Annotated in this window: 52 protein-coding genes and 1 pseudogene (1 of these 53 cut by a window edge); 26 read left to right on the top strand and 27 right to left on the bottom strand. The window is 71.2% G+C overall.

All coding sequences use genetic code 11. From position 1 onward, the window contains the following. The 8 genes from ACFQ53_RS10810 to hutH all read left to right on the top strand — a co-directional run. A protein-coding gene (locus ACFQ53_RS10810; RefSeq protein ID WP_377859351.1) for an SDR family oxidoreductase crosses the window boundary here: on the top strand, positions 1–515 show its 3' portion. The gene continues 313 nt to the left of window position 1, outside the view; the window shows 515 of its 828 coding nt (coding positions 314–828); its start codon lies beyond the left edge, outside the window; its stop codon occupies positions 513–515. 82 nt (positions 516–597) lie between these two features. Then, positions 598–1,455, top strand: coding sequence for a formate/nitrite transporter family protein (locus tag ACFQ53_RS10805; protein ID WP_377859382.1), 858 nt, complete (start codon positions 598–600; stop codon positions 1,453–1,455). 121 nt (positions 1,456–1,576) lie between these two features. After that, the gene (gene hutU / locus ACFQ53_RS10800) at positions 1,577–3,331 is read left to right on the top strand and encodes a urocanate hydratase (RefSeq protein ID WP_377859348.1); all 1,755 of its coding nucleotides are present in this window, start codon (positions 1,577–1,579) and stop codon (positions 3,329–3,331) included. Between the two features lie 10 nt (positions 3,332–3,341). After that, positions 3,342–4,823 carry a purine-cytosine permease family protein gene (locus tag ACFQ53_RS10795; protein WP_377859346.1) on the top strand — a complete coding sequence of 494 codons (1,482 nt, stop codon included), beginning with the start codon at positions 3,342–3,344 and terminating at the stop codon, positions 4,821–4,823. Then, positions 4,820–6,028 carry an allantoate amidohydrolase gene (locus ACFQ53_RS10790; protein WP_377859343.1) on the top strand — a complete coding sequence of 403 codons (1,209 nt, stop codon included), beginning with the start codon at positions 4,820–4,822 and terminating at the stop codon, positions 6,026–6,028. The genes ACFQ53_RS10795 and ACFQ53_RS10790 overlap by 4 nt, the downstream gene beginning before the upstream one ends. Continuing rightward, positions 6,025–7,440 carry a formimidoylglutamate deiminase gene (locus ACFQ53_RS10785; protein WP_377859341.1) on the top strand — a complete coding sequence of 472 codons (1,416 nt, stop codon included), beginning with the start codon at positions 6,025–6,027 and terminating at the stop codon, positions 7,438–7,440. The genes ACFQ53_RS10790 and ACFQ53_RS10785 overlap by 4 nt, the downstream gene beginning before the upstream one ends. Next, a complete protein-coding gene (locus ACFQ53_RS10780; protein WP_377859338.1) occupies positions 7,437–8,771 on the top strand; it encodes an amidohydrolase family protein in 1,335 nt (444 codons plus the stop codon). Before ACFQ53_RS10785 ends, ACFQ53_RS10780 begins: the two co-directional genes overlap by 4 nt. A gap of 23 nt (positions 8,772–8,794) precedes the next feature. Next, a complete protein-coding gene (hutH, locus tag ACFQ53_RS10775) occupies positions 8,795–10,372 on the top strand; it encodes a histidine ammonia-lyase (protein WP_377859335.1) in 1,578 nt (525 codons plus the stop codon). A 51-nt stretch (positions 10,373–10,423) separates the two neighbouring features. Here the strand turns inward: hutH and ACFQ53_RS10770 are convergent, their stop codons facing one another. Then, positions 10,424–10,750: a nuclear transport factor 2 family protein gene (locus tag ACFQ53_RS10770; RefSeq protein ID WP_377859332.1), complete on the bottom strand. Its 327-nt coding sequence runs from the start codon at positions 10,748–10,750 to the stop codon at positions 10,424–10,426. 27 nt (positions 10,751–10,777) lie between these two features. Further along, positions 10,778–11,533 carry an SDR family oxidoreductase gene (locus ACFQ53_RS10765; RefSeq protein WP_377859329.1) on the bottom strand — a complete coding sequence of 252 codons (756 nt, stop codon included), beginning with the start codon at positions 11,531–11,533 and terminating at the stop codon, positions 10,778–10,780. A gap of 64 nt (positions 11,534–11,597) precedes the next feature. On the opposite strand from ACFQ53_RS10765, the gene ACFQ53_RS10760 reads away from it, so the two are divergent. Next, a complete protein-coding gene (locus ACFQ53_RS10760) occupies positions 11,598–12,299 on the top strand; it encodes a TetR/AcrR family transcriptional regulator (protein WP_377859326.1) in 702 nt (233 codons plus the stop codon). Positions 12,300–12,384: 85 nt separating this feature from the next. On the opposite strand, the gene ACFQ53_RS10755 is transcribed toward ACFQ53_RS10760, so the two are convergent. The 7 genes from ACFQ53_RS10755 to ACFQ53_RS10725 form a co-directional block, all read right to left on the bottom strand. Continuing rightward, positions 12,385–14,316: a S9 family peptidase gene (locus tag ACFQ53_RS10755; RefSeq protein WP_377859323.1), complete on the bottom strand. Its 1,932-nt coding sequence runs from the start codon at positions 14,314–14,316 to the stop codon at positions 12,385–12,387. 62 nt (positions 14,317–14,378) lie between these two features. Further along, a complete protein-coding gene (locus ACFQ53_RS10750) occupies positions 14,379–15,131 on the bottom strand; it encodes a MerR family transcriptional regulator (protein WP_377859320.1) in 753 nt (250 codons plus the stop codon). Beyond that, positions 15,118–16,338 carry an MFS transporter gene (locus ACFQ53_RS10745; RefSeq protein WP_377859317.1) on the bottom strand — a complete coding sequence of 407 codons (1,221 nt, stop codon included), beginning with the start codon at positions 16,336–16,338 and terminating at the stop codon, positions 15,118–15,120. The genes ACFQ53_RS10750 and ACFQ53_RS10745 overlap by 14 nt, the downstream gene beginning before the upstream one ends. Before the next feature lie 156 nt (positions 16,339–16,494). After that, positions 16,495–17,286, bottom strand: a complete 792-nt coding sequence (locus ACFQ53_RS10740) for an NAD(P)H-dependent oxidoreductase (RefSeq protein ID WP_377859314.1) — start codon at positions 17,284–17,286, stop codon at positions 16,495–16,497. Between the two features lie 137 nt (positions 17,287–17,423). Further along, entirely contained in the window at positions 17,424–19,292 is a 1,869-nt protein-coding gene (locus ACFQ53_RS10735; RefSeq protein ID WP_377859311.1) for a S9 family peptidase, read from the bottom strand. After that, positions 19,289–19,960: a DUF3159 domain-containing protein gene (locus ACFQ53_RS10730; protein ID WP_377859308.1), complete on the bottom strand. Its 672-nt coding sequence runs from the start codon at positions 19,958–19,960 to the stop codon at positions 19,289–19,291. Before ACFQ53_RS10730 ends, ACFQ53_RS10735 begins: the two co-directional genes overlap by 4 nt. 104 nt (positions 19,961–20,064) lie before the next feature. Continuing rightward, complete coding sequence (locus tag ACFQ53_RS10725) at positions 20,065–21,114, bottom strand: DoxX family protein (RefSeq protein ID WP_377859305.1); 1,050 nt, start codon at positions 21,112–21,114, stop codon at positions 20,065–20,067. Between the two features lie 126 nt (positions 21,115–21,240). Between ACFQ53_RS10725 and ACFQ53_RS10720 the strand changes: the two genes are divergently transcribed. Beyond that, a complete protein-coding gene (locus ACFQ53_RS10720; protein WP_377859302.1) occupies positions 21,241–21,975 on the top strand; it encodes a MerR family transcriptional regulator in 735 nt (244 codons plus the stop codon). 257 nt (positions 21,976–22,232) lie between these two features. Here ACFQ53_RS10720 and ACFQ53_RS10715 read toward each other — a convergent pair whose 3' ends face one another. Next, complete coding sequence (locus ACFQ53_RS10715) at positions 22,233–23,219, bottom strand: phosphotransferase family protein (protein ID WP_377859299.1); 987 nt, start codon at positions 23,217–23,219, stop codon at positions 22,233–22,235. A gap of 89 nt (positions 23,220–23,308) precedes the next feature. Here ACFQ53_RS10715 and ACFQ53_RS10710 point away from each other — a divergent pair, with 89 nt between their 5' ends. Both ACFQ53_RS10710 and ACFQ53_RS10705 read left to right on the top strand, forming a co-directional pair. Further along, positions 23,309–24,145: a hypothetical protein gene (locus ACFQ53_RS10710; RefSeq protein ID WP_377859296.1), complete on the top strand. Its 837-nt coding sequence runs from the start codon at positions 23,309–23,311 to the stop codon at positions 24,143–24,145. A gap of 37 nt (positions 24,146–24,182) precedes the next feature. Next, positions 24,183–24,908 (top strand): class I SAM-dependent methyltransferase, encoded by a 726-nt coding sequence (locus ACFQ53_RS10705; RefSeq protein ID WP_377859293.1) that lies wholly within the window; start codon positions 24,183–24,185, stop codon positions 24,906–24,908. A gap of 51 nt (positions 24,909–24,959) precedes the next feature. Here ACFQ53_RS10705 and ACFQ53_RS10700 read toward each other — a convergent pair whose 3' ends face one another. The 3 genes from ACFQ53_RS10700 to ACFQ53_RS10690 all read right to left on the bottom strand — a co-directional run bounded on the left by ACFQ53_RS10700 (position 24,960) and on the right by ACFQ53_RS10690 (position 26,646). Next, complete coding sequence (locus ACFQ53_RS10700; RefSeq protein WP_377859290.1) at positions 24,960–25,514, bottom strand: hypothetical protein; 555 nt, start codon at positions 25,512–25,514, stop codon at positions 24,960–24,962. A gap of 70 nt (positions 25,515–25,584) precedes the next feature. Further along, positions 25,585–26,130 carry a DUF488 family protein gene (locus tag ACFQ53_RS10695; protein ID WP_377859287.1) on the bottom strand — a complete coding sequence of 182 codons (546 nt, stop codon included), beginning with the start codon at positions 26,128–26,130 and terminating at the stop codon, positions 25,585–25,587. Positions 26,131–26,196: 66 nt separating this feature from the next. Next, entirely contained in the window at positions 26,197–26,646 is a 450-nt protein-coding gene (locus ACFQ53_RS10690) for a pyrimidine dimer DNA glycosylase/endonuclease V (RefSeq protein WP_377859285.1), read from the bottom strand. Between the two features lie 130 nt (positions 26,647–26,776). On the opposite strand from ACFQ53_RS10690, the gene ACFQ53_RS10685 reads away from it, so the two are divergent. Together ACFQ53_RS10685 and ACFQ53_RS10680 are read left to right on the top strand one after the other, a co-directional pair. Beyond that, entirely contained in the window at positions 26,777–28,135 is a 1,359-nt protein-coding gene (locus ACFQ53_RS10685; RefSeq protein WP_377859282.1) for a CoA transferase, read from the top strand. Positions 28,136–28,391: 256 nt separating this feature from the next. Continuing rightward, positions 28,392–28,931, top strand: a complete 540-nt coding sequence (locus ACFQ53_RS10680) for a class I SAM-dependent methyltransferase (RefSeq protein WP_377859279.1) — start codon at positions 28,392–28,394, stop codon at positions 28,929–28,931. 110 nt (positions 28,932–29,041) lie between these two features. Here the strand turns inward: ACFQ53_RS10680 and ACFQ53_RS10675 are convergent, their stop codons facing one another. Beyond that, on the bottom strand, positions 29,042–29,710 hold the full coding sequence (locus ACFQ53_RS10675) for a DUF5701 family protein (RefSeq protein ID WP_377859276.1): 669 nt from the start codon (positions 29,708–29,710) through the stop codon (positions 29,042–29,044). Positions 29,711–29,942: 232 nt separating this feature from the next. On the opposite strand from ACFQ53_RS10675, the gene ACFQ53_RS10670 reads away from it, so the two are divergent. Continuing rightward, positions 29,943–33,071, top strand: coding sequence for a LamG-like jellyroll fold domain-containing protein (locus ACFQ53_RS10670; RefSeq protein ID WP_377859273.1), 3,129 nt, complete (start codon positions 29,943–29,945; stop codon positions 33,069–33,071). Between the two features lie 122 nt (positions 33,072–33,193). On the opposite strand, the gene ACFQ53_RS10665 is transcribed toward ACFQ53_RS10670, so the two are convergent. The 3 genes from ACFQ53_RS10665 to ACFQ53_RS10655 all read right to left on the bottom strand — a co-directional run bounded on the left by ACFQ53_RS10665 (position 33,194) and on the right by ACFQ53_RS10655 (position 35,760). Next, a complete protein-coding gene (locus ACFQ53_RS10665; protein WP_377859270.1) occupies positions 33,194–33,427 on the bottom strand; it encodes a hypothetical protein in 234 nt (77 codons plus the stop codon). Between the two features lie 19 nt (positions 33,428–33,446). Beyond that, positions 33,447–34,073 carry a cysteine hydrolase family protein gene (locus ACFQ53_RS10660; protein WP_377859267.1) on the bottom strand — a complete coding sequence of 209 codons (627 nt, stop codon included), beginning with the start codon at positions 34,071–34,073 and terminating at the stop codon, positions 33,447–33,449. 136 nt (positions 34,074–34,209) lie between these two features. Continuing rightward, complete coding sequence (locus tag ACFQ53_RS10655; protein ID WP_377859264.1) at positions 34,210–35,760, bottom strand: purine-cytosine permease family protein; 1,551 nt, start codon at positions 35,758–35,760, stop codon at positions 34,210–34,212. A 201-nt stretch (positions 35,761–35,961) separates the two neighbouring features. Here ACFQ53_RS10655 and ACFQ53_RS10650 point away from each other — a divergent pair, with 201 nt between their 5' ends. From ACFQ53_RS10650 to ACFQ53_RS10640, 3 genes are all read left to right on the top strand, one after another. Then, positions 35,962–37,053, top strand: a complete 1,092-nt coding sequence (locus ACFQ53_RS10650) for an FUSC family protein (protein WP_377859261.1) — start codon at positions 35,962–35,964, stop codon at positions 37,051–37,053. Between the two features lie 100 nt (positions 37,054–37,153). Continuing rightward, positions 37,154–37,981 carry a hypothetical protein gene (locus ACFQ53_RS10645; RefSeq protein WP_377859258.1) on the top strand — a complete coding sequence of 276 codons (828 nt, stop codon included), beginning with the start codon at positions 37,154–37,156 and terminating at the stop codon, positions 37,979–37,981. A gap of 45 nt (positions 37,982–38,026) precedes the next feature. Beyond that, complete coding sequence (locus tag ACFQ53_RS10640) at positions 38,027–38,449, top strand: PH domain-containing protein (RefSeq protein WP_377859255.1); 423 nt, start codon at positions 38,027–38,029, stop codon at positions 38,447–38,449. A gap of 36 nt (positions 38,450–38,485) precedes the next feature. Here the strand turns inward: ACFQ53_RS10640 and ACFQ53_RS10635 are convergent, their stop codons facing one another. Continuing rightward, positions 38,486–39,364 carry a hypothetical protein gene (locus ACFQ53_RS10635; RefSeq protein ID WP_377859253.1) on the bottom strand — a complete coding sequence of 293 codons (879 nt, stop codon included), beginning with the start codon at positions 39,362–39,364 and terminating at the stop codon, positions 38,486–38,488. Between the two features lie 50 nt (positions 39,365–39,414). Next, positions 39,415–40,494, bottom strand: a complete 1,080-nt coding sequence (locus ACFQ53_RS10630; RefSeq protein WP_377859250.1) for a hypothetical protein — start codon at positions 40,492–40,494, stop codon at positions 39,415–39,417. Positions 40,495–40,614: 120 nt separating this feature from the next. Here ACFQ53_RS10630 and ACFQ53_RS10625 point away from each other — a divergent pair, with 120 nt between their 5' ends. Continuing rightward, entirely contained in the window at positions 40,615–41,019 is a 405-nt protein-coding gene (locus ACFQ53_RS10625; RefSeq protein WP_377859247.1) for a PH domain-containing protein, read from the top strand. A 47-nt stretch (positions 41,020–41,066) separates the two neighbouring features. Here ACFQ53_RS10625 and ACFQ53_RS10620 read toward each other — a convergent pair whose 3' ends face one another. Next, positions 41,067–41,504 carry an ASCH domain-containing protein gene (locus ACFQ53_RS10620; protein ID WP_377859244.1) on the bottom strand — a complete coding sequence of 146 codons (438 nt, stop codon included), beginning with the start codon at positions 41,502–41,504 and terminating at the stop codon, positions 41,067–41,069. Continuing rightward, on the bottom strand, positions 41,504–42,994 hold the full coding sequence (locus ACFQ53_RS10615; RefSeq protein WP_377859241.1) for a phospholipase D family protein: 1,491 nt from the start codon (positions 42,992–42,994) through the stop codon (positions 41,504–41,506). Before ACFQ53_RS10615 ends, ACFQ53_RS10620 begins: the two co-directional genes overlap by 1 nt. A 208-nt stretch (positions 42,995–43,202) precedes the next feature. Here ACFQ53_RS10615 and ACFQ53_RS10610 point away from each other — a divergent pair, with 208 nt between their 5' ends. Together ACFQ53_RS10610 and ACFQ53_RS10605 are read left to right on the top strand one after the other, a co-directional pair. Then, a complete protein-coding gene (locus ACFQ53_RS10610) occupies positions 43,203–45,263 on the top strand; it encodes a nicotinate phosphoribosyltransferase (RefSeq protein ID WP_377859238.1) in 2,061 nt (686 codons plus the stop codon). Position 45,264: 1 nt separating this feature from the next. Further along, positions 45,265–46,035: an NUDIX domain-containing protein gene (locus ACFQ53_RS10605; protein WP_377859235.1), complete on the top strand. Its 771-nt coding sequence runs from the start codon at positions 45,265–45,267 to the stop codon at positions 46,033–46,035. A gap of 12 nt (positions 46,036–46,047) precedes the next feature. Here the strand turns inward: ACFQ53_RS10605 and ACFQ53_RS10600 are convergent, their stop codons facing one another. Further along, the gene (locus tag ACFQ53_RS10600; RefSeq protein WP_239204968.1) at positions 46,048–46,536 is read right to left on the bottom strand and encodes an SRPBCC domain-containing protein; all 489 of its coding nucleotides are present in this window, start codon (positions 46,534–46,536) and stop codon (positions 46,048–46,050) included. Continuing rightward, positions 46,511–46,879: a helix-turn-helix transcriptional regulator gene (locus tag ACFQ53_RS10595; protein WP_239204966.1), complete on the bottom strand. Its 369-nt coding sequence runs from the start codon at positions 46,877–46,879 to the stop codon at positions 46,511–46,513. The genes ACFQ53_RS10600 and ACFQ53_RS10595 overlap by 26 nt, the downstream gene beginning before the upstream one ends. Before the next feature lie 97 nt (positions 46,880–46,976). On the opposite strand from ACFQ53_RS10595, the gene ACFQ53_RS10590 reads away from it, so the two are divergent. Together ACFQ53_RS10590 and ACFQ53_RS10585 are read left to right on the top strand one after the other, a co-directional pair. Next, positions 46,977–47,375: a hypothetical protein gene (locus tag ACFQ53_RS10590; RefSeq protein ID WP_377859230.1), complete on the top strand. Its 399-nt coding sequence runs from the start codon at positions 46,977–46,979 to the stop codon at positions 47,373–47,375. Beyond that, positions 47,375–47,545 (top strand): annotated as a pseudogene (locus ACFQ53_RS10585) (TetR family transcriptional regulator); the annotation flags it as partial. The gene ACFQ53_RS10590 and the pseudogene ACFQ53_RS10585, both read left to right, overlap by 1 nt. Before the next feature lie 458 nt (positions 47,546–48,003). On the opposite strand, the gene ACFQ53_RS10580 reads toward ACFQ53_RS10585, so the two are convergent. The 3 genes from ACFQ53_RS10580 to ACFQ53_RS10570 form a co-directional block, all read right to left on the bottom strand. After that, a complete protein-coding gene (locus tag ACFQ53_RS10580; RefSeq protein WP_377859227.1) occupies positions 48,004–48,492 on the bottom strand; it encodes a nuclear transport factor 2 family protein in 489 nt (162 codons plus the stop codon). Then, positions 48,489–49,106, bottom strand: coding sequence for a DJ-1/PfpI family protein (locus ACFQ53_RS10575; protein WP_377859224.1), 618 nt, complete (start codon positions 49,104–49,106; stop codon positions 48,489–48,491). The genes ACFQ53_RS10580 and ACFQ53_RS10575 overlap by 4 nt, the downstream gene beginning before the upstream one ends. A gap of 87 nt (positions 49,107–49,193) precedes the next feature. After that, on the bottom strand, positions 49,194–49,736 hold the full coding sequence (locus ACFQ53_RS10570) for a DinB family protein (RefSeq protein WP_377859221.1): 543 nt from the start codon (positions 49,734–49,736) through the stop codon (positions 49,194–49,196). Positions 49,737–49,963: 227 nt separating this feature from the next. On the opposite strand from ACFQ53_RS10570, the gene ACFQ53_RS10565 reads away from it, so the two are divergent. Continuing rightward, positions 49,964–52,030: a HelD family protein gene (locus tag ACFQ53_RS10565; protein WP_377859379.1), complete on the top strand. Its 2,067-nt coding sequence runs from the start codon at positions 49,964–49,966 to the stop codon at positions 52,028–52,030. Further along, positions 52,027–53,127 (top strand): phospho-N-acetylmuramoyl-pentapeptide-transferase, encoded by a 1,101-nt coding sequence (mraY, locus tag ACFQ53_RS10560; protein WP_377859218.1) that lies wholly within the window; start codon positions 52,027–52,029, stop codon positions 53,125–53,127. Before ACFQ53_RS10565 ends, mraY begins: the two co-directional genes overlap by 4 nt. Here the strand turns inward: mraY and ACFQ53_RS10555 are convergent. Beyond that, the gene (locus tag ACFQ53_RS10555; protein ID WP_377859215.1) at positions 53,097–53,924 is read right to left on the bottom strand and encodes an alpha/beta fold hydrolase; all 828 of its coding nucleotides are present in this window, start codon (positions 53,922–53,924) and stop codon (positions 53,097–53,099) included. The two genes, mraY and ACFQ53_RS10555, sit on opposite strands and share 31 nt — an antisense overlap. A gap of 356 nt (positions 53,925–54,280) precedes the next feature. Here ACFQ53_RS10555 and ACFQ53_RS10550 point away from each other — a divergent pair, with 356 nt between their 5' ends. Then, positions 54,281–55,570: a DUF222 domain-containing protein gene (locus tag ACFQ53_RS10550; protein ID WP_377859212.1), complete on the top strand. Its 1,290-nt coding sequence runs from the start codon at positions 54,281–54,283 to the stop codon at positions 55,568–55,570. The last annotated feature ends 60 nt before the right edge of the window (positions 55,571–55,630 follow it).

The following is a 55,630-nucleotide window of genomic DNA, read 5'->3' as shown; positions in this document are numbered from 1 at the left end:
CCCTCGGCTTCGGCTACTACCGGGGCAAGTGCGCGCAGGAGCGCGGCTACCGGGCGGCGCCGATCCCCACCACGATCATCCGCTCCGCGCAGTGGTTCGAGCTCGGCGAGCAGATGATCGCCCAGGCGAGCCTCGGTCCCGTCGCCCTGCTGCCGCAGATGCGCATGGCGCCGCTGGCGACCGCGCGCGCCGCCGACCACATCGCCGAGGAGATCATCGCGACCGGCCGCGGCGTCGTGCCGGAGATCGTCCCCGGCCAGAACGCGCGCCTCGCGCCCGAGGACGGCGAGGACCCGCGCAATCGGATCGTCCGCCTGCGCGGGCCGGAGGAGATGACGTCCGCGCAGCTCGTGCGCAGGATCCTCGGCGCCCGCGGCAGCCTCGCCGGCCGCTCGCCGAGCCTGGTCACGGAGTACCCGTACCTTGGCAGGCAGCTCGCCGGCGGCGTGCTCGTGCCCTCCTCCGAGGGCACCATCGTCGACGACCTCACCCTCGACCAGTGGCTCGCGGCATGAACGGGGCGCGCGATCGTCTGAGCAGTCGTCCCCGCTGGTAGCGTGCGCCGCCGAGGTTCCCTTCCGAGGATCGGAGATGCAGATGGCCGGACGCGAACGCGGTCAGGCACAGGAGCGGCGGCGGCTCGGCGCAAGCGACGAACCGGTCGAGGATGCGCTGGTCGAGGAGTTCGAGAAGACGGTCGCCGAGGGGGCCAATCGGCTGAACCGGACGTGGCGCGCACTGATCATCACCGGACTCTTCGGGGGCATCGACGTCGGCATCGGTCTGCTCGCGATGCTCGCGGTCCTGGACGCGACCGGTTCGAAGCTCCTGGGGGGCATCGCCTTCGGCATCGGCCTGTACGCCCTGCGGTTGGCCCACTCCGAGCTGTTCACGGAGGACTTCCTGCTGCCCATCAACGCCGTGGTCTCGCGGCACGGCACCTGGTGGCAGCTGCTGCGCCTGTGGGCGGCCACGCTGGCGACGAACCTCCTGGGTGGCTGGGCCTTCTCCTGGCTCGTCGTCGCCGCCTTCCCCCGGTTCGACGAGATCCTGGTGGAGACCGCGAAGGGCTACATGGCCGGAGGCCCCACGCTCGAGTCCGGGTCTCTCGCGGTGCTCGCCGGATTCACGATCACACTGATCACCCGCATGAACCAAGGGTCGAGCGAAGGCATCGCCACCCTCGCCAACTCCCTCATCTCCGGCCTGCTCGTGGTCGGGCTCGGCATGCTGCACGGCGCGCTGAGCTCGTCGGTCATCTTCGGGGCGATGCATGCGGGAGCCGACATCCCCTACGTGGACTGGTTGGTGTGGTGCGCCTGGGTGATCCCACTGAACATGGCGGGCGGGCTGGTGATCCTCACTCTGCCGCGCCTGGTGCGCACCTGGGAGCTCGTCGTGCGGGAGCGTGCGGCCCAGGACCCGGAGGACGAGACGTCATCAGTGATCGTATGAGCACTGGTGAAGCAGCCTCCGTCGCATATACCGGACGCTAGGAGGGCTCTGGGGTCGACCCGGGAGGCGCGCGGTGGTGTGCTGTCACGCAGCTTCCGCCCCCGATGCTTTGGAGTCGATGATGACCCTCCCCGGATCCCGCCCCGTCCACGCCCCGCGCGGCACGGAGATCACTGCGAAGAGCTGGCAGACCGAGGCGCCTCTGCGCATGCTGCAGAACAATCTCGACCCCGAGGTCGCCGAGCGGCCCGACGACCTCGTCGTCTACGGCGGCACCGGCCGGGCCGCCCGCTCCTGGGAGGCGTTCGACGCGATCCTCGCCTCCCTCGCCGACCTCGAGGACGACGAGACGCTGCTGGTCCAGTCCGGCAAGCCCGTGGGCATCCTGCGCACCCACGAGTGGGCGCCGCGCGTGCTCATCGCGAACTCGAACCTCGTGGGCGACTGGGCGACCTGGCCCGAGTTCCGCCGCCTCGAGGCCGAGGGCCTGATGATGTACGGCCAGATGACCGCCGGCTCCTGGATCTACATCGCCACCCAGGGCATCCTCCAGGGCACCTTCGAGACCTTCGCCGCGGTCGCGGCCAAGCGCTTCGGCGGATCCCTCGCCGGGACCATCACGCTGACCGGCGGCTGCGGCGGCATGGGCGGCGCGCAGCCGCTCGCCGTCACCCTGAACGGCGGCGTCTGCCTCATCGCCGACGTCGACCGGACCCGCCTCGAGCGCCGCGTCGCCAAGCGCTACCTCACCGAGATCGCCGACGATCTCGAGGACGCCATCGCCCGCGCGAACGCCGCTCGCGAGGAGCGTCGCGCCGTCTCCATCGGCATCGTCGGCAACGCGGCCGAGGTCTTCCCCGCCCTGCTCGCGCGCCACCGCGCCGGCGACATCACGATCGACGTCGTCACCGATCAGACCAGCGCCCACGACCCGCTGTCCTACCTGCCGATCGAGCACGACATGGACTCCTGGCACGCCGAGGCCGAGGCCGATCCGGAGGGCTTCACGAAGAAGTCGCGCGAGTCGATGGGTCGCCAGGTGCAGGCCATGGTCGAGTTCGCCGACGAGGGCGCCGAGGTCTTCGACTACGGCAACTCGATCCGCGACGAGGCCCGACGCGCAGGCTGCGAGCGCGCCTTCGCCTTCCCCGGTTTCGTCCCCGCCTACATCCGCCCCCTGTTCTGCGAGGGCCTCGGCCCGTTCCGCTGGGTGGCGCTCTCGGGCGACCCCGAGGACATCGCCGTCACCGATGCGGCGCTCAAGGAGCTGTTCCCCGAGAACGAGCACCTGCACCGCTGGCTCGACGCCGCGGGCGAGTTCGTCGAGTTCGAGGGCCTGCCCGCCCGCATCTGCTGGCTCGGCTACGGCGACCGCGCGAAGGCCGGGAAGCTCTTCAACGACCTGGTGCGCGACGGCAAGGTGAAGGCGCCGATCGTCATCGGCCGCGACCACCTCGACTCCGGCTCCGTCGCGAGCCCGTACCGGGAGACCGAGGGCATGCTCGACGGCTCCGACGCGATCGCCGACTGGCCGCTGCTGAACGCGCTCACCTCCACCTCCTCGGGCGCGACCTGGGTGTCGATCCACCACGGCGGCGGCGTCGGCATCGGCCGCTCGATCCACGCCGGGCAGGTCGGGGTGGCCGACGGCACCGAGCTCGCCGCGCGCAAGCTCGATCGCCTGCTCACCAACGACCCGGCCATGGGCGTGCTCCGGCACGTGGACGCGGGCTACTCCCGTGCCGCCGAGGTCGCCGACGAGCGCGGCGTGCGGGTGCCGATGACGCCGCACGTGCGCGACGCCGACGATCCCGACGCCGCCCAGCGCGCGGCGTCGGCGAAAGCGGGCGCGACCGCCGCGCCGGCGAAGATCTGAGGAGGCGGACATGGCTGCGACCAGCTCCACCGTCGAACGCCGGAGCATCGAGTTCGTCCCCGCCTCGGAGCGCCACGGCGGCGTCACCCAGCAGTTCACCCTCTGGTTCGGCGCGACCCTCCAGATCACGGCCGTGGTCGACGGCGCCCTCGCCGTCGTCTTCGGCGCCCACGCGCTGTGGGCGATCATCGGCCTGCTCCTGGGCAACCTGTTCGGCGGGGCCGTGATGGCCCTGCACTCCGCGCAGGGCCCCAAGCTCGGCCTGCCGCAGATGATCTCCAGCCGCGCGCAGTTCGGGGTGATCGGCGCCGCGCTGCCGCTCGTGCTCGTGGTGCTCATGTACCTCGGGTTCGCCTCGACGGGCACCGTGCTGTCGGGGCAGGCGATCAACCGGATCCTCCACGTGGACGCCCCCTGGGTGGGGATCGTGATCTTCGGCCTGATCACCTTCGTGGTCGCGGCCGTCGGCTACCGCTGGATCCATGGTCTGGGCCGGATCGCGACCGTGCTGGGCATGCTCGGCTTCGCGTGGATCACGATCCGGATCTTCACGGCCTACGACGGGGCGCACCTGCTGGCCGACGCCACCTTCGGCGCGGTCCCGTTCCTGCTGGCGATCGCGCTCGGCGCCGGCTGGCAGCTCACCTTCGGCCCCTACGTCGCCGACTACTCCCGCTACCTCCCGGCCGACACCCCGGCGCGCCGCACGTTCACCGCGACCTTCGCGGGCTCCGTGCTGGGGTCGATGTGGGCGATGACGATCGGCGCCCTGCTCGCGTCGATCCCGCACTCGAGCTTCCTGGACAACCAGGTCGGGTTCGTCGGCGAGCTCGCCGACGGCGGACTCATCGCCCTCGTGATCTACCTGGTCATCGTCTCGGGCAAGCTCACGATCAACACGCTCAACGCCTACGGCGGGGCGATGACGATGCTCACCACCGTCACCGGCTTCTCGAAGCGCAGCGTGGTGCGGCCGGCCCTGCGCCTGGTCTTCGTGTTCACCTTCCTCGCGCTGTCGGTCGTGATCGCGCTGGCCGCCTCCGCGGACTTCCTCGACAACTTCAAGAACTTCGTGCTGCTGCTCATGGTCTTCACGCCGTGGAGCGCCATCAACCTCGTCGACTTCTACCTGGTCTCGAGGGAGCGCGTCGACATCCCCGCTCTCTACGACCCGGAGGGCAGGTACGGCGCCTTCGACGTCCCGGCGCTGGTCACGTACGTGATCGGCATCCTCGTGCAGATCCCGTTCCTCGCCCAGTCGATGTACACGGGTCCTCTGACCAGGATGCTCGGCGGGGCCGACGTGAGCTGGATCGTCGGGCTCGTCGTCCCCGGGGCGATCTTCCTGGTCTGGGGGCGCGCCACGCGCCGCCCGCCGGAGCGCACGATCCTGCCCGAGGGCGCGGACGACGGCGCGGCAACCGCCGGAGCCGGGGTCGACCCCGGCGCCGACGGGGGCACCGCCCACGACGCCGAGGAGGTGCGGCGATGAGCCTCGCCCAGGACTTCGATGCCCGCTGGGCGCAGCTGCTGCCCGTCGGACGCAGCGCCGAGACCGGCGGCTACCGCCGGTACGCGTGGACCCGTGAGGACCACACCCTGCGGGAATGGTTCGCGGGGGAGTGCGCGGCCCTAGGCCTCGACCTCACCGAGGACCGCATGGGGAACCAGTGGGCCTGGTGGGGCGATCCCGACCGCACCCCGGGCGTCGTCATCGGCTCGCACCTGGACTCCGTGCCCGACGGCGGTGCCTTCGACGGGCCCCTCGGCGTGGTCTCCGCGCTCGCCGTCGTCCGCGAGCTGCAGGCGAGCGGCTTCACGCCCCGTGTGCCGATCGGCATCGTGAACTTCGGCGACGAGGAGGGCGCCCGCTTCGGCGTGGCCTGCGCGGGATCGCGCGTCCTCACCGGCGCGATGACGCCCGCGCGGGCGCTCGGGCTCACCGACGCGGAGGGCATCAGCATGGCCGAGGCGCTGCGCAGCGCGGGCCGCCCCGCGGTCATCGGCCCGGATCCCGCGGCGCTCGCCCGGATCGGCTCCTTCGTCGAGCTGCACGTGGAGCAGGGCCGGGCCCTCGCGCTGCTCGATCCGGAGACCTCCGCGGTGGCGGTCGGGACCGACATCTGGCCCCACGGGCGCTGGCGCGCGGACTTCACCGGCCGCGCCGACCACGCCGGCACCACCGCGCTCGCGGACCGCGAGGACGCCATGCTCGAGGCCGCCCGCTTCGCGCTCGCCGCCCGCGAGGCCGCCGAGCGCCGGGACGGCGAGCACCGCTGCGTCGCGACCGTCGGCAAGGTCAGCGTGCAGCCCGGCGGCGTCAACGCGATCCCCTCCCACGTGACGGCCTGGCTCGACGCCCGCTCCCCGCACGAATCCCTGGTGCGCGGCGTCATCGAGGACCTCACGGCGATGTTCCCGGGCGCGCTGCGGGAGGAGTCCTGGACCACGACCACGCGCTTCCACGACGAGCTCACCCTGCGGGTGCGCGACGCCCTGGGGCCGGAGACGCCGATGCTCGGCACGGGCGCCGGCCACGACGCGGGCATCCTCGCCCAGGCGGACGTGCCCACGACCATGCTCTTCGTCCGCAACCCCAGCGGCGCCTCCCACACGCCCGAGGAGTTCGCCGAGCCGGCCGACTGCCACGCCGGCGTCGAAGCGCTCCTGGCCGTCGTCCGGGACCTCGCCTCATGAGCGGCGACCAGCGCGGGCTCCAGGGCGGAGCGGCCCCGGACCAGGGCGGAAGCGCCCCCGGGAACGACGGACGCTCCTTCTGGTGCGAGCACGCGCTCCTGCCGGACGGCCTCGCGGCCGACGTCCGGGTGGTCCTCGGTGCTGACGGGCGGATCAGCGCGGTCGAGCAGGCCGGGGCGCGAGCGGGCGACGAGATCCTGCACGGGGTCACCCTGCCCGGGTTCGCGAACACCCACAGCCATGCCTTCCATCGCGCCCTGCGCGGCCGCACCCACGACGCGGGCGGCACCTTCTGGACCTGGCGCGAGCGGATGTACCACGTGGCCGCGCGCCTGGACCCCGAGAACTACCTGGCGCTCGCACGCGCCGCCTATGCGGAGATGGCGCTCGCCGGCGTCACCGCGGTGGGCGAGTTCCACTACGTCCACCACCAGGCCGGGGGCGTCCCCTACGAGGACCCGAACGAGATGGGCCGCGCGCTGCAGCAGGCCGCCGCGGAGGCGGGCGTCGCCCTGACCCTCCTGGACACCGCCTACCTGCTGGGCGGGCTCGACGAGACCGGCCACACCGCGCTCTCCCCGGAGCAGGCGCGCTTCGGCGACGCGGACATCGACGCCTGGGCCCAGCGCGCGGGCGACCTGCGCGCGGAGGGCGCGTTCCGCGTGGGCGCCGCCCTGCACTCGGTGCGCGCGGTGCCCCTCGCCCAGCTCCGGGAGGCCGCCGCCCTCGTCCCCGCGGTGTGCGACACGGGCTCCGCGATCGCCCCGCTGCACGTCCACGTGAGCGAGCAGCCCGCCGAGAACCGTGCGGCCCTCGCCCGCTACGGCCTCACCCCGGTGGGACTGCTCGCCGAGGCGGGCCTCGTCGGCCCCGATCTCACCGCCGTGCACGCGACGCACCTGACCGAGGAGGACGTGCGTCTGCTCGGGGACGCGCGCTCCTGGGTGAGCCTGTGCCCCACCACCGAGCGGGACCTGGCCGACGGCATCGGGCCCGCCCGCGCCCTGCACGACGCCGGGGTGCGGCTCTCGCTGGGCAGCGACCAGCACGCCGTCGTCGACCTCGTCGAGGAGGCGCGCGCCGTGGAGATGCACGAACGGCTGACCACCCACGAGCGCGGCCGCTTCACCCCGCAGGACCTTCTGACCCTGGCGACCGGTCACGAGAGCCTGGGCCGGGAGGGCGCCGGCCGGATCGCGCCGGACGCCCGCGGCGACCTGGTGACGATCCGTCTGGACTCCGTGCGCACGGCCGGCGCGGACCCCGCGCAGGTGCTGCTCGCCGCGAGCGCCGCGGACGTCACCACGGTGGTGCGCGACGGGGAGACGATCGTTTCCGACGGCCGGCACCGGCTCGGCGACGTCGGCGCCCTGCTGCGCGACGCCATCGCACCCTTCTGGGAGGACGCATGACCACGACCCTGCTCACCGGCATCAGCGAGCTCTGGACCCTCGACCCGGCCCTCGAGGACGCGCCGCTCGGCGGCTCGAGCGAGCGCGGCGCGGCCGACGGCCAGATCCAGCGCGAGGCCGCCCTCGTCATCGAGGACGACCGCATCGCCTGGACGGGCCCCGCGGCCGAGGCGCCCGCGGCCGACGAGCGGATCGACCTGGAGGGGCGCGCCGTGCTGCCCGGCTGGGTCGACTCCCACACGCACCTGGTCTTCGACGGCGACCGCTCCGCCGAGTTCGAGGCCCGCATGGCAGGCCAGTCCTACGCCGCGGGCGGCATCCAGGTCACCACCGACGCCACCCGCGCCGCGGACGACCGACGCCTGGAGACGCTGGTCAGGGGCCGTATCGGCGAGGCTCTCGCGGGCGGCACCACGACCCTGGAGACGAAGACCGGCTACGGCCTCACGGTCGCGGACGAGGCCCGCGCCGCCGCGCTCGCCGCCCGCCTCGTCGCGGAGGGCACGCTCGACGAGGCGACCTTCCTGGGGGCCCACCTGGTGCCCTCCGAGTACGACGGCGCCGACGGCCGCCCGGGCCCCGCCGAGTACCTGGACCTGGTGGTCGGGCCGATGCTCGAGCAGGTCCGCGGGAGCGTGCGCTGGATCGACGTGTTCTGCGAGGACGGCGCCTTCGACACCGCCGCCTCCCGGCGCGTCCTCGAGGCGGGACGCGCCGCCGGGCTCGGCCTGCGCGTGCACGGCAACCAGCTCTCCGGCGCACAGCGCGGCGTGCAGCTCGCGGTCGAGGAGCACGCGGCGAGCGTCGACCACCTGAACCACCTGGAGGCGGAAGACGTCGAGGCCCTCGCCGCGACCGCCGGCCGGCCCGTCGCGCCCGGCGGCGACCCCATCGGACCAGCCGACCGGCCCCTCGGACCCGGCGCGCGCGACCGACTCCTCGCGGTCGATGCGGGGCCGACGGTCGCGACCGTGCTGCCGGCCTGCGATCTCTCCACCCGCGCCCCTCTCGCGCCCGCACGCGACCTGCTCGATGCGGGAGCACACGTCGCGATCGCGAGCAACTGCAACCCCGGCACCTCGTACACGAGCGCCATGAGCTTCTGCGTCGCGACCGCCGTGCTGCAGATGCACCTGAGCCTCGCCGAGGCGATCCGCGCCGCGACCCGCGGCGGGGCCCTCGCCCTGCGGCGCTCCGACGTCGGGCACCTGGGCGTCGGTGCGCGCGCCGACCTGCACGTGCTCGACGCGCCCGCCGCGATCCACCTCGCCTACCGCCCCGGCATGCCGCTGACCCACCAGGTGTGGCGCCGCGGCCGGCGCGTCGCCTGACCCCGCCCGAAAGGAACACCCCGATGAGCACCATCCACGCCCCCGCGTCGACCGACCCCCGCGAGACGATCACCCTCGCGAGCTCCGACCTCACCCCGGCCGACGTCCTCGCCGTCGCCCGCCGCGGAGCCCGCGTCGAGCTCGACCCCTCCGCTCGCGAGGAGGTCGCCCGGGTGCGCGCCCACATCGACGCCCTCGCCGCCCCCGGCCACGCGCCGGTCTACGGGGTCTCCACCGGCTTCGGTGCGCTCGCGGACACCTCGATCGAGCCGTCCATGCGCCACGCCCTGCAGCGCTCCCTGATCCGCTCCCACGCCGCCGGCACCGGCGACGAGGTCGAGCCCGAGGTGGTGCGCGCTCTCATGCTGCTGCGCGCGAAGACCCTGGCCACAGGACATACCGGCGTGCGCCCGATCGTGCTCGAGACGATGCTCGCGCTGCTCAACGCGGGCATCACGCCGATCGTCCACGAGTTCGGCTCGCTGGGCTGCTCGGGCGATCTGGCGCCGCTCGCCCACTGCGCGATCGTGCTGATGGGGGAGGGGCGCGCCCGCGGGGCCGACGGGGTCGAGCGTCCCGTTCCCGAGCTGCTGGCAGAGGCGGGCATCGAGCCGGTGCTGCTCGAGGAGAAGGAGGGGCTGGCGCTCATCAACGGCACCGACGGCATGCTCGGCATGCTGCTCATGGCCCTCGCCGACCTCGAGGAGCTCGTGAGGATCGCCGACCTCACCACCGCGCTCACGGTGCAGGGCCTGCGGGGGCGCGACAGCGTGTTCCGCCCCGAGCTGCACATGCCGCTGCGGCCCCATCCGGGCCAGGCCGCGTCGGCCGCGAACATCCTCGCCCTGCTCGAGGGATCGCCGATCATCGCCGACGTCGCCGCCGAGGGCTCCCGCGTCCAGGACGCCTACTCGCTGCGCTGCGCCCCGCAGGTCGCGGGCGGCGCACGGGACACGATCGCTCACGCCCGCACCGTCGCCGAGCGCGAGATCGCCGCCGCGATCGACAACCCCGTGGTGCTGGCCGACGGCGAGGTCACCTCGAACGGCAATTTCCACGGCGCGCCCGTCGCCTACGTCCTGGACTTCCTGGCGGTCGTCGCCGCCGACCTCGCCTCGATCTCCGAACGCCGCAGCGACCGCATGCTCGACAAGTCCCGCTCCCACGGCCTCCCGCCGTTCCTGGCCGACGACCCGGGCGTGGACTCCGGCTTCATGATCGCCCAGTACACGCAGGCCGCCCTGGTCTCGGAGATGAAGCGCCTCGCGGTGCCCGCGAGCGTCGACTCGATCCCGTCCTCGGCGATGCAGGAGGACCACGTGTCGATGGGCTGGCACGCCGCCCGCAAGCTGCGCCGCTCCGTGGACTGCCTGCGCCGCGTGCTCGCGATCGAGCTGCTCACGGCCGCCCGGGCGATCGACCTGCGCGCCCCGCTCGCCCCCTCGGAGGCGTCGGCCGCGGCGATCGCGGTGCTGCGCGAGCGAGTCGAGGGGCCCGGCCCGGACCGATTCCTCGCGCCCGACATCGCCGCGGCGGAGGAGATCCTGGCCGACGGGTCGGTGCTGGCGGCGGTCGAGGGGGTCGTGGGGAAGCTGGGGTGAGGGGGCGGCAGCGCGCGACGTCCGCCGGCTGGACGCGCGGTCAGTGCCGTGTCACCCTTCGCGGATCGTCATCGTGGCGATCCTGCCGCCCTCGAGATCGAAGCTGAAGCTCGACGGGCCATTGGCGTGTCGAGAGCGCCAGTCGCCGACGACGGTGACCGAGTCGCCGTCGGTGGTGACGGACGTGACGGTGAGGGTGGGAGCGGAGCCGATGAACTCCTTGTCGCTCCATGCGTGGATCTCATCGAATCCGGTGAGCACTCGGCCCCAGTCGTCGACAGTGGGGTTCGCGGTGAAGGTCTGCGTGAATGCGGTCGCGTCGTGTGCCGTCACGGCTTCGAGGAAGGAGGCCACGGGCTCGGGAACAGTGTCGGTCATCGGTGTCTCCTGTCGTGAAGTGCGCTGTCAGCGCGTGGTGTACCCGCCGTTGGCGAAGATGGTCTGGCCCGTGATCCACCAGCCCTCGGTGGCGAGGAATCGAACGATCGGAGCGATGTCCTCGATCTGCGTGAGCTGGTTGCCCATCGCCTGCGACTTATGGAACTCGACGCGTTCCGGGGTCTCCTGCCCGTAGAAGAACGGTGTGTCCATCGGACCGGGGGCCACCGCCGTCACGGAGATGCCGCGCTCGGCGAACTCCTTGGCGGCGGCGCGGGTGAAGTGCTCCACCGGCGCCTTCCCGCCCGCGTAGGTGGAGTAGCCGTCTGTGAAGGCTGCCAGCAGAGCGGTGACGATCGTGATGATCTTGCCGTTGTCCGCGAGGTGCTTGCCGGCCTCCTGGATGAAGAAGTAGGCGGCCTTCGCGTTGATGTCGAACATCGAGTCGTACTCGGCTTCGGTGGTCTCGACGATCGGCTTGCGCAGCACCTTGCCGGCCGTGTTCACGGCGACGTCGATCGTGCCGATCTCCTTCTCCGCGTCGGTAAAGAGCCGGGCGATGTTGGCGGGGACCGTCAGGTCGCCCTGGAAGATCTCGGCACGCCCTCCGGCCTCGCACACCGCGGCGCGCGTCTCCTCCGCATCGGCCCGACTGGCATCGGAGTTGTAGTGGATGGCGACGTTCGCCCCGGCCTGCGCGGCCTGCCGGGCGATCAGACCGCCCAGGTTCTTCGCGCCGCCGGCGATGAGGACGTTCTTGCCTGCAAGGGTCGGATCCGTCATCTCGCAACCTCCATGTCGTAGATACGTAACGCCATAGCGGCGATACAGTAGATAATGTAGCAGCATGACAGAGCATGAGGGAAGCGGTACACGGGAGCGCCTGATCTCCGCTGCGGCGGAGCTCATCGCCGCCAGCCCCGGTGAGGACTTCTCGCTGCGCGCTGTCTGTGACGCCGTCGGCGTGAAGATGCCGACGCTGTACCACTTCTTCGGCTCCAAGCAGGGACTGATCGACGCCGTCGTCGAGCACGGCTTCGACGTGTATCTGGGCCAGAAGGAATCGATGGGGTCCTCCGGTGATCCCATCCAGGACATCCGGTCGGGGTGGGATGCGCATGTGGCGTTCGGCCTGGAGAACCCCGGTTTCTACACGCTCATGTACGGCAAGGTGCGGCCGGGCCATTCCCCGGAGGCGCAGTCCCGCCCGAGCGAGATCCTCCGGGGGCTGACGGCGCGTGCGGCCGAGCAGGGTCGTCTCGCCGTGCCGTCCGACCAGGCCGCGGCCCATGTCCTGGTCGCCAACATCGGGGTGACGCTGCGACAGATCGTCCTGGCGCAGCCTGACCCGGAGCTGTCCGCCGCCGTCCGTGAGGGAGTCATCGCCGCTATCACAGGCACTGCCCGCGCCTCCACGGATCCTGTGGCCGCGACGATCGAGATCGTTGCCGCCGCGCCGGACGTCCTCGGGGAGGCGGAGACCGCACTCCTGCTCTCCTGGCTGACCCGTCTTCGCGGAGATCGACGCGACGTGGCCGGCTCGCGGTAGTTCTGTCGCTGCGAGGTGCGTCTCCGGGCGGAGCTGCACGGTCGGAACGGCTGCACAATAGGCGAGATCTGGATCTGATCCTGCATCAGTCCGGTACCCCTTGCGAGCGCCCTCCCAAGTGCCTCGCAAGGAAGTGCTCGAGCCTGCGGTACAACTCGATGTTGCTCTCGGGGTTGATGAACCAGTGCCCTTCGGTCGTGTTGAGCAGGTACTCGACCTCTCGACCCCGGGTGCGTAGGGCTTCGGCGACACGATCGGAGTTGCGACGGTGCACGCGGACGTCGTGCGCTCCGTGGATCAGCAGCACCGGCGCTGTGATGTCGTCGACTCGATTGATCGGGGAGCGCGCGATCATATCCGCGCGTTGCTCAGGGATCTCGGGGTCGCCGATGTGGCGGAGATAGCTGTTCTCGACAGCGCGGCGGGCGAATGGGACCACACCCTCGACGAGATCGACGAGGTCGGACATGCCGGTGTAGCTGACCGCCGCCGCGAACCGTTCGGGTGTGAAGGCGGCTCCGACGAGCGCGGCGTAACCGCCGTAGGAACAGCCGTAGATCGCGACACGGCCCGGGTCAGTGATGCCACTGCCGATCGCCCAGTCGAGTGCGTCGATCAGATCATCGTGCATGCGACCGGCGAACTCGCCGATGCCTGCTTCGAGGTGAGCTTTCCCGTAGCCGGTGGAGCCTCGGAAGTTGACCTGGAGTACGGCGTAGCCGCGGTTGGCGAGGAGCTGGACCTCCGGATCGAAGCTCCAGCTGTCGCGGTACCAGGGTCCGCCGTGCACGAGTACCACTGTCGGCAGGTCGTGGGGGTCGATCCCGCGCGGCAACGTGAGGTGGCAGGGCAGGGATAGCCCGTCACGTGCGGTGAGCGTGATCGGGGTGACCGGTGCGAGCTGCGTGGGGTCCAGGCGCGGGAAGGGCCGAAAGAGGCGCCGAGCCTGTCCCGTGGTGTGGTCGTAGTACCAGGTGACGCCCGGGTCGCGGTCGTGCGTGAACTCCACGACCCAGCGCTGCGCCTCCCTGTCGCACGACGCGTGGGAGAGGTCCCCATCCGAGAGATCGGCGAGTCGGGGCAGGATCTCTGCAAAGCGGGGATCCAGAGCGTGGATGTCCTGGCGTTCTCCGAGGAACCGTGCGCCGAGCAGCTCGCCGCTGGCCTGATTCAGGATGAGTGAGGAGGGGAATCGTGGATCCGCCTCGGGTCGAGGTGTGTCCAGATCGAACACCGGATGACTGGCCACCTCGGTCTCCTCGCCTGTAGTGAGATCGAGGCGAACCAGACGGGTGCGGTCTGTGCAGCGCGACGATCCGATCCACAGTCCGGTGCCGTCCGGGACGGGGACGACAGGGAGGACGCCGAGCATGATGTCACTGCTGGGGAACCTTGCGATCGTGTGCAGCTCCCCTTCGTTCCACTCGGACAGCAGGTGATCGCCGCCGTCCTCGATCGAGAAGGCCAGCACGCGGTCCTGGACACGCAGCCACGAGATCACCTCGCCCGGGTTCTCGGCAATGGGTGTGAGCTCACCGGTCGCAAGGTCCAGGTCGTAGAGGTCGATCATGTCGGCTCGGCGCTTGTTGAGCTGTACGAACGCTGTCTCCGGTCTGCCTTGGGGCAACTGCGCGCCGATCAGTCGGACCCCCTCATAGGGAGTCAGGTCCACTGCCTGCTCGTCCGGCCTGGATGGATCCGCGCGATAGAGGTGCCAGTTCTCATCGCCGTCGGCGTCCTGTTGGAACAGAAGATAGCGGCCGTCGACGCTCCAGAAGAACTGGTCGATGTTGCGTCGGGTCTCAGCGGTGATCCGCCTTGCCTCCGTGGCGCCGGAGCCGTCCTCCAGGTCGGGTGTGGACCAATCCGAGTCGACCGTGCGGAGGAACACGTTGAGCCGACCTCGCCACGGGGAGAGGTAGGCGACCCTGCTCCCGTCCGGGGAGAGCAGGGCGCGACTGCGCGTGGGGAGGGCGTAGAGGTCTTCGACAGGGATCAGGGCTGGAAGGGCAGTCATGACGGGATCCTCCGGGTCGATGGGTGAAGGCGACCAGTCGATGCCCTGACGTCGCGTCGGACTCAAGAGCTCTGTGATCTGTGGCACTTCCGTGCGAGGCGTCTCTGGAGCGCGCGCACGGTCCGGTGCTGGATCGGTTGAAGATCGCGCGCGCTCAGTTGGTCGAGCAGGTCAGCGGCACGGGGATCGAGGTGGCCGATGCCTTCCGTGGTCGCCACGAGCGGTTCGATCTGTCCGGCCCAGTCGTCGACCAGCTGATCGACTACGCGATCGGGGGTGTCGGAATCGAGAGCGTAGAAGCGCTCGGCCAGCACATCCATGGTCGAGCGAGAACCGTCCGGGACCTGAAGAAGATTGGCCAGGCTGGTCGCTCCCTCACTCCCGAGCAGACGGGCAATCAGGATGAGCTGTTCGGTCTCGAACCGGACCATGTCCGCGGGTATGGCGGATCGCGGGCCGGTGTGCCAGGCGGAGAGTTCAGGCGGCAGGTCGGGTGGGGCCCCGGTGCTGCGCAGCACGCTGATGCTAGCTCGGCGGGCGGTGAGTCGTTCGATCTCAGCTGCGGCGTGACCATCGAGCTGGTCGAGCAGCGTCTCTGCCGTCGTGGGATCGTCGAGGACCTCGGAAAGTGAGGACAGGGGGACCCCCAGCTCCGTCAGTTGTGTGATGCGCAGCACGCGTACGAGGTGGCCGACGTCGTATTGCCTGTAGTCGCCCGGTGTTCGTGGCGGCTCGGGGAGGAGCCCGATCTGGTGATAGTGGCGCAACGTGCGCACGGTGACGCCGGCCAGGTCGGCAAGTTCACTGCTGAGCATCGGGCACTTCCTCCAGGGTCAGGTCGCTGAGCGCACGAGAAGCCGTCACGGCCAGCAGGATCACGATCCACACCCCTGTGACCCCGATTCCGGCAAGTAGTGGCGAGCCGAGCTCTGCGAGCACACCCGCCACCCCGATCCCCCCTGGGGCCGCGACCGTCAGCAGGGCTGTCTTGACGCTGAGCACGCGCCCGCGGAGAACGGGCGGGGTGTGTTGGACCTGCAGGACGCCGGTGACGGCGCCGACGGTGGCGTTGCCCAGTCCTAGAGCCGCCGCTCCGGCGAAGACCACCCACGGAGAGAGGAGCGAGGCCATCAGGACGAACCCCGACGTCGTGACGAGAAGGCCTGCCGATAGCCATGCGCGCGACGACAGTCGCGCTCCGATGGCGCTGTAGACCGTTGCGCCGAGCAGCATGCCCGCCGCAAGTGCGGTGAGGACGAGGCCCAGGAGCTCAGGGTGGGAGATGAGGTCGAAGTACACCGGCATCACCAGCCCTTGCAGTCCGCCCAGGGCGACGGCCAGACCCAGGACGAGAGCGGTCGTCCCCAGCAGGAAACGGCTTCTCGCCATGACCATGAGGCCGTCGACGAATTCCCGCATCAGCGGGCGACGCTCGGTGCAGGAACCGTCGACCTCTCCCAGGCGGCGCGGGAGCATCCGGGTCAGCAGGGCGGCAAGGGCAGAGGTCATCGCCGTCAACCACAGCACCGTCATGGCATCGACAGCAGCCATCAGTGCTCCGGCGGCAGCGGGGCCGATGACCAGGGCGAGGGAGGTCAGGGTCTGGCGCATGCCCACGACGCGTCGCAGATCCATTCCGGTGTGCCGGGCCACCAGAGGAGTGAGGACCTCCCGGGCCGTCATGCCGGGCACGTCGCCGAACGCGCCGAGGATGCCGAGCAGGATGAACCACCCCAGGTCCAGCCCCCACAGCATGTTCACGAGCGGCAGCGCCGCGATCGCCGCAGCGGAGATGACGTCGGAGACCGCTGAGGCTGTGCGACGGTTGATCCGGTCGATGATGACGCCGCTGAGAAGGCCGACCACGACCGAGGGGATCGCCGTCGCGGTCGCCAGGGCGGACATCCCCAGCGGGCTGCCTGTGGTCTGCAGAACGATCAGCGGGAGCGCCACGGAGGCGATGCCGTTGCCGAGCAGGCTCAGAATGTGCGAAGCGAAGTAGGCAAGTGCGACAGGTGGCATGAGATCAGCACAGACCCTGACGCGACGTCCGGGTCAAGCACACGAGGACGTCTCGGTTGTCGTGAGTCTCGCGCAGCGAGCGGACCGAGAGCTGGACGGCTCCCATGCTCGGTCGGGATGATCGCCGTGGCCTTCGAAGTCCTATCTGGGCTTCGCTCACGGTGTGTTCTCCACGGCATCCTGTGCCTGCTCGCTCGGTGGGACGACGTGAATGCCGAGATCCGTCCGCCCCGGCAGTAGATCCTCTCTCAGTGAGCGTGTCCTGGAATAGTCCCCGTCACGGAGCCGCCGGAAGAGTCGCGGCGGCTCCTGAGGTATCCCGGCCAACCTGGCACGGAGACGATCCGCTTCCCGGTCGCCGTCTTCGCGGCTCAGGGTGTCGGCGTCGTAGACGACATGCAGCGGGAGCGATGCGATGCCCGTGTACCAGAGGGCGCCGTGGGTGAGTGGGAACAGCAGCGTGTCCAAATCGCCGCTGACACCCCGTGAGCTGAGCGTGCGCTCGTCCTCACCGGCGGTCACGATGATCAGCGCTCTGCGTCCAGCCAGGCCGCCGTCTCCGTACCGCCGAGGTACGCCGAGATCCGGATCAAGGTCGCCGAAGGCGAAGCCCGCCAGGAAAATGCGATCAATCCAGCCCTTGAGGATCGCCGGTGGCCCGTACCACCAGAGCGGGAACTGGAGTACGAGAAGCTCGGCGGCCGCGAGCTTCGCCTGTTCTTCGCGCACTTCCTCGGGGAGTAGTCCGCGATCATGGGCCCGGGAGGCGAGAACGCCGATGTTCCCCGTGGACTCCGCCAACTCTCCGAGATCACGGTCGGACAGGACAGGGTCGAAGCCCTGCGCGTAGAGGTCCGAGGTGTGGACGTCATAAGTTCTGGAGAGCTCGCGCACGCCGGTCTGGAAGAGGTGGTCGTTCAGAGACGCCTTCCGTGGGTTCGCGTTCACCCACAGAGCGGTCCCTGGCTTCGGACAATGACTGATCATGGTGGGTTCCTTCGCGATAATCGTCAGGGTGGGAGTCGGGGCATCGCCCCGTGTCGTTTTCGGGTACCCGGCTTCGGTCCGCCGAGGGTCTTCTGTCCTCAGTCCGCAACGCGCCCGCCGAGATGGGTCGCGAAGAACCGCTCCGCGGCGCGGAACATGGTCAAGAGGTTCTCAGGGTTGACGATGAAGTGGCCCTCGTCGTCGAAGACCAGGTAGTCCACGTCAACTCCTCTGCCGCGCAAGCTCTCGACGATCGTGTCCGAGTGCGTGCGCCGCGCACGAACATCGTGCGCGCCCTGTACCACCATCAGCGGTGCGTGGATGTCATCCAGGCGGCTGATCGGTGAGCGTGCCAGCATGTCGGCCTCCTGTTCGGGGTCGGAGGGGTCGCCCACGTAGCGCAGCCAGTTGTTCGTCAGGCCTGTTCTCGCGTACTCGGGCACTGAACGGATGAAGTCCGCGAGGTCGGTGACGCCGACGTACTCCACGGCGGCTGCGAACACGTTCGGAGTGAAGGCGACTCCCACCAGGGCCGCGTAGCCGCCGTAGGAGCCGCCGAAGACGCCGACGCGCTCGGGATCGGCATGGCCATGGGCGACCGCCCAGGCCACAGCGTCCAGGAGGTCGTCGTGCATGCGGCCGGCGAATTCTCCCACCGCCGCCTCCATGTGGTCGCGCCCGAACCCTGCGGAACCGCGGAACTGGGGCTGCAAGACCGCGTAGCCGCGATTCGCCCACAGCTGGACCGTCGCGTCGAACCCCCACCAGTCTCTCGTCCACGGCCCTCCGTGGGGCATGAGGACCATCGGCGGCGGGGTATCTGCCCCTGCACCATGGGGAAGGGTGAGGTAGGCCGGGAGCAGGCGGCCGTCGCGAGCGGGGATCTCCGTCTCCTGCACGGGCGCCAGCAGCTCCGGGTCGAGGTGTCCGGCGGTCCGCGCGAGCCGCCGGCCCGTGCGCGTTCGGTGGTCGTAGAGCCAGGTCTGCGGATCGCGATCGTGCAGGAAGGAGACGATCCACCTGCGGTTCTCCGCATCGCTGGAGATCGCGCCGATATCGCCGTCGCAGAGTGCACGCATCTCGTCGAGCACCTCTCGGAAGCGTGGTTCGAGTGCGTGGACATCCATCCGCATCCCCTGGTAGCGCACGCCCAGGAGCTCTCCGGTTCGCCGATCGCGGATCAGCGGCGAAGGCACGCCGGAGAAGATCTGTCCGCGGGTGTCGAGGTCGCAGGTCGGGTGCCGGTCGATCTCGGTCTCTGTGCCCGTATCCAGGTCGAGCCGCGCAAGATGCATGTGGTCAGTGTCCCGATACGAGCCGAACCAGATGCCCGTGCCGTCGGGCGTCGCCTCGAACGGGTGGACGCCGATGGGGTAGGCGTCGCCGTCGAAACCGGCGATGCGGTGATCCCCGTGCCAGAGCTCCCATGTCCCGTCGGCATGCTGCCTCTGGGTGAGCACCGCTTCCCCGGCCAGGACATGCGTGGCCCCCGGGTCCGGGCTCTGGGCGAGCACTCGCAGCTCTCCGGAGGCGATGTCGAGCTCGTAGAGGTCGAACTCCGCAGGGTCGCGCTCGTTGAGCTGGAGGAGGGCACGGCCCGGGGACTCCGGGCGCAGTTCAAGCCCCTGGACGGTGGCGTGGGGGAACGGTGTGAGATCGACGGTCGGGGCCGACGGGTCCTCGAGGTCGATACGGTAGAGGTGCCAGTTCTCGTCGCCCCGATCGTCCTGCTGGTAGAGCAGCCACCGAGGATCGTCGGTCCACTGGTAGCGGGAGACTGTGCGGGACTCGTCGGCGGTCACGCATCGGGGAGGGGAGTCGCCCTCGAGATCTTGGATCCATACGTTCAGCCGGTTCCTCCACGGCGCGAGGAACGCGATCCTCGTGCCATCCGGAGAGATCGTGAACCCGGTGCGATCGGGCAGACGGAAGAAGTCTTCGGTGGGGATCAGTGCGGGGGCGGTCATGGGAGCGTCCTCTCGGGGCGACGGTCGTCGGAGGCGGGCGAGGTGGTGGCGCGCATGCTGGTGGTGCTGCGTCGGAAGGCCCAGACCACGAGGAGCGCAGCCAGGATCGTCAGCGGGGTGCCCATCGCGAGGCGTGCGATACCGAGGCCCCCGGTGTTCGACTGCACGTACAGCCATTGCTGGATCACGAACCGGGCGCCGAACACCAGCGCGGCGAACGCGGTGGAGATGTCATGGGCACGCAGGTCACCGGGGTGCGCACGCCAGTTGTTCCGCCCACCGTGGACGGCATTCCAGATCACTCCTGATACGGGGCGTCGCGCCAGGAGCGAGCCCGCCGTCAGCACGAACCCGGCCAGGGAAGCCCAGATCCCCACGACGAAGAAATCGCGCGCGGAACCGGTCCACATCACGATCCCGATGGCGACAGCGACGCTCACGAGGCTGCCGACGGCAGAAGCGATTCGCTCGCCACGCACCAGGCGCACGACGAACAGACCGACGCCGGCCGTGATCGACAGCGCGATGGTCGGGGTGAGCGACATGAACGTGTTCGCCAGGACGAACACGATCACCGGCACCACGGAGTACGTCAGCCCCAGCGGGCCGCCCATCTGGTCGACCACACTGCGGGTCGTGCGCTCGTTCTTCTCGAGTCGGGTACTCATCGGACCTCCAGCGGTTGTAGAAGCTGGGACAGAGGCAACGGCATGCCGTAACGGCACACTCAAGGGCTGTGGGCGCTGAGTCCTCTCGGGCAGTGGGATATCAGTCATCGCTCGAAGGGGTCGTCGGCCCGGATCTTCCACGTGAACCCGCGGTCGAAGAGCAGAGACCCGTTCGCGTCACGTTCGAGCGCGAGGTCCTGGTCTCCGCTGAGCGTGAGGCGATCGTCGCCGTCCGCTGCATAGGCGAGGTCGACGGTCTCCGCGGGAGTCCGGGCGTACTGGAGCGCCGACTGTCCCGGCTGCTGCAGGGGCCTGAGCGTGAGGGTGAGCGTGTTGCCTTCCCGCACGTACGTACCGGTGAGAAGGGATCCATCGCGCAGACGGACCTGCGCGGTGGCAGCGCCGTCGGTTCGGATGTTCCCGAGCGCGACATCCTCCCAGCTCGACCCCTGGGCGGAGTCGTCGGCGGGTGCGCGCCACACTCCCGAGGGAAGGGACTCGTCGATCGAGCTCGTGGGCTGTGCGGCGGCGACCGAGAGGCCGGTCGCCATCAGGACGACCAGTCCCGTCACGGGTGCGATGACACGAGCGAGCCGCTGGGGGCGCTCGGACCGGAAGAGCCGAGGCCGGACCGCAGCCGGGACGGGCCCGTCGCCGATGATCGCCACGACGATCCGCTTCGCCCAGGGTGCGAGAATGACGAGACTCATCACCAGCAGGGCGATCGCGAGCTGTTTCGCCGGCATGTCGTAGCCGAGGTTGAGCACGAGGACGAACGTCATCGAGGCGGTCGACACGAGGGCGCCGAACACCACCGTGCGTCGCCATATGAGCGCTACGGATGCGCCGACCTCGGCGAGCCCGGCGAGGAGCTGGAACAGAGGCGAGAAGCCCACCATGCGGGAGAGCAGGCCCATGGGGCTCATCTCTCCCAGGGCGATGAGCGCCTCGCCCACGTCAGGGTGGCCGAATTGCCAGAGTCCCAGCTTGATGACTCCGTTGAACAGCAGCATGACCGCGAGCAGGAGGCGTGTCGCGCCGTGCAGCCACCACAGGAGCACATGGCGTGAGGGCTCGGGCGGTCCGCTGCCGACCTGTTCCGCGCGGCTGGTGCCCGTGTCGGTGTCATCCGGGACGAGGGTCGGGTGGTTCACGGCGGCAGCTCCTGATGATGGTTCGGGTGCGGGATGCCGATCGATGGAGAGCATCCCGGAGGTGGCCCGACGGTAGAGTTGGCCGTCACGGCATGGTCCAGACCGGATGATGTGGGAGTGGGGCGCATGGGGTGGAGCACTCAGGAGATCGCCGATCTCGCGGGGACGACGCTGCGCACCGTGAGGCACTACCACGAGATCGGTCTCCTTCCCGAGCCGCCCCGTGGCACCAACGGGTACAAGAGCTACGGCGTGAGCCACCTGACCCAGCTCCTGCACATTCGCCGCCTCGTCGAGTTCGGCGCACCGCTGAGCGAGATCCGCACCATGGACCTGAGCGTGGACTCCGGCTCGGCCTCGGCGGGGTATCTCACCACCCTGCGCCGCCTCGACGACGAGGCGCAGCGCGCCATCCTGCGCTTCCAGGCCATCAGGGCCGGCATCCGTCAGGAGCTGGAAGCCCATGAGGACGGACCCGAGGCGGAAGGCGATGGTCAGGAGCTCTCGCCCGCCGACGAGGACTTCATGAAGGTCCTGTCACGCGTGCTCCGCGCGGACGCTCTCGAGTCGTGGAACGCACTGCACGACTCGGCGCCCCGGGATGCCGCGCTCGTGGCGTTCGCGGACATCGACGACGCGGCGAGCCCTGAGCGGCGTGCCGAGGTCGCGACCGAGCTGGTCGATGTGATTCGCCGCATCTACTCCGACCACCCTGAGCTGGTGGCGCCCGCCTTGGCCTCGGGGCGCCAGCGGCCGATCGCGCGCGAGGCGATCGGGGTCGCCCTCAAGGAGCTCTATCGGCCGGCGCAGCTCGACGTCCTGGCACGGGTGAACACTCTCCTGAGCGACGAGGTGCCGTAGCACCGGCATCTGGAGCGGTGGGGACGGGAGGGTGCGGGGCGCTCGTGCGCGTCGCGCGCGTGCCTCGCGCAGCTGGACTCGCACCACGACCAGCCGCTGACTCTGGCCCGCCGCTCACGCTCCGCCTGCCACCGCGGATAGTGGTGCCAGTCGAACATGATCGGCCCGCCTGGCGGAGGAGATCCTGGCCCACGGGTCGGTGCTCGCGGCGGTCGAGGAGGCCGTGGAGCGGCTGGGGCGAGGGCTGCGGCTCCGCGCTAGAGCCCCAGCCCTGCCAGGTGGCTCCGGCCCGTGAGCAGGCGCGCGATCCGATCCTGCGCGGCCCGGCGGGCGCCGGGCTCCGGATGGTGCCCGCAGATCGCGAGGTCGACGCACAGGTCGTAGAGCTCCAGGCGAGTGCGCAGCCGCGTGCTCGCGAAGAGCTCCGGATAGGTGCCGCGAAGCCAGACGGGCACCTCGCGAAGGGACGCCGCAGTGAGGCCACCGGCACCGGGAACGGGTGGGAACTCGGTCGGCCTCGCACACCAGCGCAGGATCGTGTCGAGCTCGGCATCGGCTGGCTGGGCGAGCGCCTCGGCGAAGTCGATCAGGCCTGTCACCCGGCCGTTCTTCACCATCACGTTGGATCCGTGCACGTCGCCGTGGACCAGCACGGGGCGGTCGGCGGCGAACAGAGGCAGCGCGTCCTGCAATCGCGCGGCGACCTCGGACAGGAGTCCGGCGTCGTGATCCGGTATGGCGCGCGCGTCCTCGACGAGTCGGAGCGCGGAGCCCACGACCGGCGGGTGGAATGCCGGCCATCGCCCGCCGTCGAGCGCCTTCTCGAGCCACGGAGGCAGAAGGCCCTCGGGGGCGCTCACCCCGTGCAGGGCTCGGAGCGCAGTCCCGAGGCTCTCGATGATCATGCGCCGCGTGGAGACGTCGGCAGTCGACCACGCCTCATGGAGGGGCACACCGGGAAGACGCTCCGAGATGTACCAGGGCCCATCCGGCCCCTGGCCGTGGGCGATGTGCCGCGCATGCGGCACGTCCGTGCGGGTGAGCATGCCGACGACCCGCGCTTCGTGGCCGTAGGCGTCGTGATGCCTCGGGTCGGTGTTCACGCGGACGACGTACTCGACACCGACCCAGGCTCGGCTCACCCAGCCCGAGCGTTCACGGAAGCGACCGGACGTCGGGAGCCCAGCGGCCTCGAGGATCTGCGGGAGCACCGGAGCGTTCGCCGCGTCGTCGTGACCGTCCATGCCGACCATCCTGCAGCAACCGCTCAGCCGCGGTCCTTGCGACCGGAAAAGACCGTGCGCGCCCGCTGTCCCGGCCCTAGGGTCCCGGCATGCGCACCGTCACGCCCGCTGCGTTCCCCGAGACGCTGCCCGAGGTCCGCATCGATGTCCTCGAGCAGAACACTGCGCAGTCGGTGGTGTGCGACGAGCTGCAATGGTGGTTCGTGGTCCCGCGCGCGGGAGAGACGAGCAGTGCGTGCTGGTACGACCGGGGTTCGCGGCGGCGCACGATGGCCCGCGAGACGGTGAGCCCGGTGCTCCCGCTGCCGGACGATCCCGACCGCGTCAGCATCGATATCCGCGAGAGGACGTTCCCGGCGGGAGCGCTCGAACCTGACGAGCGTCGCATCGGGTTCGCGGCCCGCCTGACGTCGAAGGGCGCGGACTTCCTGGGCGTCGACATGGACGGTCGGCGGAGCGACACGGGGACACGGGGGTTCGCCGAGGAGTGGGGGACCAGCCGCGGGAGGGCCCTCCGTGATGGCCGGAGGCTGGTGAGCCGTGGCCCCGGAGAATTCCGAAGCGTCGGCGATGAGGGGAGCAGGGCGGACCTGGTCACTCTCACCATCGGTGGAGCGTCCCGGCGTGCGCTGCGCGTGCTGGACCTCGAACCGGGGTCGGAGCCGCAGGAGATCGCCCAGCCCATCATCGAACTGGAGACCGGCCGCACCCTCGTCTACTGGCAGTACCGTCCGGAGGGATGGGACGCCGACGCCGACGCGTGGCTCGCCGCCCACCGAGGTGAGGGCCTGTTGATAGACGGTGTCCGCTACCAGCGCCGGAACTGCACCGGAGCGGACACCCTCGCGATCACCGACCAGGCGGTGCGGCTCTTCTCCCTGCATGCAGAACGGCCGAACGAATCGGGCTCCGACTCACACGGGTGAGCGGGCAGGTCGCTTTCGAAGACCGACCGGAGGACGCATGAAGTACTACGAGAGGGAGCACGTCGAGGCCTATGCGCGGATCCGTGCAGAGGGCCTGGACCAGTGGAACGACCTCCACGCTCAGGACGGTGCGCGCGGGTACGAGCACTTCGCCGCGCGTGAGTTCCTCGAGCGCGAGCTGCCGGAACGGGGCGACGGCCGCACGGTGTTCGAGTACGGGTGCGGCACGGGTGGAGCCGCGTGCTTCATGGCGTCGCGCGGGTATGCGGTCCACGCGATGGACCTCGTCCCCGATGCGATCCAGATGGCGCGCGAACGCGCGTCGGAACGCGGCCTCGACGTCGTCTTCGACGTCGGTGACGTCTGCCGGGGCGCCGGTCCCGGTCGGACGGTCGACTACGTCGTCGACTGCTTCTGCCTGCAGTCCATCGTCACCGATGAGGACCGCTCGACAGTGCTGGACGGCGTGCACCGATGGCTGGAGCCTGGCGGCCTGTTCATCCTCACGACGGCGATGTTCGAGCCGGGCAGGGAGTACGGCGACGACAGGTACGACCCGCACACGGGGATCGTCTGGACGCCGAGTCCTCGTGACACCGAGGGAGCACGCCTCCTGGACCGGACGTGGTTCGCTCCCGTGCGCCGTCATCTGAAGCCTGATGCCCTCCGCCGCGAGTTGGAGCGCCACGGACTCGACGTCATCGTCCAGTCAGGTGAGTTCGGCGGGAACGTCGTCTGCCGGCGTCGTGCCACGACCGCGTGACGCGCTGTCGATGCTGCACGCGCAAGCGGCAGGGCGCGGGCAGGCACGGGCTCAGCCCCTCGCACGGCGCTGCCGCTCCGCCTGCCACTGCTCGTAGTGGAACCACTCGAAGAAGACGGGGCCCGCCTGGATGCGCTCGCCCGTGCGGCTGCGGATGTCGATCATGGGCATCCGGCCCGAGACCGTCCGCCTGATCGAGGTGATGTCCTCGTAGGCGATCGTGCGCGTGCGCCCCAGCGGGCCGCGCATGATGAACGCCGTGGCCGTCGACTCGACGTAGACCACGACGTACAGCGCCAGCAGCACGATCCCGAGCAGCATCATGGCGCCGCCCGCGATCATCATCTGCCGTCCGTTCTCGGGATCGGCGTCCTGCGTGGTCCCGACCAGGCCGATCAGCGCTCCGAACAGGAAGATCATCAGCCCGGCGAACGGCACGAGGACCGGCATCCGCCGGCGCACGGCCTCGTGCGGCAGACGGCGCACCGAGGGCCGATCCCGCCAGCGCGTCACGATCACGACCGTGGCCCAGACGCACAGCAGCGCCCCCAGCGTGATCAGCACCTTCAGGACGAGCGGCGCCAGAGATGCCCAGTTCAGCTCCATGCGCACAGAGTAGATCGGTGGCCGCGCTGCTCAGTCCCGGGGCCGCGTGGCGGGAGCGGCCTACGGGGCGTCAGGCCCCGACCCCGTCCCAGACCACGTGCCGGTCCTCGTCGAGCCGCGCTCCTTCGCTGGGCTCGTGCGGCCGCAGCGACCCGTCGTGCATGAGGTCCAGGACCTCGACGCCAAGCTCGAGCTCCATGACGTCGCCGATGATCCGACGATGGCAGCGCCACCACACAGCCTCAGAGCACATGATCGCGGTGCGGGCCGTGCGGCAGTCCTCGAGCAGCTCGGCGGCGCCGGCACGGAAGTCGGGGGAGCGGGTCCACGCGGCGTAGGCGCGGAAGGCCGCGACCCGCCACCAGGTATCCGGTGAGGCGTTGTCCTCGTCCTTCGTGAGGCGGCGTCTGCCGCCCAGGCGCTCGTCCCAGCGGTAGGCGATGCCCGCCTCGGCGCAGATCTCGGGCACCGAGCCCTTCGCGGCGGCCTCGTTCGCGCGGCTGCCGGGGAAGCGGCGCACGTCGACAAGGCGCTGGATGCCCGCGTCCGTGAGCAGCGCGGCGAGCTCGTCCCGCGACAGAGTGCCGTGGCCCAGGGTGATCAGCTGCGAGGACATGCATCCAGGATGGCACCGCGATCGTGGCACCGGCAGATGATCAGAGGAGGTCAGGGGCGGAACGAATCACCGCACCTCCCACGCCTCCACGTCCCCCGGCACCGTCGTCAGCAGCGGGTGCGCGGCAGGGACCTCGCCGTCGGCGGGAAGGCGCTCGAGCCACTCGGGCGAGCGCCCCTCGCACTTGCGGCGCAGGTGCGCGAGCTCGTACTCGAGCTGTCCGGTGGTGACGGGGATCGGCGTGATCCCGTGCAGGGCCGACGGGTCGCCGGGCTGCAGGATCCGTGTGGCGTCGAAGCGGTAGCCGCGGGCGGTCGCCTCCTCGCGCAGCCCCACCAGGTACGCACCGATCGCATCGAGCGGCTCGGGGTGTGCGCGGAAGCGGGTGAGCTGCGGGTGGCGGGTGTATCCCTTCGTGCCGCCGGCCAGCACCTTCTGCGCGAGCAGCGTCTCCCGCCAGCCGGCGATGAGTGCGGCGCGGTCCAGGAGGGACGGGTGCAGGCTCCACAGTCGCATCCCTCGATCCAAGCACGTCGGGTCGTGTCCGACCTGATCGCGCCCGGTCTCTCGCGGGGCTGCGCGGAGGGGGCAGTCGCCGGCGAGCTCATTGAGGGGCGGCCGACGAGGGATGTGCGAGGCTCCGGGCATGCACACGTCGCCGATCCCCGCGTGGGCGGGCCCGCTGGACGTTCCCTCGTTCGCGATGGACGCTGTCCGGCAGGCCGCCTCCGCCGCCGGCAGGGTCGCTCGGGTGCGCGGGCTCGACGTCGCGATCGACACCACGCCGTCGCTGGTCGCGGGCTCCTTCGCGGCGATCGACCACCTGCGCGTCGATGGCCGTCCGGTGGAGGCCTGGGGCGAGCTCTCGGGTTTCTTCGCGGCCGACGACGGCTGGGTGCGCCTGCACGGCAACTATCCGCACCATCAGGCGGCGATCCGTCGCGCGCTCGGCGCCGAGGACAGGGACGGCGCGGCCGCCGCGATCCGCCGGCTCCCCGCCGGCGACGCCGCCGAGCGGATCCTCGCCGAGGGCGGCATCGCGACCCCGGTGCGCACCGCTGAGGACTGGGCGGCGCATCCACAGGCCCGCGCGATGCGCGACGTCCCCTGGCGCCGGATCGACCCGGGCGAGGAGCGGGAGGACCCGCCCGTCGGCCGCATGATCCGGCCCGTCGGCCGCACGGCCCCCCTGCCGCTGGAGGGCGTGCGCGTTCTGGACCTCACTCGCGTGGTCGCCGGGCCGATGGCCACCCAGCTGCTCGGGTGCCTCGGCGCGGACGTGCTGCGTATCGACCCGCCCCAGCGGCCCGAGCTGCGCGACGCGTACCTCGCGAGCGGCATGGGCAAGCGCTCGGTCGAGCTCGACCTCTCCGCCTCGCGCGAGGTCCTCGAGAGCCTGCTCCGATCGGCCGACGTCATCGCGCACGGCTACCGGCCCGGCTCCCTGGCCCGCTTCGGCCTCACCCCTGATGACCTGCGTGAACGCTTCGATCATCTCGTGATCGGCGCGCTCTCCGCCTGGGGCGAGGTGGGTCCGTGGGGCGAGCACGCGGGCTTCGACTCGATCGTGCAGGCCGCCACCGGGATCGCCGATGTCTACGGGAGCGGGGGAGCGGATGGAGCGAGCGACCCAGTGCATGATGCCTCCCCCGACGGGAAGCCCGGTGCGCTGCCGGTCCAGGCCCTCGACCACGCGACCGGGAACGTGCTCGCGGCGGGCATCCTCGACCTCCTGGCCGACGGGCGCGGCGGTGTGGTCCGTGCCAGCCTGCTCGGCGCGGCTCGTGAACTGATGGAGCGGCCGACGGTTCCGGACGGTTCGCATCGGCCTGGTCTGTCCGACTCCGGTGCGGCCCGGCCCGACCCGACCGAACCCCTCGCGACCTTCGAACAGGCGACCGGGCACGGGAGGATCCGCACGGTCCCGGCACCCCTCCGTGTCGACGGCAGTCCGCTGACCGGGGCGATCACTCAGTACGGGGCGGCGGCGCCGGCCTGGCGGTGACCCCCGGGACGCTCGAGTGCTCCGCCGTGGTTTCCGTCGAGCGCCCGACGTTCTGACACTTCCGCGAGAAATGACCTTCCCGCGGGAACGTCTCCGCGGCCCGGGTCGGGCATCATCGGTACATCTGATGCGGTCGAATCGATTAGTGCCGATGCCAGTGCCAGTGCCAGTGCTGGTGCTGGTGCCCGTGCTGGCGCCGGCCCGCTGCCGCTGATGTCGCCGACGCCGTCGCGCCCGACCACCCGAGGAGCCGCACGTGGACTGGGGGACCCGCTACGCGCAGAACCGCAGGCCGTTCGGCGAGGAGCCCACGCCGTTCGTGCACGAGGTGTTCAGTGACCCGATCGAGCACGGCCTGCCCGCAGGGCCCCTGCACATCCTCTGCCCCGGAGACGGATACGGGCGCAACGGGATCTGGCTCGCCGAGCTCGGCCACACGGTGACGGGCCTCGAGCTCGTCCCCTCCGCCGTCGCCGACGCCCGGGAGCGCGCCCGATCCGTCGGCGCCGACTACCGTGCGATCGCGGCCGACATCACCGAGCTGCCGATCCCGCTCCACCCCGACGAGCGCTTCGACGTGATCGTCAGCGTCTGGGTCCGCCTGCCGCGGCGCGAGGACCGGGGCGCGTGGAACCGCGAGTGCCGACGTCGACTGGTGCCCGGCGGACGGGTCGTCATCGTGGCCGGCGCGGCCGTCACCGACGCGGCCGCGGAGCGCGCCGAGTGGCCGGCCGACGTCTCATGGAGCGACCGCTCGACGGTCGACGAGGTGCGCCTCGTGGGGACGGTGGAGTGAACCGCATTCGACCTGCAGCCGATCAGGTCGTCGGCTGAACGACTCGCGCACGAAGGGCCGCTCACCGGGCAAGCGGTTCCCGAAGCGGCCCCTGCGAGCAGTCGTCCGTCTCAGCCCGCGCGCCCCGCGGTCGAGGCGAAGCCGAGCCAGGTGTGGCGGTTGCCCGCCCAGCACCAGCCGAGCTTCGGCGCGCCCTTGTTCTCCGTGCCGTCGCGTCCCGTGCCGCCGCTGACCCAGAGCGCCGGCGTGCGGGCATCGAGCCCTCCGCGACCGCTCCTCTTGGGGCGCCGGGAGCCGATGCACATGAAGCAGCTGCCGGGCTCGAGCTGCGCGGGCTGCCGGAGCAGCCAGCTGATGCCCTCGCTGATCGTGAGCGGGCTGCGGCCCTCGCCCGTGATGCGCGGCAGCGCCTCGTCGGGAGACCAGTTGCGCATCTCGTCGCCCCGGCGCACATCGCGCAGCAGGTAGAGCGGGGCGTCGGGGACGTCCAGTCCGTCCAGCGGCACGAACTCGTCCAGGTCCGTCATGTCGACCACCACGAACCCCGGCCTGCCCGCGCGCTCCACGAGGCCCATGAGCCGGCGCGGGTCCACGAGGGAGGGGTGCACGGCGAGGACCGGCTGCGACTCCGTGTTGTCTCCCTGCGACTCCGCGCCCTCCGCCGACGCCTCCGCCTCGAGCCCCGCGGCCAGCTCCCGCAGCCGCTCGGGCGTCGTGCCCGCGAGCTCGGCGAGGCCCAGATCGACCAGGTGGTCCGCTTGCGCGCGGATCGTCATCATCGCTTCCCCATTCCGACATTCGTGTTCACCGGCACCGGGGCGCGCAGCGCCCCCGCTGGTCCGAACACTGTGCAACGGCGCAGGTCCGTTCACTATTCCTCGGGTTCGCCCGCGCGTCATCGTCGGGCCCCCGCGCGGCCGCGAACGCGACGCCCGCAGGCCACGCCCCCGTCTCCCAGGCTCCCTAGCGTCCGGCGAGATCCCTCTCCCCGAGAATCCCCAAGGAGCCCCCGTGACCACCACGCCCTGGCGTGCCACGACCTTCACCCTCGCCGCGACGCTCTCCCTGGGGCTCTGCCCCGCGATGGCCTCCTCGACGCCGCTGCCGACCGGGCCGCTCGGCACGGGCCCGTCGGTCGAGGCGCCCGCGCAGCCCGTCCCCGCCGACGGCGACAGCGCGAAGCAGGCCGCCCGTGCACCGCTGCCGAAGGCGCAGGCCGAGGCGCCCGCGCCCGACGTCCTGGACGTCGACCCGTCCCGCGGGAACACCGAGGACGCCACCGGCCGGAAGGCCACCGCCTTCGGCGACGCGCCGAAGGTCGCCGCCGACCACGCGCTGGGCCGCGACGTCGCCTCCTTCGACGGCACCAACGCGATCGGCTACGACTTCGCCGACGGCTACGACAAGACCTCGACGGCGCTCACCATGGAGTGCACCATCCGCTTCGACGCCCCGTTGCCCGAGGGCAGCGACGAGGGCTCCGGCAACCTCTGCGGCGCCAAGGACGCCGGCGGCTACTCGCTGACCGCCTACGGCAAGACCCTCAAGATGATGGTCAACGTCGACGGGAAGTACTACGGCGCCGGCGTCGACATCGAGCAGGGCGTCTGGTACCACGCGGTCGGCGTGTGGGACGGCGACACCGTCTCCCTCTACCTCAACGGCAAGAAGGTCGCCGAGTCCCCCGCCGAGGGCAAGGCCATCACGGCGCCCAAGGACTCCGCCCGCCAGTTCTTCGTCGGCGCCGACACCAACTCGACCGGGAAGCCGCAGTTCAACGCCACCGGCTCGGTCGCGAGCGCCGCCGTCTACTCGAAGGCCCTGAGCGACGACCAGGTCACCGCGCGCTATGCGGACACCTTCACCCACCGCACCGAGGACCAGGCCGGCTTCTCCCTCTCCAGCCCCGCTCCCGGCAAGCAGCTCACCCGTCCCACCACCCTCCAGGGCACCGTCGAGAACGAGGACCTCCTCGCCGGCGACCTCACCCTGAAGCTCGACGGGAAGCCGATCGCCCTCGGCGACGAGATCGGCCCCGGCCTCAAGGCCGGCACCCACACCATCAGCTACTCGGGGAAGGACGCCCTGGGGACGGCCGTGAAGGGCTCGACGGCCTTCACCAGCACCACCATCCCCACGGCGGGCGGCACCACCCAGTCCAGCGGCAGCGGCCAGGCGACGCTCACCGCCCGCGCCACCAGCCCCAGCGGCGCCTCCCTGCGCACCACCTTCCTGCGGGGCGACGTCGCGCAGTCGAAGAACTCCCGCACGGGCACGATCCCCGCCTCCGCCTTCGACGAGAAGGAGGGCGTGGACGGCGACGTGAAGCTCTCCGACGCGAAGGCGACGAAGGACGAGCTGGCCCCGTCGGACGGCACCACCCTGCAGACCGAGAAGACCGATCAGATCCCCGCGCTCTCCACCGAGATCCCCTTCTCCGAGGAGGGCCAGAGCCTCGTCTGGCGCGGTGAGGTCGACCCCGAGCGGGCCGTGCAGCTGCTCGCCCTGAACACCGAGACCGGGCGCTACGAGGTGCTCGACTCCGCGCGCGGCTCCTCCGACGGCCAGGTCGAGCTCGACGGCAGCGCCGCGAAGGCCAACGACGACCACGGCACCATCAAGACGCTGGTCCTGGGCACGGATCCCTTCGCCGACGATCTCGACAAGCCGGTCGACGACTCCTTCGAGGACCCCGACGACTACGACTTCTCGCTGATGCACATCACCGACACCCAGTACCTCTCCCAGGGCGCGACCGCCCGGCCCACCGCGGCCGAGCGCACCGAGTGGGCCGACGCCTACGAGGACTCCTACCGCTGGCTCGCCGAGCACGGCAAGGAGCGCAAGGTCGCCTTCGTCGCCCACACCGGGGACGTCGTGGAGTCCTGGAACTCCGGCGCGACCGACCGCTCCGTGCCGGAGAAGGAGATGCAGTTCGCCGACGGCGCCCAGAAGATCCTCGAGGACACCGGCATCCCCAACGCCGCCATCCCCGGGAACCACGACAACCTGGGCGGGGAGGACGACACCCTGTTCAACGAGACCTTCGGCCCCGAGCGCTACGAGGCGCAGGCGCAGAAGGAGTCCTGGAAGGCAGAGGGCGCGGAGTACCACCCGTGGAAGGAGGGCGACAACTCCAACTCGTACAACCTGTTCAGCGCGGGCGGCGAGGACTTCGTGACCGTCAACCTCGGCTACTCCGTGACGAAGGAGGAGGCCGACTGGGCCGCCGGGATCCTCGCGAAGTACCCGACCCGCAACGGCATCGTCCTCACCCACGCCTACCTCAAGCCCTCGTCCTCGCCCGACGGCCGCGGGGGCCCGTTCTCGGCCGACGGCCAGCTCATCTACGACCGGGTCCTCTCCAAGAGCCCGAACGCGGACCTGGTGCTCTCGGGCCACGAGCACGGCGTGAACATCAGCGTGCGCAAGGACGTGGGCCAGAAGGGCAACGACGTCACCGAGCTGCTGGCCGACTACCAGTTCTACGAGGTCGGCTCCGACGAGCTGGGCCTCACCGAGGAGGGCGGCTACGGCAAGGACACGGGCCTGCGCTTCGGCGCCAGCTTCTTCCGCCTCCTCCAGTTCGACCTCGACAAGGGCGAGGTCAGCGTCGACACCTACTCCCCGCACCTCGACAACTTCGGGGCCCACGAGTACGACACCAAGGGGCGGTACGACGGCCGTGAGGACGACTTCCGCGTCCCCGTCCAGTTCGACGGCCGCACCACCGCGTTCACGACCGACGCGATGATGGGCCTGACCCCGACGACGAAGACGATCGATGAGGTCACGCACGAGTCTGGCGAGGACGCGAAGGTCACCTGGAAGGGCCTGAAGGACGGGAAGGCCTACGGCTGGTTCGCCGTGACCCGCGACGTGTCGCGGGCGGCGGATCCCGAGGCCGACCGTCGCACCGTGCTCAAGCACGGCGGCGGCTCGGGCTCCGGCTCGGGCGACCTCACCGAGGGCATCGTCCAGCACGGCGTGTTCACCGGCACCGGCGGGTCGCAGCACGACGACGGCAACCGCCCCGGGAAGGGCCACGACAAGGGCCACGACAAGGGCCACGGGAAGGGCAAGGGCCACGGCAAGGGCAAGGGCGGTTCCGGCCACGGCAAGGGCCACGGCCGCAGCTGATCACCTGTAGGCCCCGCCGACCACGGCGCCCCGAGGACCAGGTCCTCGGGGCGCCGTGGTGTTCAGGTTCGAAGTATTCAGCCCGGGCGGGGTGGGCCCCGGCCAGGGCTCACTGCCTTCGGTCAGTCCTGGACGGGCACGAGCTCGACGCGGCCGTCCTCGAACTCCTGCATCTTGCCGCACTTCACGCAGGCCAGCGCGATCGCCTCGGGGCTGAAGGCCGCGAAGCCGAACAGCTCGGAGGTGCCGGAGTTCAGCAGCACGCGCCTCGAGCGGAACTGGTTGCCCTCGCAGTGCCCGCACACGATCTGCGTGCCTGCGGCGCCCGCGATGAAGATCTCGTCCTTCTTGGCCATCGGTGCCCCCTCGGATCGATCAGTTCTGCCTCTCACCCTGCCATGACCCGGCGGCCCCCTGCAGCAGCTCGGCGGACGTCGTCAGCCGGACCTGCGGCGCATACAGACCCATGACCTGCAGGGTCGTCGTGGCGTTCTCGCCCGTCGAGGCGGCGCAGGCGTCGGTCACCACGCGCACGCGCGCCCCGGCGTCGGCCGCGGCGAGGGCGGTGGAGAGCACGCAGCAGTCGGTCGAGACACCGGTCAGCAGGAGGTCGGGGTGCGGCCCGACGACCCCCTCGAGCCCGGCGCCCCACTTGCCGAACGTGGGCTCGTCGACGGTCGGATGCGCGGTGAGACCGTGGGCGGCCCCGACGAGATCGAAGAGCGGATCCTCCGGGACGACGTCGGCGAAGGGCCAGGCGGCGAAGTAGTCGGCCCAGGAACCCGAGCGGTCGGCCGTCGGCAGCCAGCGGGTCACGACCGTGCGCTCGGGGCCCACGTGCGCCGCGAGGAGCGCGATGCGCTCCATCGCCTGGTCGAAGAACGGCGAGGACCACTTCGAGGACGGGTCGGCGAAGATCCGCTGCGGATCGACGACCACGAGCCAGGGGGAGGGGGAGGACACGGGGTCGTCGGGGTGCGGACGCGCAGGCTGCGAGGTCATGGGACTCCTTCGTCGTGAGGCGGACGGCGCGCGGGATGCCGATGACCGCGCCGAGCGGAGCCCCAGACTATGACCCGCAGCCCCTGCCGCGCCGCCCGGTTGCCCGGGTCTCGGAGTCACCCGAGCGCTTCGCACCTCACCGCCCGCGGCGCGTGAGCCCGACCTCCTGCTGGCGGATCCGCGGGCGGCGGAACACCATCGCGACCGCGAAGGACAGCACGAGCGCGAGCAGCACGCCCAGGTTCGAGTACGCCCACGGGCCGTCCCAGTAGGCGCCGTCGGGCGCATCGATGAAGGTGCCCAGGCCCAGCGGCTCGAGCAGGTAGCCCTGCCAGTCGTTGTACGAGGCGTCGGAGTACTGGTTGACCACGAGGCCCCAGCCCAGCGCCGAGGTGACCACGAGGGTCGCGATCGAGGTCCAGTCCACGGCCCCGTAGCGCCCGCGGGCGTCGAACAGCGAGGTCTCGTCGTAGTCGGTGCGGCGGGTGAGCACGTCGGCGATGAGGATGCCGGCCCATGAGGCGATCGGCACGCCGAGCGTGACCAGGAAGCTCTGGAAGGGGCCGATGAAGCTGCCCGCGAAGAACACCACCCAGATGGTGCCCGCGGTGAGGATGGCGCCGTCGACGAACGCGGCCGCCGGTCGGGGGATGCGGATGCCCAGGCTCAGCAGCGTCAGGCCCGAGGAGTAGATGCCGTTGACCGCGCCGGAGACGAGGGTCAGCACGGCGACGATCCAGAAGGGGATGAGCGCCCACAGCGGCAGCAGGGTCACGAGCGTCCCCACCGGGTCGTCGCCGATCTTCGCCATCACGTCGGCGTCGGAGCCGGCCAGCAGCAGACCGAACACCACGAGGATCACGGGGGCGGCCGAGCCGCCGATCGTGTTCCAGGCGATGATCGCGCCGTCGGACGTGGCGCGGCGCTGGTAGCGGGACCAGTCGGCCGCGATGTTGATCCAGCCCAGACCGAAGCCGGTCATCACCATCACCAGCGCGCCGATCATCTTCTGCACGTTCCCGCCCGGGGCCGCCATCACCGCGGAGAGGTCGATGTGGGGGATCGTGAGGATCATGAACAGGATCGTCATCGCGCCTGTCGCCCAGGTCAGCACCGACTGGATCCGCATGATCGTGTGATAGCCCAGCACCGAGGCGGTCACGATGATCGCCGCGATCGCGAGGGTGGCGATGACCAGCACCGTCGTCCCGGAGGCGAGGCCCAGGGCCTGGAACACGGTCGCGGTGGCGAGCACGGCGGAGATCGCGAGCGAGGTCTCCCAGCCGATCGAGGTGAGCCACGAGATGATCCCCGGCAGCTTCTGACCGTGCACGCCGAAGGCGGCGCGGGAGAGCACCATCGTCGGTGCGCTGCCGCGCTTGCCCGCGATCGCGATCAGGCCGCACAGGGCGAAGCTGACGACGATCCCGATCACGGCGACGACGACCGCCTGCCAGAAGGAGATACCGAATCCCAGCACGTAGGCGCCGTAGCTCATGCCGAACACCGACACGTTCGCGGCGAACCACGGCCAGAACAGCTGGTGGGGCTTCGCGGTCCGCTCGGACTCGGCGATGATCTCGATGCCGGTGGTCTCGACCAGCGGGGAGCCGGCGGGGCCGGCGGGGCCGACGGGGCCGACGGAGGAGTCGGACGGGCCGACGGGGCGGGGATCTGCGGACGACATCGTCGCCTCCGGGGTGTGTGGTCACGCGGGCGGACCGCGCTGCAGGGACGGGGTGCATGCCATGCGCCCCGGCCGACGCGCGGGCCGACCAGGGGACAGGGGGAGATCCATCATCCCACCCGGGAGGGCGCATGAGAGATTGCAGGCAATCGACGGGACACCCGGGACCGCAGGCGGTCAGTCGTCCTATCGTGGAAAGCCGTGCGCCCCTCTCTCCTCGATCCCCGGTCCCTCAGCGGGCATGTGTCCTCGACCGCCCGCAGCATGGTGACGCTCGGCCCGGGCAGGGCCGACCTCGCGCCCGCCGTGAGGATCGCGGTCTCGCTCGCGGCGCCGCTCGTGATCCTGCTGCTGAGCGGTCACATCCAGTGGGCGATGTTCGCCTCCTTCGGCGGGTTCACCTCCATTTATGCGCGGTACGTGCCGACCGCGATCCGCGTGAGCCACCACGTGCGCGTGGGCGTCCTGCTGACGATCTGCGTGGGCATCGGCGCCCTGCTCTCCCAGCTCGCGGCCGCCGACGTGCTCGGCCACGGGATGCATCTCGCCCTGACCACGGTGGCCGGGGCTCTCGCCGCCGCGATCGGCTCGGTGCTCGTGATGAGCAAGGGTCTGCGTCCGACGGGGGCCGTGTTCCCCGTCTTCGCGGTCACCGCGGTCTCCAGCGCCCCGTCGGTCGCCCCGTGGTGGCTCGCCCTCCTGATCGCCGGCGTCTCGGCCGGATGGTGCGTGCTGCTGGGCTTCCTGGCTCGCTGGACGGGCGAGGCGAACGTCGACGCCGCAGCCCCGGACACCTCGGGCATCACGGGCAGGATGCGCCGCCAGGAGTTCGCCCGCTACGGCTTCGCCGCGCTGGTCAGCGGCATCATCGCGTCCCTCACGGGGATCCCGTCCCCGTACTGGGCGCAGGTCGCGGCCGTCGTCCCCCTCTCGGCGCCCGGTCGGCGCCTGCAGGTGGAGCGCGGGCTGCACAGGATCGTCGGGACGGCCCTGGGCGTGGGGGTGACGGCGTTCCTGCTCTCGTTCCCCAGCCAGCCGTGGCAGCTGCTGGTGTGGGTCATCCTCATGCAGTTCCTCGCCGAGCTGTTCGTGCTGCGCAACTACTCGCTGGCGCTCGTGTTCATCACGCCGCTCGCGCTGCTGATGGTGCAGCTGGCGAGCCCCCGGCCCGTAGGATCGCTGCTCGCCGCGCGCGTCTCGGAGTCGGCGATCGGCGCCGTCGTGGGCATCGGCACGGTGCTGCTGGCCGTCGCCCTCGAGTGCCGGCGGGCCCGGCGCGTCGGCGCGGCCTGACGGACGCCGCGGGCGGCGCCGCCGGCGGCCTCGACGACAGGAAACAGACGGGGGAGGCGTTCCGGTCAGCGCCCGGCAGGCTCTGCATAGGGTGTTGCTCGTGACCGCCACGACCGCCGAGACCACCCTGCTGGCCGCCCTCGACCGCACGTACCGCGGGCGCCCGGCGAAGCCGTCGATCTATCGTCGCCTGCACGAGATGCTCGATCCCGAGGAGACGGTCCACTGCGTCGCCGACGGGTACCGCGACTACACGAGCGAGCATCTGCTGCTGCTCACGGATCATCGGGTGCTGCTGGTCAAGGCGCCGATCCCGGGGCGCTGGAAGGCGATGCGCGACGTGCCGGCGACGGCGGTGCTGGGAGGGCGTCAGGTCACAGGGACGCTCACGGCGGCGTCCGTGGAGATCGGGGTGCGGGGGCAGAAGCCCGTGACGATGAAGATCGGCAGCCATGAGGCTGCGGCCGAGCTGCTGCGCACCCTCGAGGCGCTGCGTGCCGACGCCGCCCCGGGAGGCCTCTCGGAGGGGAACGGCGCCCCGCCGGAGACCGACGAGGGCGCCACGGCCGCGTCCGTCCCCTCCGAGGTGCAGGGGCTGCTCGCGCGGGGCGAGCGGGTGCACAGCGTCTTCGAGGGCTGGTCGACGTGGTCGAGCGAGCACCAGCTGCTCCTGCTCACCGACCACCGAGTGCTGCTCGCGGGCGAGCAGACGCCGGGCAGCTGGAGCACCCAGCGGGAGGCCGCGGCGCCGTCGGTCACCGGCGTGCGCAGCGCGGGAGGGACGGCTCTGAAGGCGGCCTCGGTCACGGTCGAGGTGCGGGACCAGAAGCCGATCAGCCTCGGCAAGGGGTCGGCGGAGCCGGCGCAGGCCCTCGTGCAGACGCTCGAGGGCCTGCTGCGCCAGGGGCGCGGGCCGACACTGCGCTGACCGCTCGGCACGGGAAGCCGATGCGGCCCGCGCTACGGTGACCCCGTGAGCTTCGCCGACCCGACGCGTGCCGAGCAGACGTTCTTCGCCGTCATGCAGCGCAATGACGAACCGCGCGACGTGTGGGACCTGAACCTCCCGGAGAAGATCCTCGCTCCGGACGAGACCGTGATCGACGTGAAGGTCGGGGACACGACCTCCGATACGAACCCCCTGCTGATCGCCACCGACAGGAGGGTGCTCCTCGCGAAGGAGGGCGCCATCAGGTCGTGGAGAGTCCTCAAGCAGGCGCCGGCGGCGGAGGTCGTCGGCGTCGATTACAAGCCCGCCCTGTTGTCGGGGAAGCTGCGCGTGCACCTGCGCGACGGGTCCGCCATCACGCTGACGACCGCCACGAAGGGCCATGCGGAGCGCTTCGTCGCGACCATGCGGGGCCTGCTGGAGGGCGCTCAGCGCCCTCGGCGCTGACGCTCGAGAGAGGCGCTTTCCGGCCCGGTCCCGGACTCAGTCCTGAGAGGCTTCCGGGGCGTCGTCCTCCTCGTCATCGTCCGGAGGGACGGGGACGAGAGACTGCAGGATCGAGAGAAGCGACTCCGGGGAGACATCGGAGATCTCGCGGTCGATCGGGTCGGAGACCTCCCTGATCGGGCCGTTGTCGATGATGCGCAGGCGACCGGGGTGCGCGATGAGCGTCGCCTGGGTGCCCCCGCCCTCGACGACCGAGGTGAGGATCGAGATCGCACGGGAGCCCTCGACCGCCGCGTCGACGTCCTGACCGGGGACGCGCAGGGTCGAGACGTCGCCGTCGTCCGAGGCGTCGTCGAAGGGATCGACGAATCGTCCCAGGCGGGACGCGACGGCGCTGGGCTCGGGAACCGAGAAGTGATGGAAGCCGTCGATGGTCACGTACTCCTCGAGGACGCCGCCTCCTGGGAAGCAGTAGATGGCGAGCGTCGTCGTGCCCCCGGCGAGCGTGCGGACGACATCGACCAGTCCCAGGGACGTGCGTCGCAGGGCGAGGACACCGGCCAGTCGCCGATCGAGCTGGAACGGACGGCGCGCGGACTCCGCGTTCCCGACGACGACGTCTCCCTCGGGCTGCGCGCCGTCGTCGGCGGGAGTGAGCAGACGCCGAGCGGCGAGCGAGCGAACGGCCGCGGCCGCCGAAGCGTCGGCGTCGACCTCCGGCTGGGACAGGTACGGGCTGCCCAGGAGATCCAGCGCGGAGGGGCCGCCGAGACCGAGGAGCTCCTCATCGGTGAGGACGAGCAGCTCGTCAGGATCGTCCGTCGCGGTGGCGAGCACCTCGAGGGCCCCGAGCATGTCGCGCTCGGTGATCGCGGGCTCGGAGACGTTCTCGTCGGATACGGGCTGTGCGCTCATGGGAGCTCCTGTCGGGAAGGTGGTGGACAGTGACTGTGCTGGTGGCGGGGTCAGCCGAACACGCCGTGCCACGCGCCGGAGACGCCGTCGGCGATGGCGCCGCCGACATCGGATGCCGTGTCACCCACGGCGTCCACCACGTGCGACGTCGTGTCGGAGACGGCGTCCCACGCCTTGCCTGCGCCTGCGGCGATGTCATCGCCCCATTCGTCGTAGACGAACTTCCCGAGGTCCGCGATCGCAGCGCCCCCGGAGATCACCGCGCCGGCCGCCGCGAGAGGTCCGCCGACGACGGCCCCGACTCCGGTTGCCGAGAGCGCGCCTCCGGCGAGCATGAGACCGCCGCCGAGCGCCGACGCACCTCCTGTCACGGCATGGAAGGTATCGCCCTTGTTGATGCTGTCGATCATCTGCCAGCCGCCGGTGAGCACGTCGATCCCCGGCAGCGCTTTGCCGAGGAAAGGCGCCGCTTTCGTGAGGAACCCGGCCTTGCTCGCGAGTTTATCGGCCCAGCCGAAGAAGTTCTTGGTGCCGATTCCGGTGGGAACGCCGAAATGTCCTGCGATCTTCTGGGCGAGGGTCCCGTACTCCTTGGCGCTGCTGAAGACCTTGTCCGTGACCTCGGCTCCGTACGGGATCGTCCCCATGAGCTTGAGCAGCGGATCGTCGACCGCATCGATCCCCTTCCGGAAACGGTTCGCGATCTCCAGAAGGTCCCAGGCCTTCTTCCCCTTCGAGAACGCCCCCTGGAGCTTGTTGTAGAGGTCCTTGCCCGTCCACACGCCGTCCCAGAACGAGGAGGAATCCTCTCCGGGCGACTTCCCGTCGCCGCTTCCCCCGTCGCCGCCTGCGGCGCCCTCGGACTCCGATGTCCGGTCCTGCTCGTCGGCCTGATTCCCGAGGTCCTCGCTCTTCTTCCGCAGCCGTTCTGCGACGTCGCGGAACGAGCCGCTGACATCGCCCGACCACGTGGAGCGGAATGCCTCGCCGTCGGGGCCTCGCCACGCGGAATCGTCCATGACAAGTGGGTTCAGCTTCGCGTGCAGTTCTTCGAGAGAGGCTGCGCGATCACTCATCAGGCGCGAGTACTCGCGCAGCTGCTCGGTGTCGGCTCCGTAGAACCCGCTCATCATCGTCCCCTCGTCGCCGTCTCAGGAGCGACAGTAGGGCACGGCAGACAACGCGGCCATGGGGAGAAGTCCCCATGGCCGCAGGCGCATCGGTCCCTCCCCTCGCGCTACGGTGGCCCCGTGAGCTTCGCCGACCCGACGCATGCCGAGCGGACCTTCTTCGCCGTTCTGAACAGGAACGATGAGGCGAAGAACGCGCTCACCGTCGACCTGCCGGAGCGGGTTCTCGATCCGGAGGAGACCGTCCTCGACACGAAGGTCGGCGACATCCAGAACGACACCACCCCGATCCTCCTGGCGACCGACCGACGCGTCGTGCTCACACGCCGACGTGCGTTCGGCTCGTGGAAGATCCTCAAGCAGGCGCCGGCGGCGGAGGTCGTCGACGTCGACTTCAAGCCCACCCTGCTGTCCGGGAAGCTGCGCGTGCACCTGCGCGACGGTACGAAGATCGTGCTGACGACGCGGACGAAGGACCACGCGCAGCGGTTCGTCTCCACGATGCACGGGCTGCTCGGGCACTGAGAGCGCCGCACTCCGCCCCGCCACCGACGGAGGGCCCGGCGCCTCCCTCAGAGCCTGCGCACGACCTCGAAGGTCTCGCACACCACCTCGGTGTCGTCGTCGATCTTGATCCGGGGCTCGCCGAGCCCCGCGATGAACTCGACCGAGCCCCAGAACTCCTCGTGGCCCTCGCGCCAGGCCGCGGCGTCGGGATGCCCCTCGCCCTCGGCGCGCGCGTGGCCGTCGGTGACGTCGGCCAGCCGCACCACCTGCACGTCGGTCGTGCGGATCACCGCGACGGGGCGCTCGTCGGAATCGACCACCGCCTCCTCGGTCCCGACGACGGGCAGGGCCGCGCCCTCGCGCACGTACTCCTCCCGCAGCGAGGCGGTCGCGGTCTTCGCACCGGACAGGATCGCCCCGACCAGCTGGTCCCTCAGGGGGCCCGGGAAGGCGAACTCGGCGAGGGGGAGCGCGGCATCGTCCGCCGCGTCGTGCGCGTCCATCAGAACCAGTCCGTCCCGCGCAGCCTCCGCGGCCGCGCATCGGGGTCGTCGGCGATCTTGTAGACGAGCCGGCCCAGCGGCAGCTCCCGTGCGGGGATCGGCGCCTGCACGTACCGGCGCAGGCGCCCCGCCGGACGCGGTCCCTGCTTCCCGCCGTCGTGCCAGGCGTCGAGCCGTGCGGCGCTCTCCTCGAACGCCCGCACCATGGCGTCCGGGTCCACGAGATCGGCGTCGTCCCCGTCGGCCCGATCCAAGTGCTCGCGCGCGAGCTCGAGACGGACCTCGCGGGGGAGGACCCGGGCGAGATCGTCATCGGAGCGCAGGCGCGTGGGCTCGCGCGGATCCTCACGCTGGTCCACGAGCGCGCACGCGATCTCGGTGTCGTAGGTCCAGGAGCGCAGGTTCACGTTGTCCGAGCCCACGGTCATCCAGACGTCGTCCACGAGGCACACCTTGGAGTGCACGTACACCGGCGTGCCTTCGTGGTTCTCGATCCCGAACACGTGCACGCGCTCGCCGCCCGCCTCGTGCAGCAGGTCCAGGGCGGCGTTCCGCGAGCTCATGGCGCTCGCGTTCGCGATCGTCGTGTCCGCGGTGGTGAAGGTCGACAGGACGATCACCAGGTGGGTGCCGGGGTGCTGGCGCAGCGCGTCGGCGAAGCACGAGAGCACCTCGGGCGACCAGATGTACTGGTCCTCGAGGTAGATGATCCGCTCGGCGCGCGGGACCGCCTTCACGTAGGCGCGGGCGATGCTCCGCTCGCCCGAGGGCGCGAAGGGGAAGCGGGGGCGCTTGTGCGGGTAGGTGCGCAGCACCTGCACGTCGACCGTGCCCGAGGGGTCCGGATCGGGCTCCTGCAGCGGGAGCGGCTCGGCGTGCTGGTCGTCGCGGTGGATGCGCGCCTGGATCCGTGAGAGCGGGTCCAGGGAGGGCGGTGTCGGATCCTCCCAGCGCTCCCGGAAGGTCGCCTCGAGGTCGCCGACGGCGGGGCCGCCCACCTCGACCATGAGGTCGTGCCACGTGGGGGTCCCGCCCCAGATCGCGCCCATCGAGACGGTCTGGGGATCGCCCAGGTGCCGGGCGTCGTCGCGGCGGGTGTGGCACAGGTCGATGCCCCCGCAGAATCCCGCGTCCCGCTCGGGATGCCCGGGGTGGCGCAGCACCAGGAACTTCTGGTGCTGGGAGCCCAGCGGCAGCACGCGCTGGTCGAGGATGACCTCGCCGCCGGCCGCCCGCACCGTGTCCGCGAGGCTGCGGTTCTCCTCCTCGGAGTAGTGGATGGAGTCCAGGTGCGAGCGCCAGAACAGCGCCTTGACGATGACGCCGCGGCGGGCGGCGTCGGCGATCAGCTCGACGATCGTGAGCTCGTCCTCGCCGACCCTCTCGTCCGGATCGCCGCGCCAGTCGGTGAACAGCAGCAGGTCGCCCGGTCCCTGGGCGGTGATCAGCTCCCGCAGGCGCGCGAAGTAGTCGGCGCCGTGCACATGCACGGGCCGTGTTGCCGCTGGTCAGCGCCCGTCCCTCGTGCCGGTGGTCGAGGCGCGTGAAGGTGTTGCCGCGCTCGATCGTCGAGAGGAACCAGTCGTCGGTGCTCATCCGTCCATCACACACCATCGCGCTGTGCGCGCGGGGCTAGGCTGGGACGGGCCCTCGGGCCCGCCATTCCGTCACTCCGCAACCGATGAAGGGCGAGCGCTCATGACGGCATCCGCGTCGCGCCGCGGCACCGGCAGCATCCCCGCGAGCACCGCACTGCTGACCGACATGTACGAGTACACGATGCTCTCGGCCATGGTCGAGGACGGCAGCGTCCACCACGAGGCCGTCTTCGAGGCCTTCGCCCGTCGCCTCCCCGAGGGCCGACGCTTCGGCCTGTTCGCGGGCCTCGGCCGCCTGCTGCCTCTCCTGACGGACTTCGCGCCCGACGCGGAGGACCTCGCCTACCTGCGCGAGGTCGGCGCGATCACGGAGGCGACGGAGGAGTACCTGCGCGACTGGAGCTTCTCCGGCACCATCACCGCCCTGCCCGAAGGCAGCCTGTACTGGCCGCACACGCCGCTGCTCACCGTGCACGGCACCCTCGGCGAGTGCCTGCTGCTGGAGACGCTGGTGCTCTCGGTGCTGAACTTCGACTCCGCGATCGCCTCCGCCGCGGCGCGCATGGTGATCGCCGCGGGGGACCGCCCCCTCATCGAGATGGGCTCGCGCCGCGTCCACGAGGAGGCGGCTGTGGCCGCCGCCCGGGCCGCCTGGATCGCGGGCTTCGCGACCACCTCGAACCTCGAGGCCGGCAGGCGCTTCGGCGTCCCCGTCGCGGGCACCGCCGCCCATGCCGCGACGCTCGCCCGGCCCACGGAGCGCGACGCCTTCGCGGCCCAGATCGCGACCTACGGACCGGGCACCACGCTGCTCGTGGACACCTACGACATCCCCGCGGGCATCCGCACCGCGGTCGAGGTCGCCGGTACCGGGCTCGGCGCCGTGCGCATCGACTCCGGGGACCTGATGACCGTCGCCCCCGCCGCCCGCGCCCAGCTCGACGCGCTCGGCGCGACGAGCACCCGCATCACCGTGACCAGCGATCTCGACGAGTACGCGCTCGTCCACCTCGCCGGCGCCCCGATCGACGGCTACGGCGTGGGCACGCGGGTCGCGACGGGCTCGGACCATCCGACGGCGGGCATGGTGTACAAGCTCGTCGCCGTGGGCGACGGCCCCGGCACGCCGCTGCGCAGCGTCCAGAAGCTCTCGGCCGACAAGGGCTCGACCGGCGGCGCGAAGACCGTCTCCCGCTTCCCGGACGGCCGTGAGGTCTGGACCCTCGACGGCTCGGTGCCGGAGGGCGCGAGCCCCGTGCACGTCGACGTGATCCGCGACGGCGTCCCGCAGCGCGTCGCGAGCGCCGAGGAGGCGCGCGAGGTCGCCGCCGCGAGCCTCGCGAGCCTGCCCGCGCGCGCCCGCGAGATCAGCGAGGGCCAGGCCTTCCGCGCCAGCGAGCAGTGGGACGAGGCGGGGTCGGGCGACGCGGGGGAGACGATCGATGGGGGAGAGACGGCCGACGCAGAAGAATCGCCGCGCGGCGGAGGGACCGCCGACGCACCTCGCACCCTCGTCGTCGTCGATGTGCAGAACGACTTCTGCGAGGGCGGCGCCCTCGGCGTGACCGGCGGGAACGCCGTCGCCGAGCGCATCGCCGCCCACCTCTCCGAGCGCGCCGGCGACTACCGCCGCGTGGTCTTCTCCCGCGACTGGCACCTCGCCGAGGGCGACAACGGCGGCCACTTCGCCCTCCCGCCCTCCGCGCCCGACTTCGTGGACACCTGGCCCGTCCACTGCGTGCAGGGCACCCGCGGCGCCGAGTACCACCCGGCGATCCTGGGGGCCCTCGAACGGCTCATCGGCAGCGGCGCCGAGGTCGTCCACGTGGTGAAGGGCGAGGGGACCCCCGACTACAGCCTCGCCCAGGGCCGCGTGGCAGGCGTCGACGGCGGCGCCCCCGCCGGCGGCACCGACCTGCCCTCCCTGCTCACGGGAGATGTCGACGTCACCGGCCTGGCCTTCGACTACTGCGTCGCCGCGAGCGCCCGCGACATCGCCGCCCTGCCCGGCGCGGGCACCGTCCGGGTCCTCGGGGACCTCACCGCCGCCGTGCATCCCGAGGCCGATGCGGAGACCGTGCAGCACCTGACGGAGGCGGGGATCCGGACGGTCTCGCCCGCACCCTCCGCCGCCCCGACCGACTCCCGGAAGGACGCCTGAGATGCCCGGCAACACCGCTCCCGCCGGCTACGACGCCAGCAAGCACCCGCCCTTCGCGGTGACGGTCGACCTCGCCGTGTTCACCATCCGCTCGGGCGCCCTCAGCGTGCTGCTCGTGCGGCGCGGCGCCGACCCGTACGAGGGCAGCTGGGCGCTGCCCGGCGGCTTCATCGAGCCCGACGAGGACGCCGCGACCGCGGCCGCGCGCGAGCTCGTCGAGGAGACCGGCATGGACACCGCCGGCTACCACCTCGAGCAGCTGCGCACCTACTCGGCGCCCGACCGCGACCCGCGGATGCGCGTGGTCTCCGTCGCCCACCTGGCCTTCGCCCCCGACCTGCCGGATCCCACGGCGGGCGACGATGCGGCGTTCGCGCGCTGGTGGGGCGTCGAGGAGATCCTCGAGGACCCCGACGCCCCGCAGCTCGCCTTCGACCACCGCGAGATCCTCACCGATGCCCTCGAGCGCGTCCGTGCGAAGGTCGAGTACACGACCCTGGCCACGCAGTTCCTCTCCGAGCCCTTCACGCTCGCCGAGCTGCGCAGCGTCTACGGCGCCGTCTGGGGAGCCCTCCCGGACCGCGGCACCTTCATCCGCAAGGTGCTCTCGACCGACGGGTTCGTGGTGCCCGACGAGCGCTCCGTCGACGGCACGCCCACCGGCAGCCCGCACCCCGCGCTCTACACGCGCGGCGAGGCCACGGCCCTGCAGCCGGCCCTCCTGCGCCCCCGCGCGGGAGACGAGGTCTGGGAGGGCTTCGGCGAGGTCTGAGGCCGAAGCCCCTCAGCCCACCAGCGCGTCGATCTGGTCGATCGACTCGCGCGAGCCCTCCTCGACGCCCATGTCGATGACCTGCTGCAGGCCCTCGCGCGTGGGGTGGATCGAGACGTAGACGGCGCGGGTGCCGCCGTCCGCGGCCTCGAAGGTGGCGGTGTTCTCGGCGACCGGGAGGTCGGTGTTCACGGCGAAGCCGTTCTCGGCGTCCGCGAAGCCGTCGCGGTAGCGGAAGAAGCGGGGCTCGTCGACCTCGAGGATCTCCCAGAAGCCGCCGAGCTTCTCGCCCTCGGGGCTCGTCATGTAGTAGTTCATGCGGCCGCCGGGCGTGAGGTCGTGGTCGACGAAGGTCGCGGGGTAGGCGGGAGGGCCCCAGATCCTCTCGAGCTGGCGCGGGTCGGCGTAGATCTGCCAGATGCGCTCGACGGGTGCGTCGAACTGCGCGGTGATGGTGATGGTCAGGGCGTCGAGGTCAGTGGTGATGTCGGTGACCGGCATGGTGGTCCTCCTGGTCGGGGCCGTCGGCGAGCAGGTCGTCGATGCGGCTGATGCGGTCGCGCCAGATCTCCTCGAGATCGCGCAGCAGGGCGGCGGCCGATCCGACCGCCGCGACGTCGCCCCGGGCGAGGGATTCCCGCCCCTGGCGGCGCCTGGTCACGAGCCCCGCGCGCTCCAGCACGGCCACGTGCTTCTGGACCGCGGTGAGGCTCATGTCGTACTTCGGCGCGAGCGCCGACACCGACTTCTCGCCGACCAGCACGCGCCGCAGGATGTCCCGCCGCGTGCGATCGGAGAGCGCATGGAACAGCGCATCCGCGCGGTCCTCGTCGATGTCGAGCACACGCACAACCTACAACCGGATGGTTGCGGGTTGTCAAGGGGTGCGAGTTCACGCGGAACCGCTTGCCTGTTGACCGAACGGTCAATAGGGTGACCGCATGGTCGCATCGCCCCGCCTCCCGCTCGCCTCGACCCTCGCCGCCGTCTACCTCGTGCTCGTGGTCGTGACGATCCCGGCGCTCGTCGTCCTCACGGTCCTCGCCCCGCACCTCGCACCGGTCGAAGCCTGGATCCATGCCGTGATCGTCCTGCTGCTGGGGGTGCTGCTCCCGCTGCGGCTGCGCCGGGCCGCGACCGGCTCCCGCTCCGCACTGCGCGCGGCCGGCATCATCGCTGCCGTGCTGCTGCTGGCCAACGTCGTCGAGGCGCTGGTCCCCGGCCTCTTCCCGGCCTGGATGCGCGCGGAGATGATCGTCATCGCGGTGCTCATGGCCGGCGTCGTCACCGGCGTCAGCCTCGAGGCCGCCCGCACGAGCCCCGGCGGACGGGCCGCGTGATGGCGGGCCGCCGGCTCCCGCCCGACGAGCGTCGCGCCCAGATCGTGCAGGCGACCATCGATGCCGTCGCCGCCCGCGGCTTCGCGGCCAGCAGCCTCGAGGTGATCGCCGCCCGGGCGGGCGTCTCCAAGGCGCTCGTCGCCCACTACGCCTCCTCCCGCGACGCGCTCATGGCCGAGGCCGCGCGGACCGCACTCGTCCAGCTGCGCAGTCAGGTCGCGCAGGGTCTCGACGCGGAGGCCGACGCCGTGACCTTCCTGCGCGCGGCGATCAGGGGAGCGGCGCGGCTCGCCCGCACCCACGAGCGCGAGCTCGCGGCCCTCGAGCAGATCGTCGCCGGACTGCGCGACGAGGACGGCGGACCGGTGCTCGGCATCGCGGACATGGAGGAGACCTTCGAAGGGCAGGAGGGCGTCTTCGCCCGAGGACAGCGCGAAGGGGTCATCCGGGCCGGGGCGGATCTGCGCACCCTCGCCCTCGTCTACGAGGGCGCCGTCGAGGCCATGGTCTCCCACCTGCGCGCCCATCCCGAGGCCGACGCCGACGCCTTCGCCGAGGGCGTCGCCGACGTGCTGCTGTCCGGGATCGCGGCGCGGGTCTTGACGCCTCGACGCCCGGGCCCGACGGGTCAGTGCGCGGGCAGCTCGCCCTCGCCGGGCGTGACGCGCAGGTCCGCCTCGTCGATCGCCACGTCGTTGATCGAGGCCTCACGGCGGCTCATGTACCCGAGGTCGTCGAACTCCCAGAGCTCGTTGCCGTAGGAGCGCCACCACCGACCGTCGGCGTCGTGCCATTCGTACTGGAAGCGCACGGCGATGCGGTTGCCCGTGAACGCCCAGAGGTTCTTGCGCAGCCGGTACTCCTGCTCGCGCTCCCACTTGCCGCGCAGGAACTCGATCACCTGCTCGCGGCCGACGAGGAACCGGTCGCGGTTCCGCCACACGGTGTCCTCGGTGTACGCGCCGGCGACGCGCTCGGGGTCGCGGGTGTTCCAGGCGTCCTCGGCGGCCTGGACCTTCGCCCGCGCCGTCTCCTCGGTGAAGGGCGGCAGCGGAGGGCGCGGGGCCGGATCGCTGCTCGTGGGGTCGCTGCTCGTGGGGTGGGTATCGGCGCTCATCGTGCGTCTCCTTCGTCGTCCCACACCGGCGGCGCGGGGTCGTACTCGATGCCGTGCTGCACGTCCCGGGCGCGCTGCGGGGAGACGAGGTGCCCCACCAGGTGCAGCGCCATGTCGATCCCCGCGGAGACCCCGGCCGAGGTGACCACGTCCCCGTCGTCCACCCAGCGCTCGCCCTCGCGCACGTCGATGCTCGGATCGATCTCGCGCAGCAGGTCGACAGACCCCCAGTGGGTGATCGCGGGACGGTCGCGCAGCAGCCCGGCGGCCGCATAGACGAGGGATCCGGTGCACACGCTCGTCATCAGCTCTGCGGTGCCGGCGATCCGGCGCACCCGCTCGAGGTGCGCCGCGTCCTTGAACAGCGCCCGGGTGCCGCGGCCGCCCGGGTGCAGCAGGACGTCCACGCGCTCGAGGTCCTCGAGGGCGGTCGTCGGCGTGATGACCATGCCCTTCGCGGCCGTGATCGCGCCGCCGCCGACGCTCGCGGTGACCACCCGCCAGCCGTCGTCGGGATGGTTCTGCGTCCAGTACGAGAGGACCTCCCACGGGCCCACGGCGTCGAGCTCCTCGACGCCGTCGAACAGGAGGATGGCGAGGGTGCGCGCGGTCATGGCTCGATCCTCGCGCGGGGCGGCCGCGAGCACCAGGGGTCGGGCGCGCCGACCTGCCTGCCGGCGCGTCCGCCGACCCGCTCGCCGCTACTCGCCGACCTCCCCGTCGATCGACTCGCGCAGCAGGTCGGCGTGGCCGTTGTGGCGCGCGTACTCCTCGATCATGTGGGTCATGATCCAGCGCAGGCTCGGGCTGCGCCCGTCGGGGAACCGGCGCCTGGCCGCGATGCCCAGCCCGCCCTCCTCGTACGCCCGGGCGGCGAGCTCGCGGGCCCGCTCGACCGACGCGGTCCACAGCGCGCGCACCTCGTCGGGATCGTCGACGACGGCGGTCTCCCACTCCCACTCGGGCCGGGCCCTCCAGTCGACGGACGCCCAGGGCTCCCGCAGCGGCTCGTCGTGCAGGTCGCGGCTGAACCAGTCGTCCTCGACGTAGGCCAGGTGCTTCATCATCCCCGCGAGCGTCATCGGGCTCGGCGGCAGCGTGCGTGCAAGCTGCGCGGCGTCGAGACCCCGGCACTTCCAGGCGAACGTGGCCCGCTGGTAGTCGAGGAATCCGCACAGGGTCCCCCACTCGTCGGCGTCCAGGGGCGGGTCGAGGCGGCCGTGCTCGTCGAGTTCCGGTGTCATGCTCCGCGAGCCTAGACCCGGGGTCCGACGGCGCTCCGCGCCCGCCCAGGACACGAGCCGGGAGAGGAAGTCAACGTTGACCTTCGCCGCCGCCGTCCTCATAGTTGGTGGGTCTTCGAGAGGCGGGGTGCGTGGACGAACGGACGGGTTCGGCAGGTCATAGCGGTATCGATGCAGGTGGGAGCCGAGAGGACCAGACGGAGGTCGAGCAGCGCGCGGTGGACCGCATGCATGAGCGGCTCGACCGGGAGGTGGAGGAGCGGACGGCCGCGCAGGAGCGGGCCCTCGCGGCCCCCGTCGGCGGCCCGGCGGACGCCTACGCGCGGGACGTCGAGGTGCACCGACTGGCGGAGAGGATCGGGCAGCTGCGGGCGGCCGAGCGTTCGCTGTGCTTCGGGCGCATCGACGGCAGCGGCGAGGCGGGCTCCGCGCCTGAGGACGGTCTGCACATCGGCAGGATCGGCATGCGCACCCCGGACGGCGACACGCTGCTGGTGGACTGGCGGGCCGAGGCCGCGCGCCCCTTCTACGCCGCGACCATGGTCAGCCCGATGGGGCTGCGCAGGCGCCGCCACCTGCGCACGGACGGCCGACGGGTCGTCGGCGTCAGCGACGAGATCCTCGACGGCAGCGCCCCGCTGCCGGGCGACGTGGTCGGCGACGGGCCGCTCACCGCGGCCCTCAGCGGACCCCGCACGGGACGGATGCGCGAGGCCGCCTCCACCCTGCAGTCCGAGCAGGACGACATCGTCCGCTCGCCCCACCGCGGCGTCACCGTGGTCGACGGCGGACCGGGCACGGGCAAGACGATCGTCGCCCTGCACCGCGCCGCCTTCGTGCTCTACGCATGGCCGGCCATCGCCGGGCGCGGCGTCATGGTGTTCGGCCCTAACCGGCGGTTCCTCACGTACATCTCCGACGTGCTGCCCTCGCTCGGGGAGAACGACGTGCACCTGGCGACGCTCCCCGACCTCGTCGGCACGGAGCCCGCGCGCACCGAGCCCGACCGGATCGCGCGGCTCAAGGGCCGCGCCGAGCTCGCGGACGCCCTCGCCGCGCACGTGCGCGGCCATCAGCCCCACGGGGCGCCGCTCGAGCTGCGCACCGCGCACGACACCGTCGTGCTCGACGCCGAGCTCGTCGACGCCGCCCGACGCTCCGCGCTGCAGGGCGCGTCCGGGCACACCGAGGCCCGCGCCCTGTTCCTCGAGGCGATCGTGGACGACCTGGTCAGCGAGCTCGAGGCGCGCACGTCGGGGGAGGACAGCGCTTTCGAGGCGGAGCTCGAGGCCGCCTACGGTCTGAACCTCGACCGTGCGGTCGCGGGAGACCTCACTCGGATGGGCGACGGCGCGCAGGGGACGGGCGCCGATCTCGACATCGACTGGGAGCAGATCCACGAGGACCTGCTCGAGGATCCCGCCATCGACCTCGCCGTAGAGACGGTGTGGCCGCGGCTCGATCCCGCGGACGTGGTGCGCCGGGTCCTCGCCGATCCCGCGGCGCTCGCCCGCGCACTGCCGGAGGCGTCGGCCGAGGACCTCGCGCTGATGGCGGCGCACTCCCGCACCGGCGCGGACGGCCCGACGGGCTGGACCTTCGCCGATCTCGCCCTGCTCGACGAGGCGAGGGCGCTCGTGGACGGCCCGCCCGAGGACGTCGTCGGCCACATCGTCGTCGACGAGGCCCAGCAGCTCTCCCCGATGCAGTGGCGCGCGCTGGTGCGGCGCTGCCCGGAGCGCTCGATGACGGTGGTCGGGGACCTCGCCCAGGCGGGCCCCACCAGCACGATCCGCAGCTGGGACGAGGCGCTCGCCCCCTTCGTCCAGGACCGCTTCGAGCATCGGACCCTGAGCATCAACTACCGCACCACCGCGGAGATCCTCGAGTCGACCCGCGAGCTGCTCGGGCGGATCGCCCCGCAGCAGCGGCTCTCGCGCTCGCTGCGCCACGGCGAGGACCCGGCCCGGGTGGCCTCCTCGCGCGGCGGTCTCCTCGAGGACCTGCGCCGCGTGGTCGACGAGCTCCGTGCGAGCGACCCCGACGGCCTCGTCGGCGTGATCACCACGGCCGACGACGCGGACGCCGCGCAGGACGCTCTCCGCGGCACCGGCGCGAGCGTGATCGCCGCGCCCGAGGCCCGCGGTCTCGAGTTCGACAGCGTGATCGTCGCGGACCCCTCCGCGATCGAGGCGGCCGGGGAGGCGGGAGCACGGGACCTCTACGTGGCGCGCACCCGCGCGACCCACCGACTGGTGACCCTCGAGCCGGGATGGAATGATCCCCAGTCATGACCCTGATCCTCCTGGGCACGGCGATCGCCCTGATCGTCGGCGCCGTCGGCACGCGGCTCTACACGGAGCTCGCCAAGCGCAGGGGGTGGGCCCAGTTCGTGCGCATGGACGGGCCGACGACCCACCTGTCCAAGCGCGGCACCCCGCAGATGGGCGGGATCGCCATCATGGGCGCGACGCTCGCCGGCTACCTGCTCGCGCACCTGGTCACGTGGTCGCCGCCCACGGTCTCCGGCATGCTCGTGCTGTTCCTGATGCTCGGCGTCGGGTTCGTCGGCTTCCTCGACGACAGGACGAAGATCCGCCGGGAGCGCTCCCTCGGGCTGCGATCGTGGCAGAAGCTCCTGGGCCAGACCACGGTGGCCGTCGTCTTCGCCCTGCTCGCCACCCGCTTCGCCCGCGACGGCATCACCCCGGCGAGCTTCCGGATCTCCCTGGTCCGCGACACGGCGCTCGACCTCGCCGCCTTCGGGGTGATCGGGGGGACCCTCCTGTTCGTGGCGTGGGCGGTGCTCATGATCACCGGCGCGAGCAACGGCGTGAACCTCACCGACGGCCTCGACGGCCAGGCCGCCGGCGCCTCCGCGATGGCCTTCGCCGCCTATGCGTTCATCGGGATCTGGAAGTCGCTGCAGAACTGCCGCGCACTGGTCGAGCCGGGCTGCTACGAGGTGCGCGACCCCCTGGACCTCGCGCTCGTCGCCGCCTGCCTCGCCGGCGCCTGCATCGGCTTCCTGTGGTGGAACACGCCGCCCGCCATCCTGTTCATGGGCGACACCGGCTCCCTCGCCCTCGGCGGTGCCCTCGCGGGGCTCGCGATCATGACCCGCACGGAGCTGCTGATGGTCGTCCTCGGCGGCCTGTTCGTCTTCGAGACCGTGACAGTGATCCTGCAGGTCGGCTTCTTCAAGCTCACCAAGCGGCGCAACAACGGTGTGGGCAGGCGCCTGTTCCTCATCACGCCCATCCACCACCACTTCGAGATGCGCGGCTGGAGCCAGGTCACCGTCTCCATCCGGTTCTGGCTGATCAGCGCGATCTGCGTGGGCGCCGGGCTGGCGCTGTTCTACGGGGAGTGGGTGCTGAGGGCGGGGTGAGCGCGGTGGCCGTCGGCCCTCTCGCCGGCGGCGCGGCGCAGCACCTTCGTGAAGCGCTTGGGCCGGGAGAGGTTCGCGAGGTGGCCGGCGTCGTCGAGGATCACGAGGCGCGCGTCGCGCGCGGCCTCCACGAACAGGGCTTCGTGCCGTCGGAAGGGATCCTGCGCGCCGTTGATGAAGGTCAGGGGCACGTCGATCGCGGCGACGTCGGCCAGCAGGTCGAGCGATCCGATGGTGCGCACGACGCCCCGGACCACCCCGTGGGCGCGCCCGCCCCCGTAGTAGCGCCGCGCCGCCTTCTCGCTGTGCCGACGCGCGAAGGCGCGGGCGACCCGAGCGTCGGAATCCCCGGGGATCCAGTCCTTCATGCTGATCCAGAGCCCGTAGATCCGGGCGAGCGCCGGGCCCGGGACGATCGTGCAGTCGGCGGCGACCACGCCGGCCAGGCGCCCGGGATGCGTGCCGGCCCAGTGCAGGGCGAGGAAGCCGCCGAGCGAGAGACCGACCAGCAGCGGCGGCTCCTCGCACGCGCTCACGGCGTCCTCGATCGTCGCGAGCGCCCCCTCGAGTGTGAACGGCTCGTCACGGCGCCGTCCGTGCCCCGGCAGGTCCGGTGCGATCACCGTGTACCCGCGGCGGCGCAGTCTGCGGGTCTGGCCCTTCCACATGGTCCGCGAGGACCGCACGGCGTGGACGAGGACGATGCAGTGGGTCGCGTCGTGTCCGACCGTCTCGCTCAGGTGCACAGGGATCTCCGCTCTCGTGCAGGTGCCGCTCTCGTGGCCATGATCGGGCATGGGGGCTCCTCTGTCTCCCTCCGGGCCGCGGGGCCGCGGGGGTCGAGGTGGGCGACGGGTGGCCGAGGCGTGCGGCGGTTCCTCCACAAGGGCGTGTTTTCCACGGGGTTATCCACTTCGGGGTGGCTAGCTGACTGATGGCGGAGATTGTTCTCGGGTTTATCCACATTCTCGATCCGGTTCTGGTTTTTCGGGGTGTCGCGGGATAGAATCGGACATACCGATCGGGAGCTCGGATCGTGGCTTCAGTGGTGAGGCCGACGGATTCTGAGTGCTGTGCCGTCAATAGCTGTTCGCGAGTTGGTTCTTCGCGAATGCTTGGAATGTACGGAGAGGGGGTGTGTGGTGTGAGTGCGGTGGAGCAGCCGGAATCCCAGGGGTGTCTGGACCTTCCTGGTGGGGTGTCGTCGGGGTCGGCGTTCGCGGTGCTGGATGAGCTCGAGGCGATGACCGAGCGCCAGCGGGAGGACCTGTACGCACACATGCCTCGTTTCGTGGCCGCGCCCCCGGAGGGTGTCGCGCCGTTGTTCGTCGTGAAAGAGTCGAAGAAGCCGGTGTGCAGGGACGTCGTCGCCCGCAGGGTCTCACCCCGCCCGGACGTCGAGCTGACCGGGAAGGTCCGCACCTTGTGGGATGAGGGGGTGGAGGAGTCCTGTGAGTTGGCCCGCCGCTTTGAGGCGCTCGCTCCGTACTGGGCAGGCCGGGACGAGGTGGATGCGGATCCGTTCGCGGTCGAGAAGGAGGACCTGACGGTCGCTGTCGCGATGCGCATGACCCGCGGGAACGCCGCCAAAGCGATCACCGACGCCCACCGCGCGGTGGATCTCCTCCCGCGCTGCACCCAAGCATTAGCAGCGGGGGAATTCCCCGCCGAATGGTTCAAGACACTGCTGCGGCGGACTATGGATTTCACTCCGGCGGAGATGGTGCTCGTGGATGTCACGGTCGCCTCGTGGTGTCTGGCGGTCATGCCGAGCGTGTTCAGCAAGTATCTCGACCTGCTGGTGACGAGAATCCAGCAGCGCCACCCCAAGGACCCCGAGGAGGTCTCCGCGTCGCGTCGTCGGATGGTCGTGGATCCCGGGACGATCGATGGGATGGCGTCCCTGCGGATCATCGGGCCGGCCCCGGAGATCAAGGCCCTCGCCGGCCGTTTCGATCAGGCGGCGCGGGCGATCCAGAACGCCCAGCGCCACGCCCTGATGGAGGGCACGGAGATCCCCCTGGACCCCGACGGGCAGGTCGAGACGTTCGGCATGCCTCTGTCGTTGAATCTCATCCGGTACCACCTCGCCCATGCTGCGCAGATCGACACCGGTGGCATCACCGTCCCCGAAGCCCGTTTCCGCCTGAACGTTCTTGTCCCGTTCCTGACCCTGGCCGGCGGGGACGACGCCCCCGGCGTTCTGGAGGATGGGACTCCGATTCCGGCGGAGATGGCCCGCGAGATCGCCGGGAAGAGCGACGAATGGTTCCGCGTCCTCACCGACCCCTCGAGCGGTGAGTTTCTGCCGCGGCCGGCAGAGAAGTACCGGCCCACCGGCGCGATGCTCGAACACCTCCGTTTGCGCGGCCAGACGTGTGGTGTTCCCGGGTGTGAGCGCACCGCCGGGGCGTGTCAGATGGTCTGTGTAAGTCCTGACTGAAGGGACCGAGACAATCATGACCATGACCGATGAGAACGAGCGGGAGACGCGCACGGGAGC

It is taken from the genome of Brachybacterium sp. NPDC056505, assembly GCF_042794925.1.
Classification (GTDB): Bacteria; Actinomycetota; Actinomycetes; order Actinomycetales; family Dermabacteraceae; genus Brachybacterium; species Brachybacterium kimchii.
The sequence above is the reverse complement of the archived record's forward strand: the minus strand, read 5'-3'. Positions and strand labels throughout refer to the sequence as shown.

Bases quoted from the DNA above. Each gene is read 5' to 3' on its own strand.
- ACFQ53_RS10685 (WP_377859282.1), top strand. From the start codon at position 26,777: ATGCACACGTCGCCGATCCCCGCGTGGGCGGGCCCGCTGGACGTTCCC.
- ACFQ53_RS10600 (WP_239204968.1), bottom strand. From the start codon at position 46,536: ATGCCGGTCACCGACATCACCACTGACCTCGACGCCCTGACCATCACC.
- ACFQ53_RS10805 (WP_377859382.1), top strand. From the start codon at position 598: ATGGCCGGACGCGAACGCGGTCAGGCACAGGAGCGGCGGCGGCTCGGC.
- ACFQ53_RS10575 (WP_377859224.1), bottom strand. From the start codon at position 49,106: ATGACCGCGCGCACCCTCGCCATCCTCCTGTTCGACGGCGTCGAGGAG.
- ACFQ53_RS10690 (WP_377859285.1), bottom strand. From the start codon at position 26,646: ATGCGACTGTGGAGCCTGCACCCGTCCCTCCTGGACCGCGCCGCACTC.
- ACFQ53_RS10730 (WP_377859308.1), bottom strand. From the start codon at position 19,960: ATGAGTACCCGACTCGAGAAGAACGAGCGCACGACCCGCAGTGTGGTC.
- ACFQ53_RS10590 (WP_377859230.1), top strand. From the start codon at position 46,977: ATGGTCGCATCGCCCCGCCTCCCGCTCGCCTCGACCCTCGCCGCCGTC.
- ACFQ53_RS10735 (WP_377859311.1), bottom strand. From the start codon at position 19,292: ATGACCGCCCCCGCACTGATCCCCACCGAAGACTTCTTCCGTCTGCCC.
- mraY (WP_377859218.1), top strand. From the start codon at position 52,027: ATGACCCTGATCCTCCTGGGCACGGCGATCGCCCTGATCGTCGGCGCC.
- ACFQ53_RS10630 (WP_377859250.1), bottom strand. From the start codon at position 40,494: ATGAGCGGGTTCTACGGAGCCGACACCGAGCAGCTGCGCGAGTACTCG.
- ACFQ53_RS10770 (WP_377859332.1), bottom strand. From the start codon at position 10,750: ATGACCGACACTGTTCCCGAGCCCGTGGCCTCCTTCCTCGAAGCCGTG.
- ACFQ53_RS10765 (WP_377859329.1), bottom strand. From the start codon at position 11,533: ATGACGGATCCGACCCTTGCAGGCAAGAACGTCCTCATCGCCGGCGGC.
- ACFQ53_RS10715 (WP_377859299.1), bottom strand. From the start codon at position 23,219: ATGGACGGTCACGACGACGCGGCGAACGCTCCGGTGCTCCCGCAGATC.
- ACFQ53_RS10795 (WP_377859346.1), top strand. From the start codon at position 3,342: ATGGCTGCGACCAGCTCCACCGTCGAACGCCGGAGCATCGAGTTCGTC.
- ACFQ53_RS10605 (WP_377859235.1), top strand. From the start codon at position 45,265: ATGCCCGGCAACACCGCTCCCGCCGGCTACGACGCCAGCAAGCACCCG.
- hutH (WP_377859335.1), top strand. From the start codon at position 8,795: ATGAGCACCATCCACGCCCCCGCGTCGACCGACCCCCGCGAGACGATC.
- ACFQ53_RS10675 (WP_377859276.1), bottom strand. From the start codon at position 29,710: ATGATGACGATCCGCGCGCAAGCGGACCACCTGGTCGATCTGGGCCTC.
- ACFQ53_RS10700 (WP_377859290.1), bottom strand. From the start codon at position 25,514: ATGGAGCTGAACTGGGCATCTCTGGCGCCGCTCGTCCTGAAGGTGCTG.
- ACFQ53_RS10745 (WP_377859317.1), bottom strand. From the start codon at position 16,338: ATGCCACCTGTCGCACTTGCCTACTTCGCTTCGCACATTCTGAGCCTG.
- ACFQ53_RS10565 (WP_377859379.1), top strand. From the start codon at position 49,964: ATGCATGAGCGGCTCGACCGGGAGGTGGAGGAGCGGACGGCCGCGCAG.
- ACFQ53_RS10780 (WP_377859338.1), top strand. From the start codon at position 7,437: ATGACCACGACCCTGCTCACCGGCATCAGCGAGCTCTGGACCCTCGAC.
- ACFQ53_RS10695 (WP_377859287.1), bottom strand. From the start codon at position 26,130: ATGTCCTCGCAGCTGATCACCCTGGGCCACGGCACTCTGTCGCGGGAC.
- ACFQ53_RS10705 (WP_377859293.1), top strand. From the start codon at position 24,183: ATGAAGTACTACGAGAGGGAGCACGTCGAGGCCTATGCGCGGATCCGT.
- ACFQ53_RS10655 (WP_377859264.1), bottom strand. From the start codon at position 35,760: ATGTCGTCCGCAGATCCCCGCCCCGTCGGCCCGTCCGACTCCTCCGTC.
- ACFQ53_RS10720 (WP_377859302.1), top strand. From the start codon at position 21,241: ATGGGGTGGAGCACTCAGGAGATCGCCGATCTCGCGGGGACGACGCTG.
- hutU (WP_377859348.1), top strand. From the start codon at position 1,577: ATGACCCTCCCCGGATCCCGCCCCGTCCACGCCCCGCGCGGCACGGAG.
- ACFQ53_RS10635 (WP_377859253.1), bottom strand. From the start codon at position 39,364: ATGAGCGCACAGCCCGTATCCGACGAGAACGTCTCCGAGCCCGCGATC.
- ACFQ53_RS10665 (WP_377859270.1), bottom strand. From the start codon at position 33,427: ATGGCCAAGAAGGACGAGATCTTCATCGCGGGCGCCGCAGGCACGCAG.
- ACFQ53_RS10760 (WP_377859326.1), top strand. From the start codon at position 11,598: ATGACAGAGCATGAGGGAAGCGGTACACGGGAGCGCCTGATCTCCGCT.
- ACFQ53_RS10570 (WP_377859221.1), bottom strand. From the start codon at position 49,736: ATGACACCGGAACTCGACGAGCACGGCCGCCTCGACCCGCCCCTGGAC.
- ACFQ53_RS10755 (WP_377859323.1), bottom strand. From the start codon at position 14,316: ATGACTGCCCTTCCAGCCCTGATCCCTGTCGAAGACCTCTACGCCCTC.
- ACFQ53_RS10555 (WP_377859215.1), bottom strand. From the start codon at position 53,924: ATGCCCGATCATGGCCACGAGAGCGGCACCTGCACGAGAGCGGAGATC.
- ACFQ53_RS10750 (WP_377859320.1), bottom strand. From the start codon at position 15,131: ATGCTCAGCAGTGAACTTGCCGACCTGGCCGGCGTCACCGTGCGCACG.
- ACFQ53_RS10580 (WP_377859227.1), bottom strand. From the start codon at position 48,492: ATGAGCGCCGATACCCACCCCACGAGCAGCGACCCCACGAGCAGCGAT.
- ACFQ53_RS10610 (WP_377859238.1), top strand. From the start codon at position 43,203: ATGACGGCATCCGCGTCGCGCCGCGGCACCGGCAGCATCCCCGCGAGC.
- ACFQ53_RS10790 (WP_377859343.1), top strand. From the start codon at position 4,820: ATGAGCCTCGCCCAGGACTTCGATGCCCGCTGGGCGCAGCTGCTGCCC.
- ACFQ53_RS10620 (WP_377859244.1), bottom strand. From the start codon at position 41,504: ATGGACGCGCACGACGCGGCGGACGATGCCGCGCTCCCCCTCGCCGAG.
- ACFQ53_RS10785 (WP_377859341.1), top strand. From the start codon at position 6,025: ATGAGCGGCGACCAGCGCGGGCTCCAGGGCGGAGCGGCCCCGGACCAG.
- ACFQ53_RS10660 (WP_377859267.1), bottom strand. From the start codon at position 34,073: ATGACCTCGCAGCCTGCGCGTCCGCACCCCGACGACCCCGTGTCCTCC.
- ACFQ53_RS10710 (WP_377859296.1), top strand. From the start codon at position 23,309: ATGCGCACCGTCACGCCCGCTGCGTTCCCCGAGACGCTGCCCGAGGTC.